This window comes from Flavobacterium hankyongi (genome assembly GCF_036840915.1).
Lineage (GTDB): Bacteria > Bacteroidota > Bacteroidia > Flavobacteriales > Flavobacteriaceae > Flavobacterium > Flavobacterium hankyongi.
In genome coordinates this window covers 2,018,175-2,075,845 of the sequence record NZ_CP085725.1, presented here as the reverse complement: position 1 = coordinate 2,075,845, position 57,671 = coordinate 2,018,175, and the positions used below count along the sequence as shown (strand labels likewise).

Annotated in this window: 52 protein-coding genes and 3 tRNA genes (2 of these 55 cut by a window edge); 37 read left to right on the top strand and 18 right to left on the bottom strand. The window is 32.8% G+C overall.

The features are described from left to right. The 3 genes from LJY17_RS09660 to LJY17_RS09650 all read right to left on the bottom strand — a co-directional run. Positions 1-19 carry the start of a thioredoxin family protein gene (locus LJY17_RS09660; protein ID WP_264543621.1) on the bottom strand. It extends 548 nt beyond the left edge of the window, so 19 of the gene's 567 nt are visible here — the first part of the coding sequence; it begins with the start codon at positions 17-19; its stop codon lies off the left edge, out of view. 4 nt (positions 20-23) lie between these two features. Beyond that, the gene (gene gpmI, locus LJY17_RS09655; RefSeq protein WP_264543620.1) at positions 24-1,541 is read right to left on the bottom strand and encodes a 2,3-bisphosphoglycerate-independent phosphoglycerate mutase; all 1,518 of its coding nucleotides are present in this window, start codon (positions 1,539-1,541) and stop codon (positions 24-26) included. A gap of 110 nt (positions 1,542-1,651) precedes the next feature. Next, positions 1,652-4,138, bottom strand: a complete 2,487-nt coding sequence (locus tag LJY17_RS09650; protein WP_264543619.1) for a carbohydrate binding family 9 domain-containing protein — start codon at positions 4,136-4,138, stop codon at positions 1,652-1,654. 172 nt (positions 4,139-4,310) lie between these two features. Between LJY17_RS09650 and LJY17_RS09645 the strand changes: the two genes are divergently transcribed. Continuing rightward, positions 4,311-5,060 carry a murein L,D-transpeptidase catalytic domain family protein gene (locus LJY17_RS09645; protein WP_319800122.1) on the top strand — a complete coding sequence of 250 codons (750 nt, stop codon included), beginning with the start codon at positions 4,311-4,313 and terminating at the stop codon, positions 5,058-5,060. Here the strand turns inward: LJY17_RS09645 and LJY17_RS09640 are convergent. Together LJY17_RS09640 and LJY17_RS09635 are read right to left on the bottom strand one after the other, a co-directional pair. Beyond that, the gene (locus LJY17_RS09640) at positions 5,004-6,548 is read right to left on the bottom strand and encodes a L,D-transpeptidase family protein (RefSeq protein ID WP_264543618.1); all 1,545 of its coding nucleotides are present in this window, start codon (positions 6,546-6,548) and stop codon (positions 5,004-5,006) included. The genes LJY17_RS09645 and LJY17_RS09640 overlap by 57 nt on opposite strands. Before the next feature lie 3 nt (positions 6,549-6,551). After that, entirely contained in the window at positions 6,552-6,989 is a 438-nt protein-coding gene (locus tag LJY17_RS09635) for a GNAT family N-acetyltransferase (protein WP_264543617.1), read from the bottom strand. 162 nt (positions 6,990-7,151) lie between these two features. Between LJY17_RS09635 and LJY17_RS09630 the strand changes: the two genes are divergently transcribed. Beyond that, positions 7,152-7,224: transfer RNA gene (locus LJY17_RS09630), tRNA-Gly, on the top strand. A gap of 34 nt (positions 7,225-7,258) precedes the next feature. Next, positions 7,259-7,331, top strand: a tRNA-Gly gene (locus LJY17_RS09625). 103 nt (positions 7,332-7,434) lie between these two features. Here the strand turns inward: LJY17_RS09625 and pepE are convergent. After that, a complete protein-coding gene (gene pepE, locus LJY17_RS09620; protein WP_264543616.1) occupies positions 7,435-8,139 on the bottom strand; it encodes a dipeptidase PepE in 705 nt (234 codons plus the stop codon). A 110-nt stretch (positions 8,140-8,249) separates the two neighbouring features. Between pepE and LJY17_RS09615 the strand changes: the two genes are divergently transcribed. The 6 genes from LJY17_RS09615 to LJY17_RS09590 all read left to right on the top strand — a co-directional run bounded on the left by LJY17_RS09615 (position 8,250) and on the right by LJY17_RS09590 (position 13,486). Further along, positions 8,250-8,948, top strand: a complete 699-nt coding sequence (locus LJY17_RS09615; RefSeq protein ID WP_264543615.1) for a hypothetical protein — start codon at positions 8,250-8,252, stop codon at positions 8,946-8,948. Continuing rightward, positions 8,938-9,675: a hypothetical protein gene (locus tag LJY17_RS09610; RefSeq protein WP_264543614.1), complete on the top strand. Its 738-nt coding sequence runs from the start codon at positions 8,938-8,940 to the stop codon at positions 9,673-9,675. The genes LJY17_RS09615 and LJY17_RS09610 overlap by 11 nt, the downstream gene beginning before the upstream one ends. 12 nt (positions 9,676-9,687) lie before the next feature. Next, positions 9,688-10,191, top strand: a complete 504-nt coding sequence (locus LJY17_RS09605) for a DUF6702 family protein (RefSeq protein ID WP_264543613.1) — start codon at positions 9,688-9,690, stop codon at positions 10,189-10,191. Positions 10,192-10,252: 61 nt separating this feature from the next. Further along, the gene (locus LJY17_RS09600; protein WP_264543612.1) at positions 10,253-12,514 is read left to right on the top strand and encodes a M1 family metallopeptidase; all 2,262 of its coding nucleotides are present in this window, start codon (positions 10,253-10,255) and stop codon (positions 12,512-12,514) included. Positions 12,515-12,554: 40 nt separating this feature from the next. After that, entirely contained in the window at positions 12,555-12,914 is a 360-nt protein-coding gene (locus tag LJY17_RS09595; protein WP_264543611.1) for a Sec-independent protein translocase subunit TatA/TatB, read from the top strand. A gap of 2 nt (positions 12,915-12,916) precedes the next feature. Further along, positions 12,917-13,486 carry a phosphatase PAP2 family protein gene (locus LJY17_RS09590; RefSeq protein ID WP_264543610.1) on the top strand — a complete coding sequence of 190 codons (570 nt, stop codon included), beginning with the start codon at positions 12,917-12,919 and terminating at the stop codon, positions 13,484-13,486. Positions 13,487-13,570: 84 nt separating this feature from the next. Here LJY17_RS09590 and LJY17_RS09585 read toward each other — a convergent pair whose 3' ends face one another. Then, entirely contained in the window at positions 13,571-14,212 is a 642-nt protein-coding gene (locus tag LJY17_RS09585) for an O-methyltransferase (protein ID WP_264543609.1), read from the bottom strand. Between the two features lie 105 nt (positions 14,213-14,317). Then, positions 14,318-15,268 carry an NAD(P)H-dependent flavin oxidoreductase gene (locus LJY17_RS09580; RefSeq protein ID WP_264543608.1) on the bottom strand — a complete coding sequence of 317 codons (951 nt, stop codon included), beginning with the start codon at positions 15,266-15,268 and terminating at the stop codon, positions 14,318-14,320. Between the two features lie 113 nt (positions 15,269-15,381). Between LJY17_RS09580 and rlmN the strand changes: the two genes are divergently transcribed. Continuing rightward, entirely contained in the window at positions 15,382-16,425 is a 1,044-nt protein-coding gene (gene rlmN, locus LJY17_RS09575; RefSeq protein WP_264543607.1) for a 23S rRNA (adenine(2503)-C(2))-methyltransferase RlmN, read from the top strand. 50 nt (positions 16,426-16,475) lie between these two features. Here rlmN and LJY17_RS09570 read toward each other — a convergent pair whose 3' ends face one another. Then, positions 16,476-17,339, bottom strand: a complete 864-nt coding sequence (locus LJY17_RS09570; protein WP_264543606.1) for a hypothetical protein — start codon at positions 17,337-17,339, stop codon at positions 16,476-16,478. Between the two features lie 122 nt (positions 17,340-17,461). Here LJY17_RS09570 and LJY17_RS09565 point away from each other — a divergent pair, with 122 nt between their 5' ends. The 6 genes from LJY17_RS09565 (at position 17,462) to dnaG (ending at position 24,305) form a co-directional block, all read left to right on the top strand. Continuing rightward, a complete protein-coding gene (locus LJY17_RS09565) occupies positions 17,462-18,442 on the top strand; it encodes a polyprenyl synthetase family protein (RefSeq protein WP_264543605.1) in 981 nt (326 codons plus the stop codon). A gap of 102 nt (positions 18,443-18,544) precedes the next feature. Continuing rightward, a complete protein-coding gene (locus tag LJY17_RS09560) occupies positions 18,545-19,105 on the top strand; it encodes an RNA polymerase sigma factor (RefSeq protein ID WP_264543604.1) in 561 nt (186 codons plus the stop codon). Then, positions 19,092-19,814, top strand: coding sequence for a hypothetical protein (locus LJY17_RS09555; protein ID WP_264543603.1), 723 nt, complete (start codon positions 19,092-19,094; stop codon positions 19,812-19,814). The genes LJY17_RS09560 and LJY17_RS09555 overlap by 14 nt, the downstream gene beginning before the upstream one ends. Positions 19,815-19,830: 16 nt before the next feature. Beyond that, positions 19,831-20,865, top strand: coding sequence for a hypothetical protein (locus LJY17_RS09550; protein ID WP_264543602.1), 1,035 nt, complete (start codon positions 19,831-19,833; stop codon positions 20,863-20,865). Between the two features lie 135 nt (positions 20,866-21,000). Then, positions 21,001-22,242, top strand: a complete 1,242-nt coding sequence (locus LJY17_RS09545; protein WP_264543601.1) for a hypothetical protein — start codon at positions 21,001-21,003, stop codon at positions 22,240-22,242. An 86-nt stretch (positions 22,243-22,328) separates the two neighbouring features. Then, positions 22,329-24,305, top strand: coding sequence for a DNA primase (dnaG, locus tag LJY17_RS09540; RefSeq protein WP_264543600.1), 1,977 nt, complete (start codon positions 22,329-22,331; stop codon positions 24,303-24,305). On the opposite strand, the gene LJY17_RS09535 is transcribed toward dnaG, so the two are convergent. Both LJY17_RS09535 and nadE read right to left on the bottom strand, forming a co-directional pair. After that, positions 24,302-24,931 (bottom strand): response regulator transcription factor, encoded by a 630-nt coding sequence (locus tag LJY17_RS09535; protein WP_264543599.1) that lies wholly within the window; start codon positions 24,929-24,931, stop codon positions 24,302-24,304. The genes dnaG and LJY17_RS09535 overlap by 4 nt on opposite strands. 82 nt (positions 24,932-25,013) lie before the next feature. Further along, on the bottom strand, positions 25,014-25,820 hold the full coding sequence (gene nadE / locus LJY17_RS09530; protein WP_264543598.1) for an NAD(+) synthase: 807 nt from the start codon (positions 25,818-25,820) through the stop codon (positions 25,014-25,016). 102 nt (positions 25,821-25,922) lie between these two features. Between nadE and gldB the strand changes: the two genes are divergently transcribed. Next, the gene (gldB, locus tag LJY17_RS09525) at positions 25,923-26,879 is read left to right on the top strand and encodes a gliding motility lipoprotein GldB (RefSeq protein WP_264543597.1); all 957 of its coding nucleotides are present in this window, start codon (positions 25,923-25,925) and stop codon (positions 26,877-26,879) included. Continuing rightward, complete coding sequence (gene gldC / locus LJY17_RS09520) at positions 26,879-27,217, top strand: gliding motility protein GldC (RefSeq protein ID WP_264543596.1); 339 nt, start codon at positions 26,879-26,881, stop codon at positions 27,215-27,217. Before gldB ends, gldC begins: the two co-directional genes overlap by 1 nt. Before the next feature lie 46 nt (positions 27,218-27,263). On the opposite strand, the gene yihA is transcribed toward gldC, so the two are convergent. Together yihA and LJY17_RS09510 are read right to left on the bottom strand one after the other, a co-directional pair. Continuing rightward, positions 27,264-27,884, bottom strand: coding sequence for a ribosome biogenesis GTP-binding protein YihA/YsxC (yihA, locus tag LJY17_RS09515; protein WP_264543595.1), 621 nt, complete (start codon positions 27,882-27,884; stop codon positions 27,264-27,266). A gap of 6 nt (positions 27,885-27,890) precedes the next feature. Next, positions 27,891-28,661: an alpha/beta fold hydrolase gene (locus LJY17_RS09510; RefSeq protein ID WP_264543594.1), complete on the bottom strand. Its 771-nt coding sequence runs from the start codon at positions 28,659-28,661 to the stop codon at positions 27,891-27,893. Between the two features lie 369 nt (positions 28,662-29,030). Here LJY17_RS09510 and mraZ point away from each other — a divergent pair, with 369 nt between their 5' ends. The 19 genes from mraZ (at position 29,031) to LJY17_RS09415 (ending at position 51,883) form a co-directional block, all read left to right on the top strand. Next, positions 29,031-29,504 (top strand): division/cell wall cluster transcriptional repressor MraZ, encoded by a 474-nt coding sequence (gene mraZ / locus LJY17_RS09505; RefSeq protein WP_264543593.1) that lies wholly within the window; start codon positions 29,031-29,033, stop codon positions 29,502-29,504. Then, complete coding sequence (gene rsmH, locus LJY17_RS09500) at positions 29,479-30,387, top strand: 16S rRNA (cytosine(1402)-N(4))-methyltransferase RsmH (protein ID WP_264543592.1); 909 nt, start codon at positions 29,479-29,481, stop codon at positions 30,385-30,387. Before mraZ ends, rsmH begins: the two co-directional genes overlap by 26 nt. Continuing rightward, positions 30,384-30,725 carry an FtsL-like putative cell division protein gene (locus tag LJY17_RS09495; RefSeq protein ID WP_264543591.1) on the top strand — a complete coding sequence of 114 codons (342 nt, stop codon included), beginning with the start codon at positions 30,384-30,386 and terminating at the stop codon, positions 30,723-30,725. Before rsmH ends, LJY17_RS09495 begins: the two co-directional genes overlap by 4 nt. Next, on the top strand, positions 30,716-32,719 hold the full coding sequence (locus LJY17_RS09490) for a penicillin-binding protein (protein WP_264543590.1): 2,004 nt from the start codon (positions 30,716-30,718) through the stop codon (positions 32,717-32,719). Before LJY17_RS09495 ends, LJY17_RS09490 begins: the two co-directional genes overlap by 10 nt. Further along, positions 32,719-34,179 carry a UDP-N-acetylmuramoyl-L-alanyl-D-glutamate--2,6-diaminopimelate ligase gene (locus LJY17_RS09485; RefSeq protein WP_264543589.1) on the top strand — a complete coding sequence of 487 codons (1,461 nt, stop codon included), beginning with the start codon at positions 32,719-32,721 and terminating at the stop codon, positions 34,177-34,179. The genes LJY17_RS09490 and LJY17_RS09485 overlap by 1 nt, the downstream gene beginning before the upstream one ends. Positions 34,180-34,188: 9 nt before the next feature. Next, a complete protein-coding gene (gene mraY, locus LJY17_RS09480) occupies positions 34,189-35,418 on the top strand; it encodes a phospho-N-acetylmuramoyl-pentapeptide-transferase (protein ID WP_264543588.1) in 1,230 nt (409 codons plus the stop codon). Positions 35,419-35,421: 3 nt separating this feature from the next. Beyond that, complete coding sequence (murD, locus tag LJY17_RS09475) at positions 35,422-36,753, top strand: UDP-N-acetylmuramoyl-L-alanine--D-glutamate ligase (RefSeq protein ID WP_264543587.1); 1,332 nt, start codon at positions 35,422-35,424, stop codon at positions 36,751-36,753. Positions 36,754-36,774: 21 nt separating this feature from the next. Next, a complete protein-coding gene (locus LJY17_RS09470; RefSeq protein WP_264543586.1) occupies positions 36,775-38,073 on the top strand; it encodes an FtsW/RodA/SpoVE family cell cycle protein in 1,299 nt (432 codons plus the stop codon). 3 nt (positions 38,074-38,076) lie between these two features. Continuing rightward, a complete protein-coding gene (murG, locus tag LJY17_RS09465; protein WP_264543585.1) occupies positions 38,077-39,171 on the top strand; it encodes an undecaprenyldiphospho-muramoylpentapeptide beta-N-acetylglucosaminyltransferase in 1,095 nt (364 codons plus the stop codon). 2 nt (positions 39,172-39,173) lie between these two features. Further along, on the top strand, positions 39,174-40,514 hold the full coding sequence (gene murC / locus LJY17_RS09460; RefSeq protein ID WP_264543584.1) for a UDP-N-acetylmuramate--L-alanine ligase: 1,341 nt from the start codon (positions 39,174-39,176) through the stop codon (positions 40,512-40,514). Further along, positions 40,507-41,232 (top strand): cell division protein FtsQ/DivIB, encoded by a 726-nt coding sequence (locus tag LJY17_RS09455; RefSeq protein ID WP_264543583.1) that lies wholly within the window; start codon positions 40,507-40,509, stop codon positions 41,230-41,232. Before murC ends, LJY17_RS09455 begins: the two co-directional genes overlap by 8 nt. Positions 41,233-41,235: 3 nt before the next feature. Further along, positions 41,236-42,609 (top strand): cell division protein FtsA, encoded by a 1,374-nt coding sequence (gene ftsA / locus LJY17_RS09450; protein WP_264543582.1) that lies wholly within the window; start codon positions 41,236-41,238, stop codon positions 42,607-42,609. A gap of 41 nt (positions 42,610-42,650) precedes the next feature. Beyond that, a complete protein-coding gene (gene ftsZ / locus LJY17_RS09445; protein WP_264543581.1) occupies positions 42,651-44,615 on the top strand; it encodes a cell division protein FtsZ in 1,965 nt (654 codons plus the stop codon). 134 nt (positions 44,616-44,749) lie between these two features. Beyond that, a complete protein-coding gene (locus LJY17_RS09440) occupies positions 44,750-45,199 on the top strand; it encodes a GatB/YqeY domain-containing protein (RefSeq protein ID WP_264543580.1) in 450 nt (149 codons plus the stop codon). Positions 45,200-45,274: 75 nt separating this feature from the next. Further along, positions 45,275-45,347: transfer RNA gene (locus LJY17_RS09435), tRNA-Arg, on the top strand. 126 nt (positions 45,348-45,473) lie between these two features. After that, positions 45,474-46,298 (top strand): zinc-dependent peptidase, encoded by an 825-nt coding sequence (locus tag LJY17_RS09430; RefSeq protein WP_264543579.1) that lies wholly within the window; start codon positions 45,474-45,476, stop codon positions 46,296-46,298. 114 nt (positions 46,299-46,412) lie between these two features. Further along, positions 46,413-47,480: an efflux RND transporter periplasmic adaptor subunit gene (locus tag LJY17_RS09425; protein ID WP_264543578.1), complete on the top strand. Its 1,068-nt coding sequence runs from the start codon at positions 46,413-46,415 to the stop codon at positions 47,478-47,480. 7 nt (positions 47,481-47,487) lie between these two features. Next, entirely contained in the window at positions 47,488-50,577 is a 3,090-nt protein-coding gene (locus LJY17_RS09420) for an efflux RND transporter permease subunit (protein ID WP_264543577.1), read from the top strand. After that, a complete protein-coding gene (locus LJY17_RS09415) occupies positions 50,564-51,883 on the top strand; it encodes a TolC family protein (RefSeq protein WP_338441195.1) in 1,320 nt (439 codons plus the stop codon). Before LJY17_RS09420 ends, LJY17_RS09415 begins: the two co-directional genes overlap by 14 nt. Positions 51,884-51,919: 36 nt before the next feature. Here LJY17_RS09415 and rpe read toward each other — a convergent pair whose 3' ends face one another. The 5 genes from rpe to LJY17_RS09390 all read right to left on the bottom strand — a co-directional run. Continuing rightward, positions 51,920-52,582 (bottom strand): ribulose-phosphate 3-epimerase, encoded by a 663-nt coding sequence (gene rpe / locus LJY17_RS09410; protein ID WP_264543576.1) that lies wholly within the window; start codon positions 52,580-52,582, stop codon positions 51,920-51,922. A 321-nt stretch (positions 52,583-52,903) separates the two neighbouring features. Continuing rightward, a complete protein-coding gene (locus tag LJY17_RS09405) occupies positions 52,904-53,767 on the bottom strand; it encodes a sigma-70 family RNA polymerase sigma factor (protein WP_026711939.1) in 864 nt (287 codons plus the stop codon). Positions 53,768-53,844: 77 nt separating this feature from the next. Further along, positions 53,845-55,479 (bottom strand): hypothetical protein, encoded by a 1,635-nt coding sequence (locus LJY17_RS09400; protein ID WP_264543575.1) that lies wholly within the window; start codon positions 55,477-55,479, stop codon positions 53,845-53,847. A gap of 47 nt (positions 55,480-55,526) precedes the next feature. Then, the gene (locus LJY17_RS09395) at positions 55,527-56,792 is read right to left on the bottom strand and encodes a DUF4249 domain-containing protein (RefSeq protein WP_264543574.1); all 1,266 of its coding nucleotides are present in this window, start codon (positions 56,790-56,792) and stop codon (positions 55,527-55,529) included. 19 nt (positions 56,793-56,811) lie between these two features. Next, on the bottom strand, positions 56,812-57,671 hold the 3' portion of the coding sequence (locus tag LJY17_RS09390) for a DUF4249 domain-containing protein (protein WP_264543573.1). It continues 370 nt past the right edge of the window; the window shows 860 of its 1,230 coding nt (coding positions 371-1,230); its start codon lies off the right edge, out of view — the gene reads right to left on this strand; its stop codon occupies positions 56,812-56,814.

Genomic DNA, 57,671 nt, shown 5'->3' with positions numbered 1-57,671 from the left:
ATAAAGATATATTTTTCATAGTATTATAAAAGTGAATGTTGTGTCATCGCTTCAGGTTTGTTTATACCCATTAATTCAAGTATTGTAGGAGCAATATCGCCTAATACTCCACTATTAATGGTTTTTAGTTCTTTATCGACTAAAATGATGGGTACAGGATTCGTTGTGTGGGCAGTATTTGGTGTTCCATCAGGGTTTATCATAGTTTCGCAATTCCCGTGATCAGCAATGATAATGGTCGTGTAGTTGTTTTCTAAAGCTGCTTCGACAACTTCTTTTACACATTGATCTACTGCTTCGCAAGCTTTGATTGCTGCTTGCATGTCGCCTGTATGGCCAACCATATCACCATTTGCAAAGTTTAGACAAACAAAATCTACTTCGCCTTTTTGTAATTCAGGAACCAAAGCATCTTTTAATTCAAAAGCACTCATTTCTGGTTTTAAGTCATAGGTTGCTACTTTTGGAGAATTTCTTAAAATACGTGATTCGCCTTCAAAAGGTTCTTCCTGTCCTCCCGAAAAAAAGAAAGTTACATGAGGGTATTTTTCTGTTTCGGCAATTCGAATTTGTTTTTTACCTGCTTTAGCTACTACTTCGCCCAAAGTTTCAGTAATGTTGTCTTTGTCATAAATTACATGAACATTATTGTATGTATCATCATAATTAGTCATAGTTACATAATACAAGTCTAATTTATGCATGTTTTGTTCGTGCATGTCTACTTGTGAAAGTACTTCGGTTAACTCACGTCCTCTGTCGGTACGGAAGTTGAAGAAGATAACCACATCACCATCTTTAATTGTGGCTAATGGAGTATTATTGTTGTTTGTAATTATAATTGGGTCAATAAATTCGTCAGTAATGTTGTTTGTATAGCTTTCATTTATGCTTGTCACTGGATTGGTTGAATGTTTTCCAAATCCATTAACAACTAAATCATAAGCTTTTTTTACACGTTCCCAACGTTTGTCTCTGTCCATTGCATAATAACGACCAATAATTGAGGCTATTTTTGCTGACGATTTTTGGCAGTAATTGTGTAAATCTTCGATGTGTTTTACGCCTGATTTTGGATCAACATCACGACCATCTGTAAAAGCATGAATAAATACATTATTTAATCCAAAATCTTGAGCTGCATCTAATAACCCTTTTAAGTGATCTGTATGTGAATGTACTCCGCCATCTGAAACCAATCCTAAAAAATGAACCGGTTTATTATTTTCTTTAGCATATGCAAAGGCATCGTTTAATACTTTCTCTTGATTGAGAGTTTTGTTTTGAACGGCTAAATTTATTTTTGCCAAGTCCTGATATACAATTCGACCCGCGCCCAAGTTCATATGTCCAACTTCGCTGTTGCCCATTTGTCCTTCGGGTAAACCTACATTTAGTCCATCAGTACGTAGTGTAGCGTTAGGGTATTTTGTGTATAAACTGTCAATAAATGGTGTATTGGCATTATCGATAGCTGATACTTTTGGGTCTGGAGATTTTCCCCATCCGTCTAGTATCATTAAAATTACTTTCTTATTCATGTTAAGTTATTTAGCCCTGATAGTAGCGGCATCCTTTTTTGTTGACGGAGGTTCTCGAAGTAACAAAAAAGATATAGCGTATAGCAGGAAGTAGCTCCAAAAATAAAAAATTATATCCAGTTTTTTACTCGGTTGAAGTCTAAAAAGTAGCGTAAGCTAACTGAGAAAGTATGATTTAAATTATCGCCCCACAAATTGTTGAAATTTCGTGAGAAATCTTTATCAATTCGAGATAGGCCTTCGTTAGAATTTGCAGAGTAGTTGCGATACAATACATTTAACTGACTACCTGGTGCTATCCACCATGAGTAAGAGCAGTCTAGATTCCAAGAGCTAAAGTCTTGGCTTCCTAAATCGGAGTAATTAGTGTACGTAAGGTCGCCATCTTCTCCTAATTTTTTAAAATCTTTACTTTCTACATAACTCCAATAGTATCTTGAAGTTACATTTATTGTCATTTTATTGTTGATGGCAATTTTGCTTCGTAATGATAGTGTGGAAGTGGTAACGTCTCTTTTTTCGAAAATTATATTTGTAATATCATCATTGTCATAGATACCTATAGTATTTGACTCTTTAGTATAGTCATATCCTAAAATTAGTGATACTTTGTTGCTAAAACGATACCTCGGACTTATGTTAAAGCCATAGCTGTTTCTGCCTAATTCTGATGTTGTGCCTCCCCATGGATTAAAATCTAAAGCAAATTTTTTATTATAGTTTGATGAAAAATATGCCCATGCCTCATAATATTCAGGAAGTTGTACATAGCGCCTATCTACTTGTGGCATATAAAAATCATATATTTTAGTAGGTCTAATGAAAATGCCACCGCCAAAACCATCGTTGTCTTTTGAAGTAGCATCAAAATTAAAATTCACATTTGCGCCTTGCAATTTGCCAGTTGTATTTTCAATTTGTGTATTTACATTCATGTTTGAATTGAATGTGTTGAAAATACTATTTGGTTTTAAAATTCTATAATTAATGTTTCCATAGGTTCCAAGGAAGTTTGTTTGGAAGTTGATTCCTAAATCGTTGTTGTCAAACTTTTTGGTTACGTAATTTCCTGTTACACTAAAACGAATTTTTCCGCTTGTTTCACCAAAACTGAGAGAAGTGTTAATTCCTTCTTTGTTTGGGTCGTCTCTAAATTCATTTATTTTAATGTATTTAAAATCTCCTGATAAATTATAAGTATTTTTTTTGGTGTTTAAATCGAAAACAAGTGCAGAAACATTTGCATCTCTAAATTCTCCGTTTCTGGTTACGTTTGTATTTACAAAAGTTACAGATGAGTTTTTATTGAATCGTTGATCTAATGTTATTATGTTATAATTTGTAAGAGGTTCAATAATTTGTTTTCTCCTTTGTTGCGTTACAGTGTCTAGCATAGTCACTGATTCTTTTTCAGTAATTGCATTCAAAAAGCCTATACCAAGTCCTTGTTTTGTTCTTCCAGATATTTTTATAGCATTAAGAAGATTAATTTTTTCTGGATAGTCATCTTCTAGAATTTCATTTTCGTCTTTTATCTCATTTAATTTACCTCTTCTAAGTGAAGGTCTTCCTCCAATGCGTCTTGAGTAAAATAAATTTCCTTTATTAAATAAATCAGTCCCTTCGGTAAAAAAAGGTCTATTTTCATTGAATTGTTGTTCAAAAGGTCCAAGGTTTAGAATCTTGTTGTCGAAAGCAGTTTGGCCAAAATCAGGAACTAAAATAGCGTCAAGTGTAAAAGCATCACTTATGCCATATTTAATATCCATTCCTAATTTGAATTGTGATTCAGCTCCTGTTATTTTATTTGTGTTTTCATAGAAAGAAGCATACGGAAAAAAGAAAAGGCGTGTTGGAGTTTTAATGTCTTTAAGTCCATTTAATATTCCTGACTGTTGTTCAAAGGTTCCTTTATTATTGTCTACATAGTTCCAGGTGTATAGTTGTCTATATCTGCGTAGTTGTCTGAAAAACTGGATTCCCCATATTTTTTCTTTGTCTTTTGAAAAGCGTAACGCAGAATATGGTAATTTAATTTCTGCACACCAACCTTGATCAGTAACTTTTACATTACTTTCCCAAATGGCATCCCAAGATGTATCTTCTCCAGTGGTAGAATTTGCATTAGCGTCCCATTGAACACCAGCTGCAGTTACTAAAAATCGAAATTCTTGTTGTCCATCATTGTAGCCGTTAACACTTACTCCAAAAAAATCTGTGGAGCCATCATCATCACGTTGGGTTATTTCACGCATAATTTTTTGTGGCTCATCATCATACATCATTGCGCCTATATATATAGCATCATCATCGTAGAGGACTTTAACTTCGGTTCTTTTTTCGTAAGCTAGTGGTTTTCCATTATCAGGATTATGCATTGTAAAGTCTCTGGCGAGTTCTGCATTTTGCCAACTCGCTTCGTCTATGATTCCGTCAAGAGATATTTTTTCAGATGTGCGAGACGCACTTAGTCTCTTCTTTTCAGGAGAGGGAATGTTTTTTAGTTTTTCATTGATCAACTCTGTTGATGAAGCAGTTTGACCAAGTAGGATTGGAGAGCACAACAAGGTAACACAAGTTGCAATTTTTTGTAACATACTGTTCGTTTGTTTGATTTATCAAATTTAATAAGAAACTAGTGCTGAGCCCTTTATTTAAGAATTGTTTAACTATTTTTCGAAATTAAAAAAATCGATAAAGTGTTAAATTTTATCGATTAACTGCAAAAAAATTTGGTTGGTATTATTTTTTTGCTAATATTTGTCCCGAATGAAACACAACACAAATAAAAGATTATCAATGATTTACAGAATTACGCCCCTTATTTTGTTATTCTTAATGTCTTTTGCCCCAAAGGCTGCGAATACTACTGAAATTGGAACTGACCCTAAATTAATTGCTGCAAATAATGCTGTAAGCATGTCTGCAAAAATTGAATTAATTTATAATACTTTAAATGCAAATAATTTGGCATTACCTCAATTACCATGTTTTCAAAAAGCTTTGCAAGGGTTTTATGCTTTAAAAGAAAAAGGACTTATCGAAAAAGATATTATAACGGTAATTGATTTTAGTATGTCATCTACTAAAAAAAGATTATGGGTCATAGATTTGGTAGCCAATAAAATTTTATACAATTCTTTGGTTTCACACGGAATGAAATCTGGAGGTGAGTTTGCTACCAGCTTCTCTAATGAACTTAATTCTAATAAAAGTAGTTTAGGTTTTTATACAACGGGTGAGATTTATCAAGGTAAACACGGTTTGTCATTAAAATTAGATGGACAAGAACAAGGAGTAAATAGTAATGCTAGAGCAAGGGCTGTAGTGATGCACGGAGCTGGATATGCTAATCCGTCAATATTAAGAACACAAGGATATTTAGGAAGAAGCCAAGGTTGTCCTGCAATTCCTGAAGCAATAAAAAATGAAATCATCCAAACAATAAAAGGTAAATCTTGTTTATTTATCTATCACCCTAGTAGAGCTTACGACATCACTACTAAATTGGTTGGTTAATCTTAAATACAAATCAGGGTCAAGACCATAGACATCGTTTCTAAACTGTAATTGACCTTTTTTATACCAAGCTGTAAAATATTGAAAGTGAACTTGAAACTCACAATCAACTTTTACAGCTTGTGTTTTTTTAGTCTTTACTATAGTATCAATTTTTATTGATGAATATCTTCTTGGATTCTTCAAAAGATATTCTACTAGAGGTAGGGGTTTTTCTATACGCACACAGCCTGAACTCAAAGCACGATAATTGTAAACAAAGTAATCTCTATGGTTTGTATCGTGCATATATACTAGATGATTGTTTGGGAAATTTATTTTAACAACTCCAAGCGAATTATTATATCCTGGCTCTTGAACATATCTGTATTTGTTGGCATCAGAAGGTTTCCAATCGCTAGGTGATATTTCTTGATTTTTATAATTGAAAATTTTTATTCTGGTTTTGGAAAAATAGCTTCGGCTTTTTGTTGCATCAGGGACTAAATCTTCTTTTATGATTGTTGGAGGAACAGTCCAAGTTGGGTTAAAAACAATGTTAGATATTTTAGAAGATAAAATTGGAGATTTTCTTTTTGGAGTTCCAACAACTACTCGATATTTATTTATAGTATCTTTATTATCTACTAAAAACAGGTAATAGTTTGGAATGTTTACCCCTAAAAAACTGTTCCCTAAATCTGCAGGATACCATCTCCAGCGTTCAAGATTTGTAATTATTTGTTGTTTTCTGGTTTCTTTACTTACGTTAAGAGCTTTTAAAGTCATTGCTCCAATTGCACCGTCAGATTCCAAACCGTGACGATTTTGAAACTTTATTAGGGCATTTTTTAAATCAGTATTGAAAACAGTATTTGCAAGTGTATCATCTTTACTTAAGTCACCCCAATAACGTAATCTTTCTTTTATTTTGGCAATTGTCTCACTTTTACCGCCAAGTTTAAATTTTTCTTTCGTTACTATTGTGTCAAAATTTTCTTCTGGCATTGATTTAATTAAAGCCAGTGCCTTTTTGAGATTTAAATATGTGAAATGTTTTGGTTTGTGACTTTCAAGAGTACTGTCTATCCTGTTTTTTTGCAATGCTATTGCTAAAATGGTGTCAGGTTGAATCTCCTTTTTTTCGATTTCCCAATCTCTGTAAATTTCTCTAGGGTTTATTTTTCCATTTTTTAAATCAGAAAGATATTTGATATAAGAGGCTGTAAGAAGTTGATGATATTCTTCTCTTGATTCTGGAATTGAATCGAATTTTTTTTCAAATTCAAGTAATTTACTGTATTGATAATCTTCAGGGAGTAAACCCTCGTTTTCCGAGTTTTTTATAGCTTCAATAAGATTAATTCTATTTTCTTTTATTCCCCATCCTTCTTGGATTTCTTGATTCTTTAGAGCATCATTAATATATTCATCAGTGCTCTTAGGATTAGAGTTGCCACAACCTATATAAAGGAATAAACCAAATACAATTATACTTAAATACTTCATGGGTTAGATTTGTTTGTACATTACATAATGTAATCCGATTCCTGCAATATCAAAAAGCGAGCCATAAATTTCATAGCCTAAAATTTTGTAAAATTTTGCTGCATTTTCTCTTGCGTTAAACCAAATGAGATTTGATTTTACTTTTTTGGCATAATTTTCAACCTCATTTACTAATAATCTGCCATAACCTTTGCCTTGAAACTTTTCTAAAACAGCCATTCCTCTAATTTGCAATTGATTAGGGTGATTAAAAATACTGCTTTTATTTTCAAAAACCGAAATCACTCCTATTAAATCTTCATTAAAATATAATCCAAAATGTTTTGTAGAAGATAAATCATCACCTTCGAAAATGCATGTATCTATTGGTTTTCCTGGCCTTAAAACTGGATGTCGAACCACATGGGTAAATTTTGCTGGTACTGGTTTGATTTGTATCATGGAAATGCAAATTTAATGTTATTTGTAATAATATTATAAGGCTGATACTGTGGTTACTCGATTTTTTTGTTGATTTAATCGGAAATATTTTTTAAAAAAAGTTTGCATTAAAGAAAAGTTATTATTTATATTTGCACCCACAAAAGTAAACGCTTTTGTTATGCGGAAGTAGCTCAGTTGGTAGAGCTCCAGCCTTCCAAGCTGGTTGTCGCGAGTTCGAGCCTCGTCTTCCGCTCTAAAACAAGATAAAGTTTTAAAAATTATCACCTGCGGAAGTAGCTCAGTTGGTAGAGCTCCAGCCTTCCAAGCTGGTTGTCGCGAGTTCGAGCCTCGTCTTCCGCTCTAAAAATCCCAGACTTTGTTTGGGATTTTTTATTTACTGTGCAAAATTCTGAAGCTATGCTTCAAATAAAAAAGCCCCAAGTATTACTTGAGGCTTTTTGTTTTATAAGAAATTTAAGTTTTCTCCTGGTGCGATTTCGACAGGGAATTCATTTTGTCTAAACAAACGTGCGGTTAGTTCTCCTCGAACAATAACATTGTCGCCATACGCTTCTAACCAACTTCCTTCACGCAAACCTAAAACAGGAATTGAACTTAGCTTGTGAAATTCATTAATTCTTGTTTCTCTTGTTTCTCCCATATGTGTTGAGCCTTCTATTGGATCTAGATAATGAGGATTTAGATTGAAGTTGATGAACCCCAAAGTGTCAAAGCTTTTAGGTAAAACAATAGGCATGTCGTTTGTAGTGTTCATCGTTTTGCCTCCAATATTACTTCCCGCACTACAACCAAGGTATGGAGTTCCATTGTTAATGGCTTTTTTTAGAGCATCAATTAGATTAAAATTGTAGAGTTGAGAAACTAATAAAAATGTGTTTCCGCCACCTGTAAAAATTGCTTGGGTTTCTTCAATTGCTTTTATTGGATTGTCAAATTCATGTAGTCCTTTAACAGCTATGTTTATTTTAGAAAATGCATGACTGACTTTTGATGTATAATCATCATGAGATATTCCACTTGGTCTTGCATAAGGGATAAATAATAATGTTTTTACGTTTTCGAAATGTTTTTTGAGTGTTGGGAGTAAGTAGTCTAAATAACCTCCTCCGTATAAAGTTGATGTGCTGGCAAGGATGACTTTTTTCATTAGTATATAATTGAGAGCCAAATTTAAAAATTATAATTAACAAAAAATTATCAAGTCATTAATAATAAATTGGGATTATACACTTCTATTTTTACCTTATAAATCTAAGTATGAAAAATTTATTAGCTGTTTTTTTTATTTGTATTTTTCAATCGGCATTTTCCCAATGTGAATTAAAAGGAAAAGTGATTTCTGATATTTCAGATGTTAAGGACATTATTGTGTTTAATTTTACAACAAAGAATGATACACTGACTGACTCGAGTGGGTTATTTACTATTGAAGCTAAGCCTGGAGATAGACTAATTATATCTTCTCCAAAATTAGAAGGTTTGGAAATAGTTCTAAATGAAAATTCTTTCAGAATGAATCCGCTAATTGTTGAGGTTAAATCGAAAGCAAATGAGTTGGCCGAAATTAAAATCAGTAGAATTACAGCAAAATCGTTAGGAATTATTGGTAAAAACGTAAAGGAGTATACAGTTGCAGAGAGAAGACTTAGAACTGCTACTACTGGTGGTCCAGTGGGAATGATTTATAATTTGTTTAGTGGTCAGAAAGACATGCTTAAGAAAATTGTTGAAGTAGAAAAGTATGAACTAAATCATGAAAAACTTCTCAGAATTCTTACTGAAGACTTTTTTCTAACTACTTTAAAAATTGCTAAAGAGAATTTAAATGGGTTTTTAATTTTTGCTTCAGAAGATTCAACAATAACCAAGTTGCTAAAAGATAAAAATTATGGTAATTTGAAATTCAAGTTAGTAGAATTGGCTTTCAAGTTTAAAGAATTAAAGAATGAAAATTAAATTACTTTTCTTTTTCTTATTTGTGCAAAGTGTTTTTTCTCAGACAATTATAAAAGGGAAAATAATTTCTGATATTGCAAATTTAGAAGGAATTTATATAGTAAATACTTCAACTAAAACTAGTACTTCAACAAACCCCGAAGGCTATTTTTCGATAGAAGCAAAACCAAATGATATACTTGTTATATTCTCTTTATCCATAGAAGGTTTGGAAGTTAGGTTAAATGATAGTTCTTTTAAACAAAGTCCCTTGATTATAAAAGTTAAGGCGAAAATCAATGAGTTAGATGAAATCGAAGTTAATAAGTTCACAACAAAATCATTGGGTATTGTTTCTAAAAACGTAAAAGAGTATACTCCAGCAGAAAGAAAGGTAAGAACTGCTGAAAAATTCAAATGGTATAGTCCGCTTTTAATTCCTTTTGGTGGAATGAGCGTTGATGGATTAATAAATCAGATTAGTGGTCGAACAAAAATGCTTAAGAAAGGAGTGCTTGTAGAGAAAAAAGAAAAAGAGTTAGAAAAGCTGGATTTATGGTTTGATGATGACTTTTACATTAAAACACTTAAGATTCCAGATGACTATGTGGAAGGATTTAAGTTGTTTGCTCTAGACGATATTGATTTGTTGAATTCTATGTCTTCAAAAAATAAAACTTTGGCCACATTTTTGTTAGGAGAAATAGCGGTTAAGTATAAGAACCTTACTTTTCCTGAAAAGAATTAATACTTTTACAGCATGAAAAAAGTTTTCCGATTTTCGTTTTTAATTGTTCTTCTTGTTGCATTAATGTCTGTAACAGTACATAAGTTTTATGTGTCAATTTATCAGGTAAATTACGCTCAAGAAAAAAAGATGCTTCAAATTACATCACGAATATTTGTGGATGACTTGAATTCAATTCTAAAAGATAAATACAATAAAAAAACGCTTTTAGGGGAAACAAATGAATCTGCTGATGATGTTATTTTAATGAAAAAATACTTAACCGAAAATTTCATTCTTAAAGTAAATGGGCAAGTAAAACCTGTTCATTTTTTAAGTAAAGAAATGGAGGGAAATGTACTTATTTGCTACTATAATATTAAAGATGTTTCTAAAATAAAAACCTTAGAAATTCAAAATACAGTATTGCTTGATTTTACTGATGAGCAACAAAATATTGTTCACACTTCAATTTATGACAAAAAGCAAAGTTTTTTATTTACTTCAGGAAATGTAAAAGGAATGTTAAAAGTTTAGCATTTTTTATTCTTCATCAAAAAATAAATTACATTTAGCACCTTAAATTAAGGTTTCCGTCATGAAAAAATTTAATCTATTCGTAGCTGCTTTCGTATTTAGCGTAAATGCCTTTGCACAAACTCAGCCAGAAAGCGTAAAACCAAAGCAACAAGGTCACGAGGATACTAACAAATTCAGACAAATGTATGATGTTATGGCAACGCCAAACATGTATCGTACAGCATCTGGAGCGCCTGGTCCTGAGTATTATCAGCAGCAAGCAGATTATAAAATTGACATCGAGCTTGATGATAAAAACGCAAGACTTTATGGCGTTGAAACCGTTACTTATACTAACAATGCTAAAGAATCTTTAGACTATTTATGGATTCAGTTAGATCAAAATCATTTTGCTAAAACGTCTAAAACACCTTTAGTTCAAAATAATAGAGTAGAACCCGCAATAAGTGCAAGAGGTTTTTCCAGAACTTATTTAGAAGAAAAATTTGATGGAGGTTTCAAGATAGATTATGTAAAGGATGTAAAAGGAACTCCAATATCCTATACAGTAAACGAAACCATGATGCGCATTAACCTTGCGAAACCTTTAGCACATGGGCAAAAGTATACTTTTACGATTAAATGGTGGTACAATATAGGAAACTATATGGTTGATGGAGGGCGTTCTGGTTATGAGCAATTTGAAGATGGAAACCGTTTGTACGTTTTAGCACAATTCTATCCTAGAATGGCAGTTTACAATGATGTCGAAGGATGGCAAAATATGCAATTCTGGGGGCAAGGAGAATTTGCTTTACCTTTTGGAAATTTTGAAGTAAATATTACTGTTCCTGCAGATCATATTATGGAGGCTACTGGGACATTAATGAATAGAAGCGAAGTGTTTACTGCAGAGCAAGTAAAAAGATATGAACAAGCACAACAATCATTTGACAAGCCAGTGATCATTGTGACTCAAGCTGAGGCAATGGTTTCTGAAAAAGGTTTTTCAGATAAAAAGAAAACTTGGAAATTTAAGGCTGAAAATGTTCGTGATTTCGGAATTTCTACGTCTAGAAAATTCATCCACGATGCAATGGCTGTAAAACTTGGCGGAAAAACAGTAATGGCAACATCGGTTTATCCAAAAGAAGGAAATCCTATGTGGGAACAATATTCAACAAGAGCCGTTGCGCATACATTAAAAAGTTATTCATCAAGAACATTCGACTATCCATATCCTAAAGCTGTTTCTGTTAATGCACAAGATCAAGGAATGGAGTACCCAATGATTTGTTGGAACTTTGGTCGTCCTGAAAAAGATGGAACGTATTCAGATAGATTGAAATATGGAATGTTAGGAGTTATTATTCATGAAGTAGGTCATAACTTTTTTCCAATGATTGTAAATTCAGATGAACGTCAATGGACTTGGATGGATGAAGGATTAAATACGTTCATGGAATATTTGGCTGAAATAGAATGGGAGTCAACTTTTCCTGTAGATAGAGGTCCTGCTAAATTAATCGTACCTTATATGAGTGGTGATCAAAATTGGTTAGAGCCAATTATGTCAAACTCAGAAAGTATCAAGCAATTTGGAAATAACGCATACGGAAAACCAGCAGCAGGATTAAATATTTTACGCGAAACAATTATGGGACGCGAATTGTTTGATTATGCTTTTAAAACATATGCAAACCGTTGGAAATTCAAACACCCAACACCAGAAGACTTTTTTAGAACAATGGAAGATGCTTCGGGAGTTGATTTAGATTGGTTTTGGAGAGGTTGGTTCTATACTACAGATTATAATGATATAGGAATTAAAGAAGTGAAACAATACTTTGTGAGTAACGATGCACCGGCAGGATTCCAAGCGCAACAAGCAACAAGACGTAATCGTTTTAGAGCTTCTGGGCCAATGGTTTATATGGTTGACGGAAGCAGTGCAGATATGAAACAAGAAATGAACAAGCCATTAAATGTTAAAGATCTAAAAACATTAGATGACTATGTACAAGCGACTTTTTCTGCAGAAGAAAAAGCAAAACTACAATCGCCTAAATATTTCTATCAAGTTACTTTTAACAAACCTGGTGGTTTAGTAATGCCAATTTTAGTTGAACTTACTTTCGAGGATGGAACTACAGAAAATCATAAGTTTCCTGCTCAAATTTGGACAAAAAACGATGCTGAAGTTTCAAGAACATTTGCTACTTCTAAAATAATCAAAAAGATTATGGTAGATCCAAAAGAAGAAACGGCAGATATTGACATTACAAATAATGCATGGCCTAAACAAGAAGTTACATCTAAGTTTGACGAAACTAAAAATTAAACTTTGTAACTTTGCACTATAAATTTTAGAATACAAGATTATGTTTGGTATTGGCGGAGGAGAATTAATTTTAATCATCTTTATTGCATTGATGTTATTTGGGTCAGAAAAGATTCCTGACATTGCTCGTACATTGGGTAAAGGAATGGCGCAATTGAAAAATGCTACAAACGAGATAAAATCTGAAATACAAAAAAGTGCTGATAATCACGAAATAGGATCTCTTACAAGAGATTTTAATGCCGAAGTCGAACAAGTGAAGCAAGGCTTTAATAAAATGGTTGATGATGAAACAGCAAAAATAACAGGAGAAAATAATCCTCTTGATATCACTTCAGAAATTAACGAAGCCAAACAAAACTTAGAAGACCTCACAGGTCCTATTAAACGCCAAATGTAACCTTGGAAAAAATCATTCAATTAGACAAAGATTTACTAGTATACCTTAACGGATTGGGTTCAGAAACTTTCGATCCGTTTTGGCTTTTTATAACGAAACAGTTACACCTTACGCCATTATTTCTATTTGTATTTTATCTTGTGTATAAAAAGGTAGGAGGTAAAAATCTACTTTTAATAATTGTTTCAATGGCGGTTATGATAACGTTCACAGATCAAATGACCAATTTGGTTAAAAATACAGTACAACGCTTGCGTCCTTGTAATGATCAAGAATTAAAGAATATTATACGATTAGTACAAGTTAGAGGATCCTATAGTTATTTTTCAGGGCATGCTACAAATTCAATGGCTGCGACAGTATTTGTATTTATGATATTAAAGAATTACTATAAATACGCAATTTCGTTGTTCTTGTTTCCTCTAATTTTTGCTTACAGCCGAATATACTTAGGACTTCACTTTCCTGGAGATATTCTTTCAGGATATATTTTTGGAGCTATTTCAGGATTTGCTTTTTATAAAATTTATGTAGAAGTAAAGAAAAAATATTTCCCTCAGCTTTTAGATTAGGAGCTTTCTCCAACTATCCACTATATCTTTTTGAATGCACTTCGATTTCGCTCTGTGTACAAAAAGGATGTGTTTCTATCTGGGCTATAAAACTCGGCTCACGGTTAAGCCGTCTCGAATAGGTAGTAAAACAGTTTCTACTCTTGGGTCGTCTTTAAGTAGTTTGTTGTATTCCAAAAGAATTTTAGTGCTTTTATCATTGGCTTTTACTTCTTCAAGTACTTTGCCACTCCATAATACATTATCAGATAAGATTACACCACCTTTATTCATTAAAGGAACTATCATCTGGAAATAATTGATATAATTTTCTTTATCAGCATCAATAAATACTAAATCAAATGTTTTGTTTAAGGTTGGGATAATATCCAATGCATTTCCTAAATGTTGATGAATTTGAGTTGCCCATTGTGATTGATCAAAGTATTTTCTTTGAAAGTCAACTAATTCTTCATTTACGTCAATCGTATCTAGTTCTCCATTTTCAACCAATCCTTCTGCAAGACATAAGGCCGCATAACCTGTGTAAGTGCCTACTTCGAGTATGTTTTTTGGACGAATTAATTTAGAAAGAATGCTTAATACACGCCCTTGAAAATGACCACTTAACATCCTTGGTTGTAAAATTTTTTGATGAGTTTCTTTATTTAGGCGTGCTAATAAATCTGGTTCGTTTTCGCTATGATTAGCAACGTAGTTTTCTAAATCTTCAGAAATGAAATGCATATATTTTAATTATTTATTGGTTCTCGAGTGAAGTCGAGAGACAAATTTACAAATAACAGAGACTATAATAAAAAAAGCGGAAAATTTTACTTCTCCGCTTTTCAACTAGTTAACCAGACTTTCAATTATTTTATAAACAGGCTGGATAGACTTGGAGTATTCTATGGTAGGACCTGCAACCCAAACCGTTTTGTAGGTAGCTTGTGTTGCGGCTTTCGTAACTGCATTGTTTCCAATCATGAAACGGATTAATTTTGCCCATTTTTTAAGGCGTTTGTTTGTGTTTAGAAAACGTTCTAACCAGTTTAATTTGGTTCCAATTTTCTGAACATAAGGGGTATTGATAACGGTGCAAGGTGTGCCCGAAATTTTTTCGGTCATGACAATATCCTTTGCACCATAATCTACACAGGCTTGTTTGTATTCTTGTGATACATTGGCTTCATTTGAAGGGATAAATAAACTTCCTACTGAGACACCAATAGCACCTGCTGCAATCATTTTGTCTAAATCTGCTTTGCATCCTACACCTCCAGCAGAAATTACAGGTAAAGAAGTATTTTCATTAAGTAATTTAATTAAAGCTTCTGGGCCTATTTCACCACGGTGACCACCAGCTTGATTATTTACTGCTATCAAAGCATCAGCTTTAAGGCTTTCTACTTTTTTTGCAAAGCCTAAGTCAGTAACATCACAAAAGACTTTAACCCCAACTTTGTGAGCTTCACGAATCGTTTCTTCAGGACTTCCTAATGATGTGATGATAAAATCTACTTTCTCTTCACATAAAACCTTTAGTTGATCTTTATATTTAATGTTTGATTTGTTTACTATTAAATTAAAACCAAAACTTCCTCCTTCTACTCTCGCAGCTTTTAACTCTGCAATTGCGGCTTTAAGTTCTTCAAGTGTTCTGTAGTTTAATGCAGGAATACAGCCAGCAACTCCTGCTTTCATGCCCTCTATTACCATAGTGGTATTAGAAACCAAGAACATTGGTGCCATAATCACTGGATGCTTTATACCTAATATCTCTGTTAAAGATGGTTTTGACATTTTAAATCATTTTTATCAAAGATATAAAAAAATATTATGCATGCATATAATTCATGTAATATTTGAAATTTTGTTTTAGATGGTAGGATTTTCAGAATTACTATCTTTGCAGCATGCAAATAGAAAAGAAAGATATACGCGCATTAACAAAAGAACAACTTCGTGATTTTTTTGTGGATAATGGAGATAAAGCATTTCGTGGTAATCAGGTATATGAATGGCTTTGGAATAAAGGAGCTCATAAATTTGAAGATATGACTAATGTTTCTAAGCAAACTAGGGAAATGTTAGAGGCTAATTTTGTAATCAATCATATAAAAGTTGATCAAATGCAGCGTAGTGAGGATGGTACCGTTAAAAATGCTGTTCGTTTGCACGATGGTTTGGTTGTAGAATCTGTTTTAATTCCTACCGAGACAAGAACTACTGCCTGTGTTTCAAGTCAGGTAGGTTGTAGCTTAGATTGTAATTTTTGTGCAACAGCAAGGTTGAAGCGTATGCGAAATCTTGAGCCCGGAGAAATATATGATCAAGTAGCAGCTATAGATTCTGAAAGTCGTTTGTATTACAATAGACCATTATCTAATATTGTATTCATGGGGATGGGAGAGCCTCTGATGAATTATCCTAATGTCATGAAAGCTATTGATAAAATTACATCATCAGAAGGATTAGGAATGTCGCCAAAACGTATCACAGTGTCTACATCTGGAGTTTCAAAGATGATTAAAAAGATGGCTGATGATGGGGTGAAGTTCAAATTGGCAGTTTCATTACACTCGGCAGTTGAAGAAATAAGAAATCAAATCATGCCTTTTACAAAAAGTTTTCCGTTGCCTGAATTGCGTGAAGCTTTAGAATATTGGTACAAAAATACTAAAAGTAAGATAACTTATGAATATGTGGTTTGGAAAGGAATTAATGATGATAAAAAATCAATTGATGCTTTAGTAAAATTTTGTAAACATGTGCCATGTAAGGTGAATTTGATAGAATACAATCCTATTGATGATGGAGAATTCCAACAGGCATCTGAAGAATCAATTAATGCATATATAAAGGCATTAGAAGCAAATGATATTGTTGTAAAAGTTAGACGTAGTCGAGGGAAAGACATCGATGCTGCTTGCGGACAATTAGCTAATAAAGAAGTATAAAAAAATCCCACTATTTAGTGGGATTTTTTATTAAAATATATAACCAAGAATTAATTCAGAATAATAGTATATTGAACTCCGTTGTGAGTGAATATAGCCACATTGTCACAATCCCCATTTCCAAAGTCTAAAGTAGAAGTTCCATAGCCTTGAAATTGAACAATACCTTTTACAATATTAGAGCAATTTAATTTTACAATTAAAGGAGAAGTAATAGTACTTGTCATTGACCACCCCGAAGTAGTTGAATTTGTTGTCCATTGGCCAGTTACACTGTACACATTGTCAGTATATTCTGGAGTGCTTTGCCCACCTGTAATTTCTGTTGTTCTAGAACCAGTTCTGTGATACACATTTCCGCTAGGGAATGTAGCAGTAAAATCCATATTCATAACAACTATAGCATGAGTATTAGGGTTTGTAGTAGATGTTCCCCACGAAATTGTGAAGGTTTTGTTGCCTACTATTTTTACACCATTGTGATAAAAATTATCAAATTGATAGTTAATAGTATGTGAAGTGGCGCTAGGTTGATATACAAATGTGACAATAATTTTTCCTTTTAAAACATTGCCGTTTGGTAGAGTACATCCGTTGATTGGATCAAAATCAATAGTTTTGGTGATTGTTGTTCCTGGAGTAATTACAGTGCCATAAGCTGGTACTCTTGTAATAGTTGCACAAGTTGGAGCAAAGGTTGTTTGTTGAGTTCCTTTTGAAGTCATTCCATCTTCTGTTGAAGTCATCGATTGTTCTTCAACAATTGCAGAAATATCTGAACCGGCTACATCAAGTCTTGCATTAACTTTTGCATCTTCAGCAGTCATAACTTTATTTTCAGTTTCATTATCTTTTGTACAACTGTAAAAAACTACTGATAAAAGCGCTGATAGAATTAAGATTTTAATTTTCATAATTTTAAGATTTTTTTAAGGTTTTGGGTATTTGACAGTTATAACGTAAAAAAGGTTTAATCAAATATAAAAATATTTTTGAATTGTAAAATTTTGACTAGAAATACTATCTTTGAATTTCGATGGATATTTCTTCGCAAATAAAAAAACCAATTCTTCAAGAGATGGAACTTTTTGAAAAAAAGTTCCACAGTTCGATGTCTTCAAAAGTTGCCTTACTAAATCGAATTACATATTATATTGTAAATCGTAAAGGAAAGCAAATGAGACCAATGTTTGTTTTTCTTACTGCAAAGATGATTTCTGGCGGGGAAGTTTTAGAAAGAACATATCGTGGAGCATTAGTTATTGAGTTAATTCATACAGCAACTTTAGTACATGATGATGTGGTTGATGATAGCAATCGTCGTCGCGGTTTCTTTTCAATAAATGCGTTGTGGAAAAATAAAATAGCAGTTCTTGTAGGTGATTATTTGCTTTCTAAAGGATTATTACTTTCAATCGATAATGGCGATTTTGACTTATTAAAGATTATTTCGGTTGCAGTTCGTGAAATGAGCGAAGGTGAATTGCTTCAAATAGAAAAAGCTCGCCGACTTGATATCACTGAAGATATTTATTACGAAATCATTCGCCAAAAAACGGCTACACTCATAGCTGCTTGTTGTTCACTTGCTGCATGTTCTGTAAAACCAGATGATGCAGAATTAGTAGAGCGTATGCGAAAATTTGGAGAGTTAATAGGAATGGCTTTTCAAATTAAAGATGATTTGTTTGATTATACCGAAGAGGCAATAGGAAAACCAACAGGAATTGATATTAAAGAACAAAAAATGACACTTCCATTGATTCATGTCCTGAATAATTGTTCTTCGAAAGAAAAAAACTGGTTAATCAATTCCATTAAGAATCATAATAAAGATAAAAAACGAGTTAAAGAAGTTATTGCTTTCGTAAAAGATAACAATGGACTGATGTATGCCGAGAAAAAAATGGTTGAATTCCAACAAGAAGCACTAAAACTTATAGAGTCATTCCCAGATTCCCCTTATAAAGATTCCCTTATTTTAATGGTAAATTATGTGATTGAAAGAAAAAAATAATTTTTTTTAATCATCATGCAACCTTTTTTAAATCATTCTCGTCTATGTTAATAGAAGGGTCAATGTAATTCCTTTTATTGTGAAAATTCAATTTGAAATAAAGTGAAAGTTGTCAATTTACATCACGAAGAAAAAAAATTAATAGAGCATGCGCTCAATAATAACCGGCATGCACAGCATCAGTTATATTCTCAGTTTGCGCCTAAAATGTTAAGTGTGTGCAGACAATATGTGAAAGATTTGCAACAGGCTGAAGATGTAATGATCACTGGCTTTATGAAAGTGTTTACAAATCTTAAAAATTTTGAACACAAAGGGAGCTTTGAAGGCTGGATTAGAAAGATAATGATAAACGAGAGTATTTCTTTTATAAGAGCAAAAAAGGAAGTGAAGTTCATGGAGGATGAATCTTTTTTTGAGGATAGTCATAATTCAATTGAAAGCCAATTGTTACTTGATGACATTCAATTTCTGATTGACAATTTGCCAGAAGGATATAAGATGGTGTTTAATTTATATGTGATTGAAGGATTTAAACATCAAGAAATAGCTCAAATGTTAGGAATTACAGAAGGAACTTCAAAATCACAATTATCAAGGGCAAGAGAAATGCTGCAAACCCAAATCCAAAGACTTAAAAATTATAGTTATGGGACCGAATAAAATAGAGAATGAAATAAGAGAAAAGTTAGGCAAAAGGGAAATTCAGCCTTCTGCGCAAGCTTGGGACAGATTAGATGCAATGCTTTCGGTTCAAGAGAGTAAAGTAGAAAAGAAAGCTTTTCCATGGTTTAGAATTGCTGCTACGGTTGTACTTTTTTTGGGAGTAAGCTATTTCTTTTACAATTCGAGCGAAAAAAACATTAAAGACGATAATTCAAATATTGTTTTTGAAGATTCTAAAAAAACTTCAACAGATGGAATAAAAAAAGAGGAGATTGATGTTGTGAAATCGTCTCAATCAATCATAAATGAAAAGAATTCGTCCATCGTTTATTCTGAGACAAAAAACAAAAATATAAAAAAGGTTAAAGAATCTAAAGTGCTAAAAAATAGTTATTCTAAAGAAGTTTTGCCTCAAATGTCTAAAGAAAATCAAGTTGCTTATTCAGACACAAAAAATGAAACCAAAAATAATGAGGATAAATCAGAATTAAAAATTATAGTGGAAAGCAAAGAAGCAATTGCAGAAGCAAAAATGCCAATAGAAAAAACTAAATTAAAAATTGATCCTAGTTCTCTTTTAGATCAAGTAGATGGAGAAATAGAGCTTACATTTCGTCAAAAAGTGATGAAAACAGTAAAAAAAGGATATAAAGAAGCAAAAGAAGCTGTAGCCAGCAGAAATCAAGAATCATTAATCAATCATTAATCAAAAAACGAATAGTATGAAAAATTTTATCATTTATGTAAGTATTTTAATCTTGACAACAACAGTAAAAATGTTTGGACAAGAAACATTTGAAGGAAAGGCTAAAGCAATTGCCAGCCAAATTGAAAAAATAACAAAAGAAGAAAAAGCTTTGTTGAAATTGCAAGTTGAAGATATAAATAAAGAACTTGAAAATGGAATCATCAATCGAGAACAAGCTGATGAGAAAAAATTAAAACTAGCAGAAAAGAGTGCTTCAAAAATAGAAAATCGGGTAGCAGCTGAAGAAATGAAATTAACAGCATTAGTGAAGGAGAAAGTTGAAGGAAGAATTACTTATTTAGATACTACAAATCCAAGACGTCCTTCAATCAGAATAAATTTTAGAAATAAAGATACTACTAAAGTTTCTGAAAAGAGAACAACTTCGCAATTTGTATTTGCAGCAGGAGTAAATAATTTAGTGACTAATAAAGCTGTTGCTCATTCTGATTATAGATACTGGGGGTCACATTTTTATGAAATAGGAGTCTCTTATAATACAAGGATTTTAAAAAATGATAATTTACTACATTTTAAATACGGATTGTCTCTTCAGTACAATAATTTAAGGCCTACAGATAATAGATATTTTGTTGAGAATGGAAAACAAACAAATTTGCAAACTGCAGCTATCAAATTAGATGATTCAAGGTTAAGAAATGTAAATATTGTAGCACCTTTGTATTTAGAGTTTGATTTTTCAGGAAATAAAAATCACAATGATAAACCATTTTTTCAAACGCATAAAAGTGTAAGAGTAGGATTAGGAGGATTTGCAGGTTTTAATGTGAAAACAAAGCAAATTATAAAGTATGAAGAAAATGGGCATGATTACACACAAAAAGAAAAAGGTAGTTTCAATACAAATGATTTTGTTTATGGTGTTGGTGCTTATTTTGGGTATAAAGAAACAAGTTTATATGTTAAGTATGATTTGAATCCATTGTTTAAAAACAATGTTGTTGACCAAAATAATATATCATTAGGTGTACGTTTTGATTTGAATTAATTTTATTTGGCATATTTATTGAAAAGTGTTTCGTTGACGAGACACTTTTTTATTATTAATAGTTTAACATTTATTTTTGGTTTATTTGAAAACTAAAATTAAATTTGTTCCCCTTGATTAAAAACAAACTCACAAATGAGAAAAACATTTTTATTGTTGCTATTAACTTCTGTAGGAGTTGCAAATGCTCAGAAAACACCAGGTATATATGGTGAAAATAACTGGTTTAATGGCTGGACAAGCTTTAAGCCTAAAACTGCTGATTATGCTCCTGCGACTCAAATCTTAACTGGAGTTATTAAGGAAAATACTACATTATCAAAAAGAAATACTTACTTGCTTATGGGTACTGTTTATGTGCCAAGTGGAGTAACACTAACAATCGAACCTGGAACAGTGATTAGAGGAGATAGTGATTCAACTGGAACTTTGACTGTTGTAAAAGGAGGTAAAATCATTGCAGAAGGAACAGAGACAGATCCAATCGTTTTTACTTCCAATAAATCAGCTTCAGATCGTAAAGCCGGTGACTGGGGAGGAATTATAGTATATGGAGATGCACCACTTAATAGACACGGTGGTTTAATATCTTCAATTTATGATACAAATCCTTTATATAATGTTTTTGGAGGTAATAATGAAAACAGTGATTCAGGAGTTTTAAAATATGTTCGTATAGAATTTGCTGGAAAAAAAATTGATGCAAAAACAATGTTGAATGGTTTAACACTTGGAGCAGTTGGTAAAAAAACTAAAGTAGAGTATGTTCAAATTAGTTTTGCAAAAGACGATGGTATAGAAATTGTGGGGGGGAATGTAGATTTGAATAATATTATTTCTTACAGAAACGCTGATGATGATTTTGACTTCTCAATGGGAATCCAAAGTACTGTAAATAATAGTATAATTATTAGAAGTCCTTTTATTTCAGATAATACACGTTCAAGAGCTTTCGAGATTGATTCATATGACAAAGTTGAGAACTTTGATCCAACTAAAAAGAAAACCGTAATTAAGCTTAACAATGTTACAATCGTTAATAATGATGATAATAGTGTTGGCTTAGTAAAAGAAGCCATTTCTTTAAAATCAGACTCATTCTTAGAAATGAATAAATGTGTTGTTTCAGGATTTGCAAGTTTTGTTGCATTGGATGATAAGTATTTAGAAGGTGATAATTTCAAAAAAGTAATCATCAAAGAGTGTGTTGTGGATAGTTGTGTGGAAGTGTTTACAAATGAAAATTTAGTTAAACAAGATAATGTAAACAATTGGTTTAATATGCCAAGTATGATGAATACAATTTCTAGAGTTGGATTAACAAGTCTTTTTAAAAGCAATGACGAAAAGAAAAAACCTGATTTTAGATTAAAATAATTGATAGGTAAAATGTAAAAAAGTGCTCTATACAGAGCACTTTTTGTTTTTATGAAAGTCGTATATTTGACAACATTTATTTTTTAATGATTTCCAAAAATACAATCGATACTGTTTTTGAAACTGCCCGTGTAGAGGAGGTTATTGGTGATTTTGTACAACTTAAGCGTGCAGGAACTAATCTTAAGGGACTTAGTCCTTTTTCAGATGAAAAATCACCTTCATTTATGGTGTCTCCTGTAAAACAAATCTGGAAAGATTTTAGTTCAGGAAAAGGAGGGAATGCAGTTACATTTGTAATGGAGCATGAGCATTTTTCTTTTCCAGAAGCTATTCGATATTTAGCAAAAAAATACAATATTGAAATAGAGGAAACAGAAAGAACTTCAGAAGAAATGCAAGAAGCTTCAGAAAAAGAAAGTATGTATTTAGTTTCTGAATTTGCTCAAAAGTATTTTCAAAGTACAATGTACAATACTGATGAAGGTCAGGCTATAGGACTCTCATATTTTAAGGAAAGAGGATTCACCGCGGAAACAATTAAAAACTTTGGATTAGGATATTCACCTGAAACTTGGGATGCTTTCACAAAAGAAGCATTAGGGCAAGGGTATAAGTTGGAATATCTTGAAAAAGTTGGTCTTACTATTTCAAAAGACGATAAGCAATTTGATAGGTTTAAAGGAAGAGTTATGTTCCCCATACAAAGCATGTCGGGGCGTGTGTTGGGTTTTGGAGGTAGAATTTTAACCAACGATAAAAAAGCAGCGAAATATCTTAATTCACCAGAGAGTGATGTTTACCATAAAAGTAAAGTATTATATGGTATTTATCATGCTAAGCAAGCCATTGTTAAGCAAGATAACTGTTTCCTTTGTGAAGGATATACAGATGTTATTCAAATGCATCAGGCTGGAGTGGAAAATGTTGTGTCTTCTTCAGGGACAGCGCTAACTTCTGATCAAATCAGATTGATAAATAGACTTACAAAAAATATTACTGTTTTATTTGATGGAGATGCTGCTGGTCTTAGAGCTTCTATTCGCGGAATCGATTTGATTCTAGAAGAAGGAATGAACGTGAAAGTGTGTACATTTCCTGAAGGCGAAGACCCTGATAGTTTTGCCCGAAAAACTCCTCAAGAAGAACTACTTCGTTATTTAGACGAAAATGCTAAAGACTTTATTCAGTTCAAAGCATCACTTTTAATGAGAGATGCAAAAAATGATCCTATTAAAAAGGCCGAACTTATTAGAGATATGGTAATTAGTATCTCTAAAATTCCAGATAGAATTAAAAGAGAAATCTATATTCAGGAATGTTCCCGTATTATGGAAATTTCGGAAGATGTTCTTTTTAATACTTTAGCACAATTGGTTCAAAAAGATATTTCGGAAGCTAATAAAAAATACGTTCAAGAACAAAAAGCATTCGAAGTTCATAAAAATGAGTCTGCTACAGTCAATTCAAAAGTCGACATTCAGTATGAGCTTGAAAAAAAGATAATTCAAATTTTGCTATTATACGGTGATTTTGAAGAAGATTTTGAAGATTTCTTATGGAAGGCTAATGATGATGGAGAATTAAAAGAAGTAAGAGAGGTAAATAAGTATAAAATCTTTCAACGTGTATATTTGAGTTTACAGGAAGATGAGGTTGAATTGGCTACTCCTATATTTCAAGCTATATACAATGATTTAATTGCTTATTATAATCAAGATAAGAAATTTGAAATTGAGCAATATTTAATGCAGGTTACTCCAGAATTGTCTCAGGAAGTTATATCAATTTTAATGGCAGATGAAAAAGATGTATTACACAATTGGGAAGCAAAACAAATCTATGTAAAACTTAAAGACCAAACCGTTGCACAATATGTGAGTGAAACAATTTTATCACTACGATGGTTTTTGGTTAACAAAATAATTGAAGAAATAAAAATGTCACTCTCAAACAGTGTCGAAAGTGACAATTCAGAAGATCTTTCTATGGTAATGGACTACTCGAAGCTAATAAATAACTTTTCAGTAAAATTAGGAAGAGTAATGTCTCGCTACAGTTAAACTATTTCTAGTGTTTTTGCTTTGTTTACTAAGTCCACTAAATTAGTAACGTTCAATTTTGCTAGTAAGCGCAGTTTGTATGTACTAATTGTTTTTTCATTCAAATTAAGTGCTTCAGCAACTTCTTTGTTTTTCTTTCCGTTAGATAAATAACGTAAAACTTCAATTTCGCGACTCGATAATTTTCTATATAGCCTTTCAGATTTGGCTTGCTTAGAAATTAGAGCCATGTTTTTCTTAACGGCATCACTAAATATAACTGCTCCTCTATTTACCTTGATAATGGTAGAAGCCAGTACATCAAGCTTTTCCGATTTTTCTACAAATGATGAGACACCTGCTTTAATAGCGTTTGGCGCATATATTTGTTCGTTAAGATTTGAAAAAAGAACGATTTTTACTTTAGGATAATCTTTTAATAAGGCTTTGATGAGATTTATGCTAGTAAGTCCTTGAAGTTCTAAGTCCATGAGAAGGACATCAATATCCTTGCGTTTTAGCATTTCCTCTACCATATCAAAATTATCAACTATTCCAACTAAGGAAATGTCAGCATGTTCTTTAAAGTAAGATTTTATGCCATAATGAACCACGGGGTGGTTGTCGGCAAGTCCTAATTTAACCATAATAAAAACTTTAAGTTAATAACTAAAACGTATAGTAAAGATAATTAATATTTTTGTAAATAACTGGCAATCAAGTAATATTTTACTTATAAATTTCAGGTATTATACAAACTGGGATTGGGGTTATTTTGTGTTGATTTATGGTATTAAGTCGTTTGTATATTTCAAATACAATTTTCTCTCTACCTTCAAAATCATTAACGGTTTTTCCTTGTTCCAATTGTGTCATTGCCCATTCTAATTCTTCATAGCTTGCGCCAAGTTGATCTTCGTCGCTTCGGTCATCACCAAATAAGCCATCTGTTGGTGCTGCTTTCAAAATCGAATCAGGGACTTCTAAGTAAGTTGCGAGTTGTCTCACTTCACTTTTTAATAAATCTGCAATTGGACTAAGGTCAACTCCACCATCGCCGTATTTGGTAAAAAAACCAATGCCAAAGTCTTCTACTTTATTTCCTGTTCCTGCAACTAAAAGACCGTGGATTCCGGCAAGATAGTATAAAGTGGTCATGCGTAGACGTGCTCTTGTGTTAGCTAGCGATAAATTGAGTTTTATTTCATCGTTTGTAGTTGGAATTTCGTTTTTTATGCTCTCAAATACAGGGGTTAAATCAACTCTTGTGTCACTCACGTTTGAAAAACGCTTTTTTAGCTGAGCAATATGTTCTTGTGCTCTGTTTACGTGGCTTTGTGCTTGATGTATTGGCATTTCAACACATAAAGTAGTAAGTCCGGTTTGAGCGCATAAACTCGATGTAAGTGCCGAGTCTATTCCGCCGGATATTCCCACAACAAAACCGTTAACTTTTGCGTTTTGAGCATAAGCCTTAAGCCAATTAACGATATGTAGGTTAACTTTTTCAGTATCAAGCTGAGTAATTTTTTGCATAGGCATAAATTCTTTCTAAAACGATGTATATTTGCAAAGGTAATACTTTTGCTTAAAAAAGTGTTCAAAAAAAACGTAAGAAATAAATTACTGTTACAATTCATGAAGAAATTTCTAGTATTTGCTTTAATAGGCATTATTTTAACATCTTGTTCAAAAAACGACAAAATTAAATCAGAAGCCGAAGATATTCCTGTAAGTATAGAGGTAGATAGATATGACAAGGCTTTCTTTGAAACAAAACCTCAAGATCTAAATAAATTAAAATCAAAATATCCTTTCTTTTTTCCTCCTAATGTTTCAGATACAGCGATGGTCGAGAAAATGACTAATCCATTGTGGAGAGAACTTTATAAAGAAGTAGAAAAACGTTATGATAATTTTGATTTAGAAAAAGAAGGAATAGAAGATTTATTCAAATACATAAAATTCTATTATCCTAAAACAAGAACACCTAAAGTTGTGACTTTAATACATGATATGGATCCACAATACAAAGCTATCTATGCGGATAGTCTTGTAGTCATTTCATTAGAGATGTATTTGGGTAAGAATCACAAATTTTATGAGTATCCTGAATATGTAAAGAAAACTTTTGAACCATCTCAAATTTTGCCAGATATTGTTCAAAGCTTTTCTTATGGAAAGGTAAAGCCGCCAATGGAAAGAGATTTCCTGTCTCAATTAGTATATGCAGGAAAGCAACTGTATTTAAAAGATATTTTGTTGCCTGAATATTCAGATGAAGATAAGATATGTTATACAACTGATGAAATAAAGTGGTGTGAAGAGCATGATGTTGATGTTTGGCGATTTTTTGTAGAAGAAAAATTACTGTATAGTACAGATTCTAAATTGATTCCAAAATTTATTGAGCCTGCACCTTTTTCAAAATTCGGATTGACTAACGATAATGAAACTCCAGGACGTGTTGGAGCATGGATAGGATGGCAAATTGTGAGAGCTTTTATGGATAATAATGATGTGCCTCCGCAACAAATGTTCTTAATGGATGCGAAAGAAATATTTCAAAAATCTAAATATAAACCTACTAAGTAATGGCAATAACTAAAACATCAGATATAAAATTTAAAATATCGTTAGATGAAAACCACGTTCCAGAAAAGCTACATTGGACAGCTAAAGATGGAGGTGTTGAAAATGAAGAGGCAAAAGCAATCATGCTTAATGTTTGGGATAGCAAAGCTAAAGAAACAATGCGTATCGATTTATGGACAAAGGATATGCCTGTAGATGAAATGAAAATTTTCTTTCATCAAACTTTAGTTGCCATGGCAGATACTTTTCAACAAGCAACTGCTGATGAGAAAATGAGTGATACCATGCGAGATTTTTGTGATTACTTCGCTGAAAAGCTTGATCTTAAAAAAGAATAAAATAAAAGGCCTTCATTTGAAAGCCTTTTATTATTTATATTATTGTTTAAAGGAAGTCATTACTTTTAAAAATCTGTTGATTAATTTCGTCAATATATTCTAGTACGCTTTCTCGTCCTGTAGCCTCAAGTGATGAGGTAACAAAATGAGGAGGCATTTCTTCCCAGTTATTTGCCAATAATGATTTTCGATAAGCTGCTATACTTTGGTCAATTTTTACACGACTAATTTTATCTGCTTTGGTAAAAATAATACAAAAAGGAACCTCAATTTCTCCTAAATAATTGATGAATTCTAAGTCTATTTTTTGAGCTTCATGACGAATATCAATAAGTATAAAAGCACAAACTAATTGCTCTCTTTTTTCAAAATAATCAGTGATGAATTTTTGAAATACTTCTTTTGTTTTTTTAGAAACACGTGCATAGCCATAACCTGGTAAATCAACTAAAAACCAATTGCTATTTATCTTAAAGTGGTTTATTAATTGTGTCTTACCTGGTCTTGCAGATGTTTTTGCCAAATTTTTATGATTGGTCAACATGTTGATTAAAGATGATTTGCCAACATTTGACCTCCCGATAAATGCATATTCTGGCAAACGCTCTAAAGGACATTTGCTTACATCAGAATTACTTATAATAAATTCGGCTGTATTTACTTTCATTATGCTTTATACTTTGTGTTCGGCTTTTGTTTCAAGCCATTCTTCTAAAATTTTATTAAACTCATCTGGGTGTTCCATCATGGCTGCATGACCACACTTGTCTATCCAATATAAAGATGAATTTGGTAATAATCTATGAAATTCTTCAGCTACATCTGGTGGTGTTACTTTGTCTTGTTTTCCCCAAATAATGCCTGTTGGGACATGCATTTTAGGTAAATCTTTGGCCATGTTATGACGAATTGCACTTTTGGCAATCGTAAGTGTTTTAATTAACTTAATTCGATCGTTTACTGTTGCGTATACGTCGTCAATAATTTCTGGTGTGGCTACATCAGGATTGTAAAAAACATCTTGTGCTTTTTTCTTTATGTACTCATAATCACCACGTTTTGGATAACTGTCACCCATGGCACTTTCGTATAAACCAGAGCTTCCAGTAATTACTAAACCGCAAACTTTTTCAGGGTACATTTTTGTGAAGTATAAAGCAATATGGCCTCCAAGAGAATTTCCAAGAAGAATCACTCGATTAAACCCTTTGTAATTGATAAAGTTTTTTACATAAACTGCAAATGACTTTACATTAGTTTTTAAAATATTTTGAGTATACAAAGGCAATTGTGGAATTACAACTTTATAACCTTTGCTTGGAAAATAATTAGCAACTCCATCAAAATTACTCAATCCGCCCATTAATCCGTGTAAGATAATAATCGGTGTTCCTTCACCTGCCTCAAAATATTCGTATTTACCGTCTTTTATTAAGTTACTCACTTTGATTATTTGATATGGTTTATTAGGCAAATATAGGATTAAAATACGAATTACATTTTTTGAATGTTTTTCAATTTTAAATGTTGATAAGTTAAGTGTTTAATTGTCAGTTGTATGCAAGATGTTTTTTAGGGTTTAAATTTTAAAAAAAATCAAATATATATTTTAATTAATGTATTTTTTTGCGAATAATTTCTTAAAATGAAAAAAACGCACACAAAAATCCCCTAAACTTATAAAAAAAGGTTTTTTAAAATGGTTCTTTTTAAACTGAAAATGGTAAAACTTATCAACAAAGTGGTAATTAGTGGTAAAATGTGGTAAATTATTTTCTACATTTGTACAGTATCATATAAAAACTGTAACTGCTTGAATACCATTGTTGGAACATATGAATGTAAGGCTGATTCTAAGGGAAGGCTAATGCTGCCTGTAGCTTTGAAGAATCAGTTGAATTCATCGTTGCAGGAAGGTTTCGTTTTAAAGCGCTCAGTTTTTCAGCAATGTCTTGAATTGTATCCAATGGCTGAGTGGAATATAATGATGCAAAAAATAAATAAACTTAATAGGTTTAATAAAAAGCATAACGATTTCATCCGTCGATTTACTGTTGGTGTAAGAATGGTGGAGATAGATTCAACTGGTCGATTATTGGTTCCAAAAGATTTAGCAGTTTTTGCATCTATAAATGGTAATCTTGTATTGTCTTCGGCAATAAATATTATTGAGATATGGGATAAAGATTTGTATGAAAAAGCAGTAGATGATTCTGAAATTGATTTTGCAGATTTGGCTGAAGAGGTAATGGGTAACACAAATGATGATGACAATGGAATATCATAATCCTGTTTTGTTGAAAGAGACGGTTGATGGTTTAAATATTAAGCCTGACGGAGTATATGTTGATGTGACGTTTGGTGGTGGAGGTCACTCAAGAGGGATATTGTCTCGTTTGGGAGAGAATGGAAAATTGTTCGCTTTTGATCAGGATGAAGATGCTTGGCAAAATGCAATTGATGATCCTAGATTTGTGTTGATAAAAGAAAATTTTAGATACATAAAAAGGTTCTTAAGATTTAATGGGGTAAAATTTGTTGATGGAATTTTAGGTGATCTTGGAGTTTCGTCTCATCAGTTTGATGTTCCTGAAAGAGGTTTTTCTACTCGTTTTGATGCAGAACTTGATATGCGAATGAGTAAGCGAAACGAGTTAAGTGCATATAGAGTTGTGAACGAATATGATGATAAAAATCTACGTCGTATTTTTTTAGAATATGGAGAGCTTAAAAATGCAGCTGCACTTGCAAGAACAATAGTTGAGGAAAGAGAGAAAGAAGCTATTGTTAATACAGAGGATTTAAAACAAGTATTGAGTCGTTTTTTGCCTGGGCACAAGGCTAATAAAATTTTAGCTCAAATATATCAGGCAATCCGAATAGAGGTTAATCAGGAAATGGAAGTGCTTAAAGAGTTTTTGGAACAAACAAATGAAATTCTAAATCCAGGAGGCCGATTGAGTGTTATCTCATATCATTCACTAGAAGATAGATTGGTTAAACGATTTATAAAAAACGGAATGTTTGAAGGAGAACCAGAACGAGATTTTTATGGAAGATTTGAAGTTCCTTTTAAGAATATAGGAAAGCTAATTGTTCCGACAGAAGAAGAAATTGCAGTGAATAATCGTGCTAGAAGTGCTAAACTAAGAATCGCTGAAAAATTATGAAAAACAAGTTTTACAGCATATTAAAAGCAAGATTTCTAGTCAATGAGGATGCAACAAAAAATTGGGGATTCATTGTCTTTTTAATTTTTCTGGCAATCATAATGATTGCAAATACGCACAGTTATGAAAAAAAAGTATATCAAATAGCTGAGCTAACAAATGAAGTGAAAGAGTTAAGGTCTGAGTTTGTTGATAGAAGATCTGAACTCATGAAAATAAAAATGGAATCAACTGTAGCAGAAGAAATGATTGAAAAAGAAATTTTTCCTTCATCGGTTCCACCCAAAAAAATAAAAGTAGCAAAAGAAAAATCAGCTTGGGATAAGCTATGGGAGTAGAAAATAGAAACATATTAAACCGTATCTATATAGTTGCATTGGTTGTTTTTATCATGGTAACGGCGGTAGGCATCAAGCTCACTAATATACAGTGGGTAGAAGGTGACTATTATCGTAAACTGGCAAAAGAAAGAACCATTAAAAATTTTGTTATTCCCGCAAATAGAGGCAATGTGTATTCTTCAGATGGAAGTTTGTTAGCAACTTCAATTCCTGAGTATACTATCCGTTTCGATGCTTTGGCACCTTCTCAAGAAAATTTCGATAACAATATCAAACAGTTGTCTGACTCTTTACAAAAGTTGCTAAAAAATAAATCAGCATTCACTTATTTAAACGAGTTTAGAAAAGCCAGAGCAAACAAAAATAGATATTTCTTAGTAGCTCGCGATTTAAGTTATACGCAATACATGGCCATTAAAGGTTTTCCGCTTTTTAATCTTGGAGCCTATAAAGGAGGAATGATAACTGAACAAAAAACAGTTAGAGAACATCCTATTGGGAAAATAGCTAAAAGAACGATAGGTTACGAGCGATATGATGAAAATGGGAAATTATTACCAGTTGGTATTGAAGGTGCGTTTAGTCAATATCTAAATGGGACGGATGGTAAAATTTTAAAGCAAAAAATAGCCAAAGGTCAATGGAAACCTATTCACGATAATAATGAAATTGAACCTAGAGATGGTTATGATATTGTTTCCACAATAGATGTTTATGTTCAGGATATTGCACATCATGCATTATTGAAGCAATTACAGGATTATGAAGCAGATCATGGTTGTGTCGTAGTAATGGAAACAAAAACTGGAGCAGTTAAAGCTATCTCTAATTTAGGAAGAGACAAAGATGGCTCTTACTATGAAACTATTAATTACGCAATTGCTGAATCACAAGAGCCAGGGTCTACATTTAAGTTGATTGATTTAATTGCTCTTTTGGATGATGAAAAAGTAGATACTAGTAAAGTTTATGATTCAAAAGGAGGAGATATTGTTTATAAAGGACGTCATGTACGTGATTCACATGAAGGAGGATATGGTAAAATATCGTTGGGAAGAGGATTTGAAGTTTCTTCAAATACAGTTTTAGTCCAGGCAGTTTACGAGAACTACAAAAATAACCCAAAAGAATTTGTTGACAGAATTAATGGTCTTGGTTTAAACAAACCACTAGGATTACCATTTAAAGGAGAAGGGATTCCTAAAATACCACAACCTGGTCAAAAAGGCTGGAGTGGGATCTCCTTGCCTTGGATGGCTTTTGGATACGGTGTTTCTGTAACTCCATTGCAAACATTAACATTGTATAATGCTATTGCAAATAATGGAGAAATGGTTAAACCTATGTTTGTTCAGGAGGTTAAAGAATGGAATAAAACCATTAAGAAATTCGACAAGCAAGTAATTAATCCAAGTATTTGTTCTGATGAAACACTTAAAAAAGTGCAAGCAGTGCTTAAAAATGTTGTTAAAAGAGGAACAGGTTCTAAGTTATATTCTAAAGATTTTTCAATGGCAGGAAAAACAGGAACTGCACAGGTAAATTATCATAAAGGTGACGACCATATGTATTATGCTTCTTCATTTGCAGGATATTTTCCAGCCGAAAATCCTAAATATTCTTGTATTGTAGTGGTACATAAGCCAAATACATCAAAAAACAATTATTATGGTGCCGATGTTGCTGGGCCAGTTTTTAAAAGAATTGCTCAAAAGGTTTTTACAGATGTACCATCAACAAACGAAGTGAAAACTTTAAAGAAAAAGTTTAAAGATCAAGAAGGTAATTATTATGCTTATAACACTAAGTTGAATAAAAAGCCTTCGGTAATCCCTAATTTAAAAGGGATGGCTGGCATGGATGCAGTCGCATTGCTTGAAAATTTAGGAATGAAAGTTAAAGCAATTGGAATTGGTAAAGTAAAAAAACAATCTATTTTGCCAGGACAGCCAATTATCAAAAATAATACTATAACACTAGAATTGTCATAATGAAACTTAAAGAGGTTTTATATAAGGTTGCTATCGAAGCGGTGCATGGCTCAACAGAAGTTGAGGTAAACGCTATTCATTTTGATTCTAGAAAAATTGAAAAAGATGATGTTTTTGTGGCTATCAAAGGAACAGTTTCAGATGGTCATGATTTCATAGATAAAGCAATCTCACTTGGAGCATCGGTAATTGTTTGCCAAGAATTACCTAAGAATGTTTTATCGCAAATTGTTTATGTAGTTGTTAATGATACAAATGAAGCATTAGCACATTTAGCCAATAACTATTATGATAATCCATCTTCAAAATTGCAGCTTATTGGTGTAACTGGAACTAATGGGAAAACTACTATTGCCTCTCTTTTATATCAATTGTTTAAAAAAGCGGGTTATAAAGTTGGTTTGCTTTCAACAGTTAAGATTTTAGTTGATGAGGTTGAGTATAAAGCTACTCACACAACACCAGATTCTTTAACCATCAATTATTATATGAATGAAATGGTTGAAGCTGGTTGTGAATATTGTTTTATGGAAGTGAGCTCACACGGAATACATCAAAAAAGAACTGAAGCACTTGATTTTAAAGGAGGAGTGTTTACGAATCTTTCACACGATCACTTAGACTATCATCCAACGTTTGCTGAGTATAGAGATGTGAAGAAATCATTTTTTGATCATTTGCCAAAATCAGCTTTCGCTATAACTAATATCGATGACAAGAATGGTGCGGTGATGATTCAAAATACGCAGGCTAAAAAATTAACCTATGCTTTAAAAACATATGCTGATTATAAAGCGATAATTCTTGAAAACCAATTGTCTGGACTACAGTTAAAAATTAATGATCAAGAAGTTTGGACACGTCTTATAGGAAATTTTAATGCTTACAATTTATTGGCAATTTATGCTGTTGCAATAGAATTAGGGATAGAAAAAATTGAGGCACTTCGTTTACTTTCTGAATTAGAAAGCGTTTCGGGAAGATTCCAGTATATAGTTTCGGAAGGGAAAATCACTGCTGTTGTAGATTATGCCCATACACCAGATGCCTTAGAAAATGTATTGAATACAATAAATGACATCAGAACTAAAAATGAAAAGCTAATCACTATTGTGGGTTGTGGAGGAGATAGAGATAGAACCAAAAGACCTATAATGGCTAAAATAGCTACAGAACTTAGTGATAAAGTAGTTATCACATCTGATAACCCAAGAACAGAAGATCCGCAAGCGATAATTGATGAAATGGAAGCAGGAATTAGTGCTGAAAATTTCAAAAAATACGTTTCGATTTTAGATAGAAAACAAGCAATTAAAACAGCTTGTCAAATGGCTGAAGCAAACGATATTATTGTAATAGCAGGTAAAGGACATGAAACATATCAGGAAATTAATGGTGTTCGCCATGATTTTGACGATATGAAAATTGTAAAAGAAATATTAGAACAACTTAACAAATAATTATAGAGTATGTTATACTATTTATTTGAGTATTTAGATAAAACGCTAGACGTTCCAGGAACTGGGGTTTTCCAGTACATCACTTTTAGATCGGCTTTGGCGATTATCATGTCATTGTTGTTGTCTACAATTTATGGTAAAAGAGTGATTGGGTTTTTAAGACGTCAGCAAATTGGAGAAACAGTTCGTGAATTAGGCTTAGAAGGGCAAACTCAAAAGGCTGGTACACCAACTATGGGCGGAATAATTATTATTTTTTCTACCCTTATTCCAGTTTTTTTACTTGCTAAATTGAATAACATCTATGTTATCTTGTTGATTGTTTCAATGTTATGGATGGGACTTATTGGTTTCTTGGACGACTATATCAAAGTATTCAAAAAAGATAAGGAAGGATTAAAAGGTATCTTTAAAGTTATTGGGCAAGTTGGCTTGGGAGTCATTGTTGGAGCGACGTTGTATTTTCATCCAGGTGTAACGGTAAGAAAAGATACTCAGTCTGCAAAAATTGTAGTAAATGCTGCTCAAAATACTATTAATCCAGTATCGTTACAAGAAAAATCGACTGCTACAACAATTCCTTTCTTTAAGAATAATGAATTTGATTATGCCGAATTATTAGCATGGACTGGTGATGGATATGAGAATTGGGCTTGGTTAGTATTTATACCTATCGTAATTTTTATTATTACTGCAGTATCAAATGGAGCAAATTTAACCGATGGTATTGATGGTCTCGCGGCCGGTACCTCGGCAATATCCGTAATTGCACTTGGAGTATTCACTTTTGTTTCGGGTAATATCATGTTCTCGAATTATCTGAATATAATGTTTATTCCAAACTCGGGAGAAATGACCGTGTTTATTGCTGCATTTGTTGGAGCTTTGGTTGGGTTTTTATGGTACAATAGTTATCCAGCAGCAGTTTTTATGGGTGACACAGGGAGTTTAACCATTGGTGGAGTTATTGCGGTTTTAGCTATTGCAGTTCGTAAAGAAATGCTTATTCCGGTAATATGTGGAATATTCTTAGCCGAAAACTTATCGGTTGTTTTACAGGTAGCTTATTTTAAATATACTAAGAAAAAATACGGTGAAGGGCGACGCATTTTTTTAATGTCTCCCTTGCATCATCATTATCAGAAAAAAGGATACCACGAAAGCAAAATTGTTACCCGTTTTTGGATCGTAGGAATTTTATTGGCCATAGTATCAATTGTAACCCTAAAATTAAGATAATATATGAGATTAGTAGTTTTAGGAGGAGGTGAGAGTGGCGTAGGAACAGCCATTTTAGGGAAAAAGAAAGGATATGATGTGTTTGTATCTGATTTTGGAAAAATTAAAAATAATTATAAAGAAATATTACTGTTGCATAAAATCAAATTTGAAGATGAAAAACATTCAGAAGATTTGATTCTCAATGCAGATGTAGTGATGAAAAGTCCAGGGATTCCTGATAAAGTGCCAATCATCAAAAAAATTATAGAAAAAAATATTCCAATTGTTTCTGAGATCGAATTTACAAATCAGTTTACTGATGCGGTAACAATAGGAATAACAGGAAGTAATGGTAAAACAACAACAACAATGTTGACGTATCATTTGCTAAAACAAGGAGGGTTGAATGTTGGTTTGGCTGGAAATATTGGTAAAAGTTTTGCTTGGCAGGTCTCAGAAGGAAAATATGATACGTATGTTTTGGAGTTGAGTAGTTTTCAGCTTGACGGAATAGAAACTTACAAGCCGCACATTGCAATTATTACGAATATAAGCCCAGATCATTTAGACAGATACGAGTACAAATATGAAAAATACATTGCTTCAAAATTTAGAATAACCATGAATCAAACAGAAGAAGATTTCTTGATTTATGATGCAGATGACGAAGCAATAACGAACTGGCTTAAAAACAACAGTACAAGAGCCAAACTGATTCCATTTTCTATTTCAAAACCATTAGATTTTGGAGCTTTTTTAGAAGAAAACAATATTAAAATAAATACGACAAACGAGAATTTCGATATGCCAACATCACAATTATCACTAGAAGGAAAGCACAATGTTAAAAATGCTATGGCAGCTGCAACAGTTGCTCAGCTATTAAAAATTAGAAAAGATACCATTCGTGAAAGTCTTTCTGATTTTCAGGGTGTAGAGCACAGATTGGAAAAAGTGCTTAAAATTCAAAATGTGCAGTATATCAATGATTCTAAAGCAACAAATGTTAATGCAACTTTTTTCGCTTTAGATAGTATGACAACACCTACGATTTGGATTGTTGGTGGAGTTGATAAAGGAAATGATTATACCGAATTATTGTCGTTAGTTAATGAAAAAGTAAAGGCAATCATTTGCTTAGGCGTTGATAATGCAAAGATTATCGAGACTTTTGCAGATGTTGTTGATGTATTGGTTGAAACAACAAATATGAACGATGCTGTGAAACAAGCATACAGAATTGCCGAAAAAGGAGATACAGTATTGTTATCGCCAGCTTGTGCAAGTTTCGATTTGTTTGAAAATTACGAAGACAGAGGTCGTCAATTTAAACAAGCAGTACAAAATTTATAAGCGTTTAGCTAAAATAGAGTAATGAAAACACTGATACATAATTTAAAAGGAGATAAGGTTATTTGGGCCATGGTAGCACTATTGGCGCTTATTTCTTTTATTCCAGTGTATAGTGCTAGTAGTAATTTAGCATATCAAAAACATGGTACTGGAAATACCTTGGTTTATTTAGTAAAACATCTTGTTCATTTGTCTGCAGGATTCTGGATTATGTATCAAGTACAAAAAGTACCTTATCATTATTTTAGAAGTCTGTCACGAGTTTTATTGCCATTTGCTTGGACGCTACTAATTTATGCGATGGTAAAAGGAACAGTGATTGAAGGGGCTAATGCTAGTAGATGGGTTACCGTTCCCTTAGTTGGAATTTCGTTCCAGCCATCCACATTTGCGGGGATGATTATGTTTCTTTTTGTGGCTAGATATTTGTCTAAAACTGAAATAGAAGATATGACTTTCCAGAAATCTTTTGTGGAATTGTGGATACCTGTCTTTATTACATTGGCACTTATTTTACCGTCTAACTTTTCAACTACTGCATTGATATTCTCAATGATTTTGATGTTAACGTTTGTTGGAAATTATCCTATAAAAAACATAGCAATAATTGTTGGAATGGGTGTGGTGTCTTTTGCATTTTTTATTTTGGTTGCCAAAGCATTCCCTAATGCTTTTCCAAATCGTGTAGACACTTGGATAAGTCGAATTGATAATTTTACTTCTGATACTAAAGATACGGATGATGATTACCAAATTGAAAAAGCAAAAACGGCAATTGCAACAGGAGGAGTATATGGATTGGGACCAGGAAAAAGTGTACAGAAAAACTTTTTGCCACAGTCTTCTTCCGATTTTATTTTTGCAATTATTGTAGAAGAATTAGGGCTTTTTGGTGCATTCTTCATCATAACCATATATTTGATTTTGTTTGTAAGATTCATTATAGCATCTTACAAGGCGCCAACAATTTTTGGTAAACTGGTAGTTGTGGGCTTAGGATTTCCAGTTGTTTTTCAGGCTTTTATTAATATGGGAGTTGCGGTAGAACTATTGCCTACAACAGGACAAACATTACCATTGATTAGTAGTGGAGGAACATCAATCTGGATGACGTGTGCTGCGTTAGGTGTTATTTTAAATGTAACAAAGAAAGAAGAGGAGATAGCTCAGGAAAATCTTGAAAAACAAAAAAGAGAAGAAGCATTACAGCGAATCATAGATAGAGAATTAAATGAAGAAATTAAAGCTGAAGAAGAAATTAATGAAGATTATTCAATAGAAGAATTGAACAATCCTATGAATGCTGTTTTAAACAAATAAGAAATGAAAGAAAATCCAAAATTCATAATCAGCGGAGGAGGTACAGGTGGACATATTTATCCAGCCATAGCCATAGCTAATGAGATAAAGTCTCGTTACCCAAAAGCTGACATTCTTTTTGTAGGAGCGAGCGATAAAATGGAAATGCAAAAAGTTCCTCAAGCAGGCTATTCTATTAAGGGTCTGTGGATTACAGGTGTTCAACGAAAATTAACATTGCAAAATGCGATGTTTCCGTTAAAATTGGCCTCAAGTTTGATGAAGTCATTCGGAATTATTAAAAGTTTTAAACCTGATGTGGTTGTTGGAACTGGAGGTTTTGCTAGTGGAGCGGTTTTAAAAGTAGCTTCAATGTTGGGAATTCCAACAGTGATTCAAGAACAAAATTCATATCCAGGAATCACAAATAAATTGCTGAGTAAGAAAGCAAACAAAATTTGTGTGGCTTATGAAAACTTGGAACGATTTTTTCCAAAAGAGAATATGATTTTAACTGGCAATCCAGTTCGTCAGGATTTGCTCTCAGTTAATGATAAAAAGCAAGAAGCTCAGGAATATTTTAAGCTTGATGCTTCTAAAAAAACACTATTGATTTTGGGAGGAAGTCTTGGAGCAAGAAGAATCAACCAATTAATTGCAAAAGAAGTAGATTGGTTATTGTTACAAGGAGTTCAAATTATTTGGCAATGTGGTAAGTTGTATTTTGAAGAATACAAACATTTTAATGATATAGCAGATGTTCAAGTATTGGCTTTTATAGATAGAATGGATTTGGTATATGCTGCTGCAGATGTTGTAATATCACGTTCGGGAGCTTCATCGGTATCCGAATTGTGTTTAGTAAGCAAGCCAGTAATTTTTATTCCATCGCCAAATGTTGCTGAAGACCATCAAACAAAAAACGCACAAGCCATTGTAGATAAACACGGTGCTATTCTATTAAAAGAAAAAGAATTAGATGAACAATTCGAAGTTGTTTTTGAAGCTTTATTAAATGATGAAGGAAAGCAACAGAGCTTAAGCGAAAATATAAAAGCATTGGCTATGCCAAATGCAACTAAACAAATTGTTGACGAGATATTAAAATTGGTTAAATAGAAATGAATTTAAATCAAATACATAACGTCTATTTTATAGGAATCGGAGGGATTGGAATGAGTTCTTTGGCGCGTTATTTCAAATTCATCGGGAAAGAAGTAATGGGTTACGATAAGACTCCAACAATGCTAACTGATGATCTGATTGCAAGTGGTATTGATATTCATTTTGAAGATGATATTGAAAGTATCCCTTCTTCATGTACTCCAGACAACACTTTGGTTGTGTATACGCCAGCAATAAAACAACTTTCAGAGTGGGATTATTTTAAAGAAAATGGATTCATTATCAAAAAGCGTGCAGAGGTTTTAGGAATCATCACCAAGGATACTTTTTGTTTTGCAGTGGCAGGAACACATGGTAAAACAACAACTTCAAGTATTTTAGGACATGTTTTGTATGAAAGTGGCTTAGATGTTACAGCTTTTTTAGGAGGAATTGTAGAAAATTATAATTCAAATTTAATTGGTTCTGGTAAAACAATTACTGTAGTTGAAGCCGATGAATTTGATAGATCTTTTTTACATTTGCACCCCAATATTGCATGTATAACTTCAATGGATGCTGATCATCTCGATATCTATGGTGATGATGCTTCTATAAAAGCTTCTTTCAAAGAATTCGCTGATAAAGTTGAGGATAAAAATAATTTATTTGTAATCAATGGTTTACCTCTTGATGGAATAACTGTGGGGATAAATGATGATTCAAAATTTGTTGCACATAATATTAGAATCATTGATGGATGGTATGTTTTTGATGTAAAAACACCAACCGAAGAAATAAAAGATATAAAATTTGGATTACCAGGAAAGCACAACTTAACCAACGCGTTGCTTGCTTTGGCCATGGCTCGAACTTACGGAACCCCAACCGATTCCATTGTCAAAGCGTTAGCAACATTTAAAGGAGTAAAACGTCGTTTTTCATTCCAGATTCGTAAACCGGATTTTGTGTATATCGATGATTATGCACACCATCCAACCGAGATAAATGCGGTACATCAAGCGGTTCGTGAATTGTATCCGGGTAAAAAAGTGTTGGCTGTTTTTCAGCCACATTTATTCAGTAGAACTAAGGATTTTGCTGATGATTTTGCAAAAAGTTTGTCTCAATTTGACGAAGTGTTATTGATGGAAATTTATCCTGCACGTGAGTTGCCTATGCAAGGAATTACTTCGCAATGGTTGCTGAATAAAATGGATAATCCAAATAAAAAATTAATTCAAAAAGAAGAATTGATTTCATTGTTAAAAGATTCAGATGCTCCTGTAATTGTAACAATTGGTGCAGGTGATGTGGGCGAAATGGTGCCAGAAATTAAAAAAGCATTAGATGCATAAAAATTGGTTAATAAATATTCAACTGATTGCCATTTTTGGAGTGGTAATTTTTCTGTATTCGTTTACTTCAAAAAGAAACGAACAAAGAAAAATTTCTAAACCAGACATCGAATTTGTGAATTCAAATAGCCCATTTGTGACGCATGAAATGGTTAATAAGTTGTTGATAGAAAATTTTGGAGGCTCTTCCAGTATTAAAAAAGAAGATTTAGATTTGAAGCATATAGAGCAAACTATCAATAAACACAGCATGATAGACAATTCTGAAGTGTATGTGAGTGTTGATGGTAAGTTAAAAACCATAGTAAAACAAAAGACCCCAATCGCTAGAGTTTTTAATAATTATTCTTCTTTTTATATTGATTATAAAGGGGATAGGATGCCGCTTTCAAGTAATTTTAGTGCCAGAGTGCCCCTTGTTTATGGTGATGTAGATAAAGCCTTAGATAAGAACTTTGTTGCATTGTTAAAAAAGATTTATTCTGATGATTTTTTGAAAAAAAATATCATTGGTATGACGATTAACGACGACGGAAGCATCACAATGAAGAATAGAAATTATAGTTATGATATAATTTTCGGCAGAACCATTCACATGGAAAGAAAGTTTGATAATTATAAAGCATTTTTTCAAAAAGCAGTACAAGACACATTGATTAATTCGTATTCGAAAATTAATTTAAAGTTTACCAAACAAGTGGTTTGTACAAAAGAATAGAGTATGGAAAGAGAGAATATAGCAGTAGGACTTGACATAGGAACAACAAAGATTGTTGCTATGATAGGTAAGAAAAATGAGTATGGAAAGCTAGAAATTTTAGGCGTTGGTAAGTCTAAAAGTCTCGGTGTGGCTAGAGGTGTGGTAAATAACATTACACAAACTATCCAGTCTATTCAGGAAGCAATTGCGCTTGCTGAAGAAGATTCAGGTTTTAAAATTAAAGACGTTGTAGTTGGTATTGCTGGACAACATATCCGTAGTATTCAACACAGCGATTACATTTCTAGATCTAATCCAGAAGAAGTAATTAGTGAAAAAGACATCGATGTGTTAATTGGTCAAGTTCAAAAACTTGCGATGTTACCAGGAGAAGAGATTATCCATGTATTGCCTCAGGAATTTAAAATAGACGGTCAGTCTGAAATAAAAGAACCAATTGGTATGTATGGAGGCCGACTTGAGAGTAGCTTCCATGTAGTAGTTGGTCAAGCATCATCAATTAGAAATGTTGGTAGATGTATTAAAAGCGCTGGTTTAGATTTGTCAGGTTTAACATTAGAACCTTTAGCTTCTGCTGATGCAGTTTTAAGTCAAGAAGAAAAAGAAGCAGGAGTTGCCTTAATCGATATAGGTGGTGGAACTACTGATTTGGCAATTTTCAAAGATGGTATTATTCGTCATACAGCGGTTGTGCCATTTGGAGGTAATGTAATTACTGAAGATATTAAAGAAGGCTGTTCAATAATTGAAAAGCAAGCCGAATTATTGAAAGTAAAGTTTGGTTCTGCTTGGCCGGGAGAAAATAAAGACAATGAAATTGTTTCTATTCCTGGATTAAGAGGAAGAGATCCAAAAGAAATCTCATTAAAAAACCTTTCAAAAATAATTCATGCTCGTGTGGTAGAAATTATCGAACAAATTTATACAGAGATAAAAGCGTACGGTCATGAAGATCCTCGCAAAAAATTAATTGCAGGAATTGTTTTAACTGGAGGAGGTTCACAATTAAAACACATAAAACAATTGGTAGAGTACATTACAGGAATGGATACAAGAATTGGATACCCTAATGAGCATTTAGCAGGGAATTCCAATGAAGAAATTTCGAGTCCGCTATATGCAACTGCCGTTGGTTTAGTAATGAATAGCGTTCGTAATAATACTATGAGTGCCATTCCTCAAGATAATTATGTTCCAGAGCCTGTTTTGGTGCAAAAACCAAGTATGGAGGAACAACAATTAATTCAGCAAGAAGCCGAAAGGGTTATAGAAGAGGTAAATTCTGCTTCTAAATCGACTGAAACAACGATTAGAAAATCGTTTTTTGACAGATACATTGATAAGATTAAAGATTTTTTAGATAACGCAGAGTAATCTGAGTTATCACAAGTAACACAAAATAAAAACCAAATAGTATGGAAAGCAACTCAGAATTTGGAAGCATCTCTTTCGATTTACCTAAAAATCAATCGAACGTGATAAAAGTTATCGGAGTAGGTGGTGGAGGTAGCAATGCTATTAATCACATGTTCAAGCAAGGTATTAAAGGAGTAGACTTTATCGTTTGTAATACTGACTCACAAGCATTACAAAACAGTCCTGTGCCTAATAAAATTCAGTTGGGTGTAAGCCTTACAGAAGGTTTAGGAGCTGGTGCAAATCCTGATGTGGGGCAACAGGCTGCACTTGAAAGTATCGAGGATATCGAGAAAATGCTTGACAGCAATACTAAAATGGTTTTCATTACAGCAGGTATGGGTGGTGGTACCGGTACTGGAGCTGCGCCAGTTATTGCTCAATTAGCAAAAGAAAGAGAAATTCTTACTGTAGGTATTGTTACAATACCTTTCCAGTTTGAAGGAAAAATTCGTTCTGAACAAGCTTTATTGGGGGTTGAAAAGCTTAGAAGACAAGTTGATTCACTTATCGTAATCAATAATAATAAATTAAGAGAGGTTTATGGGAATCTTGGATTCAAAGCAGGTTTCTCAAAAGCTGATGAAGTATTAGCAACTGCATCTCGCGGTATTGCAGAAGTTATTACACATCACTATACTCAAAATATCGACTTGAAAGATGCTAAAACAGTACTTTCAAATTCAGGTACTGCAATAATGGGTTCGGCTGTTGCTGAAGGAGTAAACAGAGCTAAAGATGCTATCGTTTCAGCTTTGGACTCACCTTTATTGAATGATAATAAAATTGCAGGTGCTAAAAACGTATTGTTGCTTATCGTTTCTGGTACTAACGAAATTACTATCGATGAAATTGGTGAAATTAATGATCATATTCAGGCCGAAGCTGGTTTCAATGCAAATATAATTATGGGGGTTGGTGAAGACGAAACTCTTGGAGATTCTATTGCAGTTACCATAATTGCAACTGGTTTTTGTGTAGAACAACAAGCAGAGATTGTAAATACTGAGCCTAAAAAAATCATTCACGCTTTAGAAGATGAGCAAAAGTTAGTGCATAATTTAACTCAAAAATTTGAAGCTAAAGGATTCGATTTTTCATTAAATATGCCATCAGCTACACCAGTTGTTGATCAGGCTCCTATTATTGAAGATAAAATTGTATTTTCTTTAGAAGGAGATGTTGCTACGCCAGATTTAGTAGAACCTTATTTTACAATGGATTTGGTTCCTACAACTGAGTTTATAAAAAATTTAGATGTTACTTTCGAGATAGTTTCGGCGAATCAAGTAAAAGAAAACGATTTCTATTTTACGCCACCAGAAGTAAAGGAAATTGAAGTTGTAGATCCTAAATTCTTTATCAAAGAAGAAGATCAATTTTCATTAACATTTGATTTGCCAATTGCTCAAAAAGAAGAAACTGTAAATACAGATAAGTTAATTTTCGATTTAACCAATGAAATTAAAGATATAAGAGTAAATGAAGCAGTAGAGTTTGTTCCAGTTACCGAAGTTACTCAAAACGGTGTGATTCGTCATTCATTAGAAGAGTATATGGAGGTTGAAAATCAATTTGCTCAAGCAAAAAAAGTAGAGCCAGTAATTGAAAAAACTCCAGAGGAACTTAATATTACAATGAAGCAAGTGGAACCAGTTACACAGCAACTAGTTTCAAATCCTACTTACGACATTAACTCACCAGTAGAAATGTCAATTGAGGATTCATTGAAGTTAAGAGCAGAAGAGCGTCGACGTAAAATGAAGGAATTCAATTATAAGTTTCACAATAATGCAGCTCGAGTAGACGAGTACGAAAAAGTACCGGCTTATAAAAGAATGGGGATTGATGTAACAAACAATCCAGTAGATAATAATAGATCAAGAATGTCTCTTGGTTTAGATAGTAACGACGATGTTCAGTTACGTTCTAACAATTCATTCTTACACGATAATGTAGATTAACTATTTCAAACCAAACCTATGTAACCCGAAATTTCTGCTGATTTTTCGGGTTATTTTTTTAATTTCGCATATCCAAAAAATCAATACAATAACTTTTAGAAATCATATTCTAAAAACTAATACCTAATATCATTATGAGTTTATCAGTAAAAATAATGGACGAAATGAAAAATGCTATGAGAGCTAAAGATACAGTAGCTTTAGAAGCATTGAGAGCAATAAAATCAGCAATATTATTGGCGCAAACTGAAAGTGGTGCTAAAGAAGATTTGTCTGCTGATGATGAAATCAAATTATTGCAACGTTTGGTAAAGCAACGTAAAGATTCTGCAACTATATATACTGAACAAAATCGTCCTGATTTAGCAGAACCAGAAATCGCTCAAGTAGCAGTGATTGAAAAATTTCTACCTGCACAATTATCAGAAACTGAGGTAGAAGATGCTGTGGCTAAAATTATTGCAGATGGTGGTTTTTCTGGAATGGCGGCAATGGGACAAGTAATGGGTGCAGCTTCAAAAGCTCTTGCTGGACAAGCTGACGGCAAAACAATTTCAAATATTGTAAAAAAGCTTTTAGCGTAGCTTTTTATTCTTTCAAATAGTAGACTCCTTGGGCTATCGAATTTATAATCTAAGGAGTCTAAATTGTATAAAAAAGGCTCCATAGTTCAATTGGATAGAATATCAGATTCCGGTTCTGACGATTTGGGTTCGAATCCCAATGGGGTCACAAAATGATTTGATAAGAATTAAATCATCTTACTGATTAGATACATTTTAATTCTTATTTTTAGCATCAAAATCAGTTTTTTGTTAAGTAATCTTTTGAAATCATACAAAGGAAAATAATTCAATTATGAATCAAAATCAGGAACAAGGTGTTTGGATATTTATAATTTTTATTTCAGTTCTTTTTTTGATTGTTTTTATCTACGCATTCAATTTCTTAGAATATCTCTTTGCAAAATACTTTTATAAGCCTTTTTATGTACATTTTTACCCTTTACCAAAAAAGCTGAATGATTCGCATAAAAAACTAATAAGTGATAATTACTCGTTCTACAGAAAGCTTTCAGATAGGAGGAAAAAGTATTTCGAACACAGAGTAGCTGTTTTTATACAGAAATATGATTTTAAGGGTAATGGTGGTTTGGTTATTACAGATGAAATGAAAGTTTTAATTGCGAGTACTTCCGTAAAATTAACTTTTGGTATGAGAAGGTTTATTTATACTGTATTTGATAAAATTATATTGTATCCTGATATTTATTACTCAGAAATGAATGATTTATACCATAAAGGAGAGTTTAATCCTAGATATAAAGCTTTGGTTTTTTCGTGGAAGCATTTTAAAGAAGGTCTTGATGTGTCTAATGATAATTTAAACTTGGGGCTTCACGAGTTCTCACACACCTTGCATTTTCAATGTTTAAAAAACAGCTCTGTTTCTAATGATATCTATGTGGAAAACTACCAGAAATTGGTAAGTGATATTAGTAAGTCTAACTATAAAGATAAAATTAGGGATTCAGAGTATTTTAGAGAGTACGCTTTTACTAATGAATTGGAGTTTATAGCAGTGATACTTGAAAACTTCTTTGAGACACCTGATAAGTTTAAAAATGACTTTCCAGAGCTATTCCTTAATGTAAAACGAATGATCAATTATAGAGAGTCTTAAAAAGGTAATTGTTCTAAAATATTGTTAAATAAAATTTAATCGTTTAGAGAAGTAAATAATAACGAGTAGTTTTGTTAATAAATCCCACGATTGATATAAAATTACACACGTATTATGAAATTTAAACATATTGTATACTTGCTGTTGGCAGTAGTTTTAGGCGGAATGATTTTCTACAGAATATCTGCAAACAGTGCTAAAAATGAAGAAAATGGTAAAGGAAAAGGAAAAGAAGGAGACAAAAAGCCTTCAAAAGTTTCCGGAATTGTTTTAAAACCACAAGTCTTCTCTGATAACTTATCACTTACAGGTTCTATTGAGGCTAATGAGCAAATTGAGGTCAGAAGTGAAGTTTCGGGTGTTGTTGAAAGTATCAATTTCCAAGAAGGAAGTTATGTTTCAAAAGGACAGCAATTATTTAAAATAAATGATTTAGAACTTCGTGCGCAACTCTCGCAAGCAAGAACCAAACAAGCACTTGCATCTGAAAATGAAAGAAGAGCGAAGCTGTTACTACAAAAAGAAGCGATTAGTCAAGAAGAGTATGACATTGCCAGTGCCGATTTCCGTTCTGCTCAAGCGCAAACTCAATTAATTCAAGCACAAATTGCTAAAACATCTGTAAAAGCACCTTTTTCAGGGAAAATAGGTTTACGATATATTTCAAAAGGAAGCTATGTAACACCAACAACAGTTGTAGCAAACTTAGTAAATACAAGTCAGGTAAAAATTACGTTTTCAATTCCTGAAAAATACGCTGCTCAAATGAAAATGAATACTTCTCTTTCGTTTACTACTTCGGGTTCAAAAGAAAAATATAGCGCAAAAGTATATGCAATCGAGCCTGAGATTGAAGAAGCAACACGAACTTTAAAAATGCGTGCTGTAGCACAAAATTCAAGTGGTAAATTAATTCCTGGAACTTTTGCGAATGTTTCATTTCCGTTGGATAACATAAATGATGCCTTATTAGTGCCAACAGAGGCTTTGATTCCAGTACAAAACGGAAAAAAAGTGTTTGTGTCAGTTAATGGCAAAGCCAAAGAAATTATGGTAGAAACGGGAGCTCGTACCGATAAAGACGTTTTGGTGTTAACAGGTCTTAAAGTTGGAGATACAGTTTTGACTACAGGTGTGATGACTTTGAAAGATGATGCTCCTGTAAAAGTTAATGTAAAGTAAGATAGCTATGAGTTTATCCACTTTAAGTATTAAAAGACCGGTTTTAACAATCGTTCTTAACCTGATGCTGATTCTTTTCGGTATCATTGGTTATACCTTTTTAGGTGTAAGAGAGTTTCCATCTATTGATCCGGCACAAATTTCGGTACAAACGAATTATTCAGGAGCTAATGCCGATATCATCGAATCACAGATTACAGAACCGCTAGAAAAAGCAGTCAATTCTATCGATGGGATACGTAATATTTCATCTTCTAGTAGTCAAGGGAGAAGTAGCATTACGATAGAATTCGATTTGGATAAAAATCTGGAAGAAGCGGCCAATGATGTTCGTGACAAGGTTTCTCAAGCCGTGCGTAGTTTGCCACAAGATATCGATGCCCCTCCAGTAGTGTCAAAAGCTGATGCCGATTCGGAGCCTATCATCACCATGACGGTTCAGAGTGACAACAAAAACGTTTTAGAATTGACAGATTATGCAGACAACGTGCTTTCGCAACGTTTGCAAACCATTCCGGGAGTGAGTAGCGTTCAAATATGGGGAATGCGTAAATATGCCATGCGTTTATGGATTGATCCTAACAAATTGGCTTCCTATGGGTGTACAGTTGCCGATGTTCGTAGTGCTTTGAACAAACAAAATGTGGAATTGCCTTCAGGGAAACTGACTGGAGCCAATACAGAATTAACCGTTAAAACCATCGGTAATATTTCTACCGAAGAAGGTTTCAATAATATTATTATTAAAGCAGAAGGCGATAAAATTGTTCGTTTTAGCGATATTGGGAAAGCCGCTTTGGAAGCAGAAAATTTGGAAACTAAATTGTCAGATTCGGGACAACCGATGATTGGTATGGCGATTATCCCGCAACCTGGAACAAATTATTTGGATATCGCCGAGAAGTTTTACGAGCAGTACGATTTACTACAAAAGGATTTACCAAAAGATTTTAAACTGAATATTGCTATTGATAATACAGTTTTCGTTAAGAAAGCGGTACTAGAAGTAGCCGAAACCTTATTGCTTTCTGTAATTCTGGTAGTATTAATTATTTACTTGTTTTTTAGAGATTGGGCAATCGCTTTCCGTCCGTTAATTGATATTCCGGTTTCCTTGATTGCTACGTTTTTTATTATGTATTTGTGTGGATTCTCGGTAAATGTATTAACGCTTCTGGCGATTGTTTTAGCGACAGGATTAGTGGTGGATGATGGTATCGTTGTAACCGAAAATATTTTCAAAAAAGTAGAAGAAGGAATGTCGCCTATTGAAGCGGCCATTAAAGGTTCGAATGAGATTTTCTTCGCCGTAATTTCGATTTCAATTACGTTAGCAGCCGTATTCTTACCAGTAATTTTCCTAGAAGGATTCGTGGGAAGATTGTTCCGTGAATTTGGAGTGGTGATTGGAGCTGCCGTATTGATTTCTGCTTTTGTTTCGTTAACACTTACGCCAATGTTGAATGCGTATTTAATGAAAGGTGGTGAACAAAAGAAATCGAAGTTTTATAATTTGACTGAACCTATTTTCGAAAAAATGAACTCAGGTTATGCAGAAGCGTTAACGAGTTTCATGAAAAAGAAATGGCTGAGTTTTCCTATTCTTATCGCTTGTTTCGGATTGATTTATTTGTTTTTCAATGTACTTCAAAAAGAAACGGCCCCTTATGATGATCGAAGTTTTATAACCGCTCGAGCGACTGCTCCTGAAGGGGCTTCCTATGATTATATGGATCGTTTTATGAATGAATTGACAGAGTTAATCAACGATTCAATTCCGGAGAAAAAAGTAAGTTTGATCGTGACCTCTCCAGGATTTGGAGCGTCTTCGGTAAATAGTGGTTTTGCACGAATAGCATTGGTGCAGCCTGATGAAAGAGAGAGAACGCAAAAAGAAATTACGGAGAAGTTGACCAAATGGACTAAGCAATATCCTGAAGCCAAAGTTTCGGTTTCTGAATCTCCTACCATTGCCGTGAATAGAAGAGGAGGTTTGCCAGTGCAATTTGTAATCCAAGCGCCAAACTTTAAAAAATTAGAAGAAAAGATTCCGCTGTTTATGGAAGAAGTATCTAATGATCCTACATTTTCCAATTCGGATGTGAATTTGAAATTCAATAAGCCTGAAGTATATATAACTATCGACAGGGAAAAAGCGCAAAGTTTAGGCGTTTCGGTTATTGATGTGGCGCAAACATTGCAACTTTCTCTGAGTGGTCAACGTTTTGGTTATTTCATGATGAACGGAAAGCAATACCAAGTGATGGGTCAGTTTGATAAAAAAGACCGTAACGCACCCATGGATTTGACCTCTATTTTTGTGAAAAACGATAAAGGACAGTTGATTCAACTGGACAACTTAGTACATGTGGAAGAGCAAAGTAGTCCGCCGCAATTGTATCACAATAATCGTTACATGTCGGCAACAGTTTCAGCCGGTTTAGCACCCGGAAAAAGTATCGGAGACGGTATTGAAGCGATGGAACGAATTAAAGCAAAAGTATTAGACGATAGTTTTACGACCGATTTAAGTGGTGAATCTCGTGACTTCGTTGAAAGTAGCTCCAATACTTCGTTTGCCTTCGGATTGGCGTTGTTGTTAATCTTCTTGATTCTAGCAGCACAGTTTGAAAGTTTTATAGATCCGTTTATTATTATTTTAACAGTGCCAATGGCAGTAGCGGGAGCATTGTTCTCGTTGTGGTTATTCGGTCAGACTTGGAATATTTTTAGTCAGATTGGAACGGTAATGTTAATTGGTTTGGTGACCAAAAACGGTATTTTGATTGTAGAATTTGCCAACCAATTAAGGGAACAAGGAAAATCGAAGTATGATGCCATTATAGAAGCTTCCGAATCCCGTTTACGCCCTATTTTAATGACCAGTTTGGCCATAGCATTAGGAGCATTACCAATTGCTTTGTCTTTGGGTGCAGCTTCTACTAGTAGAATAGGTATGGGAGTAGTAATTGTGGGAGGTACATTATTTTCTTTGATGTTGACATTGTTTGTTATCCCTGCGATATATTTAATGTGGGCAAGAGAAAAAAAACACCGACCAGAATTTGATAATGTAGAACAATATGAAAAGGCATAATTTTATGATGAAGTTTTTGTTTCAAATAGTATTGGTTGTATTTGTTCCTAAAGTAATGGCACAGGAAGTTCTAACTGTAGATCAGGCTGTGCAAATCGCATTAAAGAATAATTATGATATCAAAATAGCGACCAATGATCTTAGTGTAGATAAAGTAAACAATAGTATTGGAAATGCTGGAATGTTACCACAGGTTGATGCCTCACTTACTAAAAACAACAGTATTCAAAATTCCAAACAAACACAATCGAATGGTGATGTGAGGCAATTGGATAATGCTAAAAACAATCGTTTGGAATATGGTGTGAATTTGGGCTGGACTATTTTTGACGGATTGAAAATGTTTGCTCGTTATGATCAGTTGAAACAGTTGGAGAAACAAGGAGACACTCAGTTGAAATTAACGGTACTGACCAAGGTAAGTGATGTGATGACCACTTATTATGATTTGGTACAACAGCAACAACTGATTAAAGCATTAGATACAACTATTGTAATTTCTAAGCAAAGATTGAAAACGGCCGAAAACCGATTTACAATTGGAAAAGCGGCTAAATTGGAAGTGTTAAATGCTCAAGTTGATTTAAATACTGATACGTCTGTTTTACTAAAGCAAAAAGAACAGTTCGGGATTACGAAGATTCGTTTAAATGAACTTTTGGCAAGGGATTTAGCAGTCGATTTTCAGGTTATTGAAGAAGTAACTGTAGATGATAAATTGCAGTTGGAAGAATTGAAAACACTAACCGAAAAACAAAACCTACAATTGCAGTTAGCTCTTATTAATAAAAGAGTTGCCGAATTGGATTTAAAGCAAACCAAAGGAAATAGGTATCCGACAGTTAGGTTGAATACAGGTTATACTTTTGTGGAAACCGAAAGTAGTTTAGGGTTCACATCGGCAACTTCAAGCCGAGGACTGAATTATGGAGTTACAGCAACGTTGCCTATTTTTAATGGATTTTCCCAAAACAGAAATGAAAAAATAGCCAAGTTGCAAGTGGAAAATTCAAGTTTGATGGTTGAACAACAAAAGCAAACGGTCAATGCTCAATTAGCTTCGGCCTTTCAAACGTATTTGACAAATGTAGAATTAGCAAAATTGGAAGAAAGTAACGAAGCTATTGCAAAGAGAAACATGGAAATTACATTTGATAAATTCAAAATAGGAACAGTTCCCACAATAGAATTTAGAAATGCCCAAGAGAATTATATCAACGCGATTGCAAGAAACAGTAATGCTAAATTTCAAGCCAAAATTTCAGAAATCGTTTTGCAGCAGATAGCAGGTAATATAAAGTTTTAATAAAAAAAGCGCTGATTTCAGCGCTTTTTTTAGGTCTTATATTGACGTCAATTTCTTTAAATCGGCAATAGTTTGCGTTGGATTTTCGGCATTAAAAACGAAACTTCCCGCTACTAATACATCGGCTCCTGCCTCAACCAGTTGTTTGGCATTCTTGCTGGTCACACCGCCATCAATTTCGATTAAGGTCGAAGCACCATTTCTGGTAATGATTTCTTTCAGTTGTTTTACTTTCTTGTAAGTGTTTTCGATAAACGATTGTCCGCCAAATCCTGGGTTCACACTCATGATACAAACTAAATCAATGTCCTTAATTACATCTTCTAATAAAGACACATTCGTATGTGGATTTAAAGCGACCCCCGCTTTTATACCTTCCGCTTTTATAGCTTGCAAAGTTCTATGTAAGTGTGTTGATGCTTCATAGTGTACGGTCAAGACATCAGCGCCTAATTTCTTGAAAGTAGAAATATAGCGATCAGGATTGACAATCATCAAATGGACATCGATTGTTTTTTTTGCGTGTTTGTTGATAGCATCCAAAACCGGCATTCCAAAAGAAATATTCGGCACAAAAACGCCATCCATGATGTCAATGTGAAACCAATCTGCCTCACTGGCATTAATCATTTCAATATCGCGTTGTAAATTGGCAAAATCAGCAGCAAGTACTGATGGGGCAATAAGTGTGTTTTTCATTTTTTGAAAAAAATTGTTGTGTTGTTGGTGCAAAAGTAGTGTATTTGTTTATTTGTGTATTTGTTTATTTGAAAAATTTTGTTGGTGTCGATTGCTGAAGTCCTCTATTTTATTGAAAGCTTTAAAAAGCAAAACTCCGGAAACCCGAGGCGAAGCCGAACAGACTGGAGGATTGCTTTAAAAAAGCAAAACTCCGGTAATCAGCCGGAGTTTCAATCATCAATCAAAAAACGAACAGTCTTAGACTGTTGTTACTGTATATAATTTTCTAATTATAGTTTCAACGATAATGTAAAAATACTAATTTTTAGAAAATTTTAACTATCCAAGATAAGTTTTCAATATTTTACTTCTTGAAGTGTGTTTTAATCTACGAATTGCTTTTTCTTTAATCTGACGAACACGTTCGCGAGTTAAATCAAAAGTTTCACCAATTTCTTCAAGTGTCATAGGGTGTTGATCACCTAAACCAAAATATAAACGAACTACATCTGCCTCACGTGGAGTTAATGTTTCTAAAGAACGTTCAATTTCTGTACGCAACGACTCATGGATTAATTCTCTATCAGGATTTGGAGATTCACCAGAACGTAATACGTCATATAAGTTTGAATCTTCACCTTCTACTAAAGGGGCATCCATTGATAAGTGACGACCAGAATTTTTCATTGATTCTTTTACGTCATTTACTGTCATATCAAGCTCTTTTGCAATTTCTTCTGCGGAAGGAGCACGCTCGTTAGATTGCTCTAATAAGGCGTACATTTTGTTAATTTTATTGATAGAACCAATTTTGTTTAACGGTAAACGAACAATACGTGATTGTTCTGCCAAAGCTTGTAAAATGGATTGACGAATCCACCATACAGCGTACGAAATAAATTTGAAACCACGAGTTTCATCAAAACGTTGTGCAGCTTTAATCAAACCTAAGTTTCCTTCATTAATTAAATCTGGAAGTGTTAGTCCTTGATTTTGATACTGCTTTGCAACTGATACTACGAAACGTAAATTTGCTTTGGTTAATTTTTCAAGTGCTCTTTGATCTCCTGCTTTAATTCGTTGTGCTAACTCTACTTCTTCATCTGCAGTGATAAGGTCAACCTTACCAATTTCTTGTAAATACTTGTCTAATGACGCGGTTTCACGATTGGTAACCTGTTTTGTAATTTTAAGTTGTCTCATGAAGTTTCTTCTCCAAATTTAAGTTTGTGAGTTAGTTGTACGTAATGAGTTGCAAAAAAGTTACAAAAAATTTAAAATTATTTTACTTCAAATGAATCTGTATAAATTTTTCTTAAACCAGTTGAAGTTATTTCTTCCATCACAATTTCATAATCACCTTCCAGATCTGATGTGTAAAAGAAGATTTCTTTATCATCAGTTTTGACACGGGGAATCCATAAAAGTTGAAGTCTGTAATCTGGAATTCTAGATGAAGAGCTTTGAGAATAATCTGGTTTGAAATAAACTAATTCAGGACTAGGTCTTAGAATTTCTTTCTTAACAACAAAATTATTGTTTGGTTCGTAATCACCACTTATTGTTTCTATCCAGAGAATACCATTAAAAATTTTTGAACCTAAAAGATACCCATCTCTTTTTACACCAATAGATTTTACATTATCAAAATTATAGTTAAATAATTCATCAGCATCTTGAATGTAGATACCGTCAATGATTATTAAAGTTGGACTATTTGAGTCGTAATCTTTTGTGTTGTCCGATATTTGAATTGTGTTTTTTTTGCCTATTTTTTTATAATATGCATGCGGAATTATTTCTTTTAGAGTTTCTTTTAATGACTTAAATCTTGTATAATCTTCTAAATTATAGATATTGTCTAATTTTAAAAACTCTCTAAATTCTTGAACTGATTTTATTGAATCTTTTTTTGATTCGATGTATGCATTTTCTATTTGATTTGAAATTGATCTTTTTTCAAGGCTTTTGTTTAAAGAAGCATTGATATTAAAACTTTCGAATTGTAATGATGAATAATCTAAATAGTCAGTTGTGTTTAATTCGATATCATATTTATCATAATCATCATTTAAAATTTGAATTAACAAGTTTGAATTCTCTGATAAGTTTTCAATAGAAAAACCGAAATGTCCTAGATGATTGGTTTGAATTATTTTTATAAAAGACGTTTTATTTGTGATTGTAACAGCTAAATCAATATTTTTTAAATCAATATTTTTTTGTTTTGAAGTTATTTTGCCAGTAATTATTTCACCTCTGATTTCTGATATAGGTTTTTCAGTAGTTTTTTTAATAAGTTTTATTTTCTCATTTTTTAACCCCGTACTTTGGTTAAAAAAATCTGTTAAGCTGTCTTTTTTGTATACTTTTAATGAATAATTTGAAGATGGGTTGAGCTTAATAAGGTTGTCCATAGACAATTTTACAAGTTCTCTTTTGCTGTATGTTTTCTTATTTAGGAATGATAGTTTTGTTTTTTCGTCAATTATGTTATTTGTTAAGTCTATGCTAACTTTTTGAAATTGTTTTTCTTTTAATTGTAGAGGTTGATAAGTGTTTATTATGCTTATGTTTATTGCATTTAACTCAATATCATTTGAATCCAACATCCAGTTAGTATAACCTACAATTTTATAATTACCTGTTTTAAAGTCGGAAGGAATAAAAAAGAAACTTTGAGATTTTCCATCATTAAGTGAAAGCTTTTGTCTTTTAACTACTTCTTTAGAATCATTTATTAATTCAACATATGCTATTTTGCTTAAATCTGAATATGTATTGTTGTTTTTAACACAAATAAGTGAAAAATATAACCTTTCTCCAGTTAGTGCTACATTCGAATTTATACTTATATAAACATTTTCTTTTATAGCGTTGTTTTTTTCAGAGTATGCTTTATTGTTTTTTGCCAAAAGATTGTTTTTAGCAAAAGAAAAAAGTAAAAGTGCAAGTATTAATTTTAATCTATCCAAAATGATGGTTTTATGTTTGACGAAAAAGTTGTACAGTCAATGCATTGTGAATTGACTAATGTGTAATTTGGAATATCATTCATAGGAGCTGTTATATCAAACTCATAAACAGCTTTAAGTTTATTATTCAAAGTATACAAAATATAATCTCCACTACCAAGAGGGTCGCAAGTAGGAGGTGGATAGCACCAATAAAAGTAAAACAGAAAATTTTTAATATCGGGGCTTGTTGGAGGAGGTATTTCGGGACAATGATAAGGGTATTGCGGTTTGGATTGATTAGGGAACACATCTTCAAAATTGAAAAATATTCTTTTTTTTGAGATATGAGAAACTTCAAAAAAACCAATTATCTTTTCGTTAGGATTGTTTATGTTTTTTATGTTTCCAGAATAAAATCCAGGCTGGTTTTGTGATAAAATATTTCCTTGGGTTGAAGATTTTTTTAAGGCCTCATAATAATTGTAAGCTGCTAAACTTTGATTGTGAAGGGTTACTTCAATACTATATCTATGAGCTATTTTATAATTTTGGTCACTAATAAATCTAACTTGAAAAGAATTATTATTTGTTGTACTTAATGATGTGTTATATTGAATAATATCTTTAGAATTCTCAGTTGTATAACAAATCTTGGATTCATAAGGCCAAGGTTTAATTAATACTTCTCCAAAAGGAGGGGAATTCGGTCTAGGTGAAAAATAAACTGCTTCACCCATATAATCTCTCCACTGGGGAGAGATTACTTTGTTTGTTTCTTCATAAGTGTATCTATAATATTTTATACCTTCAGTCGAATCATCCATATTTGCGATGATTTTAACTCCATTACCTTCGTTACCATTTGTTCCCACACTCGTTGTAATAGTTTCTAATTCGGTAGTAGATGCTATTTTTTCATCTTTCGAAGTATAGGTTTTACCATCTGAAGTAATTACGGTTAATTTATATGTAATATTTGGTTGTGCTTGAAATTGTTGTGCCGAAACATAAACACCACTATTTTCGACAAAATAATACTGATTACCATTACTGTCTGTTACAAAAACTGTAGCTCCAGTTTCAAACTCAGGAGAGTTATTTTCAGAAGGATATGTTCTTGATACTTTTACTTCTTGTTTTTTAAATTGATTTGTAATAGAAGCCTCAATGACTATTAAATTTTCAAAATTCTCTGTTTGAAGCGCATAAGGTTCTGTACAGCTTTGTGCTATAAGTATTAATATAAATAAGTAGAAATAAATTTTCTTCATTTAATAATAATCTATTAGGTTAATCAACCCAAAACGTCGGCTTTATGTTAGATGAAAATGTTGTACAATCTACACATTGTGAATTAACCATTGTATAACTTATATCTGTTTCATATTCAATTACTGCTTTGGTTCTTGACTTTAAACCTTGTAATATTGCAGTTCCACCACATACTATGGTTGGACAATCTCTTGGAGGACAAAAACAAAAAAGTAGCTTAAATTGATTTTGATTGGAGTCTGTTATTTCTGGACAATAGTATGGGTAATTTGGTTTTGAGAGACCTGGGAATAGATCCTCAAAATTAAAAAATATTCTTTTTTTAGATACATATGTTACATCGAAAAAGCCAATAACCTTTTCATTAGGATTGTTTATATTTTTTATATTTCCTGAATAAAAACCTGGCTGATTTTGAGATAAAATATTTCCTTGAGTTGACGATTTTTTTAAAGCGTCATAATAATTGTATGCTGCTAAGCTTTGATTATGAAGGGTTACTTCGATCGAATATCTATTAGCAATTTTATAATCTTGGTCACTGATAAATCTTATTAATGATGAATTACTACTTGTTGAATTTAAGGCTGTATTGTATAAAATAATGTCTTTTGAGTTTTCAGTAGTATAACAAATTTTAGATTCATAAGGCCATGGTACTATAAATACTCTTCCGTTGGGATGTGAAGGGGTTGCTCCATCAGCAATACCCATAAAAGCTCTCCATTGAGGAGAAATTACTTTATTTGTCTCTTCATATGTATATCTGTAATATTTTATACCATTTGAAGAGTCATTTGAATTAGCAATTATTTGAACTCCATTTCCCAGGGTCGAGTTTGTTCCAACATTAGGTGTTATAGTTTCCAATTCAGTTG

What these genes read in the sequence shown, in the direction of transcription:
- gpmI (WP_264543620.1), bottom strand. Translation starts at nt 1,541, where the DNA reads ATGAATAAGAAAGTAATTTTAATGATACTAGACGGATGGGGAAAATCT.
- LJY17_RS09650 (WP_264543619.1), bottom strand. Translation starts at nt 4,138, where the DNA reads ATGTTACAAAAAATTGCAACTTGTGTTACCTTGTTGTGCTCTCCAATC.
- LJY17_RS09645 (WP_319800122.1), top strand. Translation starts at nt 4,311, where the DNA reads ATGAAACACAACACAAATAAAAGATTATCAATGATTTACAGAATTACG.
- LJY17_RS09640 (WP_264543618.1), bottom strand. Translation starts at nt 6,548, where the DNA reads ATGAAGTATTTAAGTATAATTGTATTTGGTTTATTCCTTTATATAGGT.
- LJY17_RS09635 (WP_264543617.1), bottom strand. Translation starts at nt 6,989, where the DNA reads ATGATACAAATCAAACCAGTACCAGCAAAATTTACCCATGTGGTTCGA.
- pepE (WP_264543616.1), bottom strand. Translation starts at nt 8,139, where the DNA reads ATGAAAAAAGTCATCCTTGCCAGCACATCAACTTTATACGGAGGAGGT.
- LJY17_RS09615 (WP_264543615.1), top strand. Translation starts at nt 8,250, where the DNA reads ATGAAAAATTTATTAGCTGTTTTTTTTATTTGTATTTTTCAATCGGCA.
- LJY17_RS09610 (WP_264543614.1), top strand. Translation starts at nt 8,938, where the DNA reads ATGAAAATTAAATTACTTTTCTTTTTCTTATTTGTGCAAAGTGTTTTT.
- LJY17_RS09605 (WP_264543613.1), top strand. Translation starts at nt 9,688, where the DNA reads ATGAAAAAAGTTTTCCGATTTTCGTTTTTAATTGTTCTTCTTGTTGCA.
- LJY17_RS09600 (WP_264543612.1), top strand. Translation starts at nt 10,253, where the DNA reads ATGAAAAAATTTAATCTATTCGTAGCTGCTTTCGTATTTAGCGTAAAT.
- LJY17_RS09595 (WP_264543611.1), top strand. Translation starts at nt 12,555, where the DNA reads ATGTTTGGTATTGGCGGAGGAGAATTAATTTTAATCATCTTTATTGCA.
- LJY17_RS09585 (WP_264543609.1), bottom strand. Translation starts at nt 14,212, where the DNA reads ATGCATTTCATTTCTGAAGATTTAGAAAACTACGTTGCTAATCATAGC.
- LJY17_RS09580 (WP_264543608.1), bottom strand. Translation starts at nt 15,268, where the DNA reads ATGTCAAAACCATCTTTAACAGAGATATTAGGTATAAAGCATCCAGTG.
- rlmN (WP_264543607.1), top strand. Translation starts at nt 15,382, where the DNA reads ATGCAAATAGAAAAGAAAGATATACGCGCATTAACAAAAGAACAACTT.
- LJY17_RS09570 (WP_264543606.1), bottom strand. Translation starts at nt 17,339, where the DNA reads ATGAAAATTAAAATCTTAATTCTATCAGCGCTTTTATCAGTAGTTTTT.
- LJY17_RS09565 (WP_264543605.1), top strand. Translation starts at nt 17,462, where the DNA reads ATGGATATTTCTTCGCAAATAAAAAAACCAATTCTTCAAGAGATGGAA.
- LJY17_RS09555 (WP_264543603.1), top strand. Translation starts at nt 19,092, where the DNA reads ATGGGACCGAATAAAATAGAGAATGAAATAAGAGAAAAGTTAGGCAAA.
- LJY17_RS09550 (WP_264543602.1), top strand. Translation starts at nt 19,831, where the DNA reads ATGAAAAATTTTATCATTTATGTAAGTATTTTAATCTTGACAACAACA.
- LJY17_RS09545 (WP_264543601.1), top strand. Translation starts at nt 21,001, where the DNA reads ATGAGAAAAACATTTTTATTGTTGCTATTAACTTCTGTAGGAGTTGCA.
- dnaG (WP_264543600.1), top strand. Translation starts at nt 22,329, where the DNA reads ATGATTTCCAAAAATACAATCGATACTGTTTTTGAAACTGCCCGTGTA.
- LJY17_RS09535 (WP_264543599.1), bottom strand. Translation starts at nt 24,931, where the DNA reads ATGGTTAAATTAGGACTTGCCGACAACCACCCCGTGGTTCATTATGGC.
- nadE (WP_264543598.1), bottom strand. Translation starts at nt 25,820, where the DNA reads ATGCAAAAAATTACTCAGCTTGATACTGAAAAAGTTAACCTACATATC.
- gldB (WP_264543597.1), top strand. Translation starts at nt 25,923, where the DNA reads ATGAAGAAATTTCTAGTATTTGCTTTAATAGGCATTATTTTAACATCT.
- gldC (WP_264543596.1), top strand. Translation starts at nt 26,879, where the DNA reads ATGGCAATAACTAAAACATCAGATATAAAATTTAAAATATCGTTAGAT.
- yihA (WP_264543595.1), bottom strand. Translation starts at nt 27,884, where the DNA reads ATGAAAGTAAATACAGCCGAATTTATTATAAGTAATTCTGATGTAAGC.
- rsmH (WP_264543592.1), top strand. Translation starts at nt 29,479, where the DNA reads ATGATGATGACAATGGAATATCATAATCCTGTTTTGTTGAAAGAGACG.
- LJY17_RS09495 (WP_264543591.1), top strand. Translation starts at nt 30,384, where the DNA reads ATGAAAAACAAGTTTTACAGCATATTAAAAGCAAGATTTCTAGTCAAT.
- LJY17_RS09490 (WP_264543590.1), top strand. Translation starts at nt 30,716, where the DNA reads ATGGGAGTAGAAAATAGAAACATATTAAACCGTATCTATATAGTTGCA.
- LJY17_RS09485 (WP_264543589.1), top strand. Translation starts at nt 32,719, where the DNA reads ATGAAACTTAAAGAGGTTTTATATAAGGTTGCTATCGAAGCGGTGCAT.
- mraY (WP_264543588.1), top strand. Translation starts at nt 34,189, where the DNA reads ATGTTATACTATTTATTTGAGTATTTAGATAAAACGCTAGACGTTCCA.
- murD (WP_264543587.1), top strand. Translation starts at nt 35,422, where the DNA reads ATGAGATTAGTAGTTTTAGGAGGAGGTGAGAGTGGCGTAGGAACAGCC.
- LJY17_RS09470 (WP_264543586.1), top strand. Translation starts at nt 36,775, where the DNA reads ATGAAAACACTGATACATAATTTAAAAGGAGATAAGGTTATTTGGGCC.
- murG (WP_264543585.1), top strand. Translation starts at nt 38,077, where the DNA reads ATGAAAGAAAATCCAAAATTCATAATCAGCGGAGGAGGTACAGGTGGA.
- murC (WP_264543584.1), top strand. Translation starts at nt 39,174, where the DNA reads ATGAATTTAAATCAAATACATAACGTCTATTTTATAGGAATCGGAGGG.
- LJY17_RS09455 (WP_264543583.1), top strand. Translation starts at nt 40,507, where the DNA reads ATGCATAAAAATTGGTTAATAAATATTCAACTGATTGCCATTTTTGGA.
- ftsA (WP_264543582.1), top strand. Translation starts at nt 41,236, where the DNA reads ATGGAAAGAGAGAATATAGCAGTAGGACTTGACATAGGAACAACAAAG.
- ftsZ (WP_264543581.1), top strand. Translation starts at nt 42,651, where the DNA reads ATGGAAAGCAACTCAGAATTTGGAAGCATCTCTTTCGATTTACCTAAA.
- LJY17_RS09440 (WP_264543580.1), top strand. Translation starts at nt 44,750, where the DNA reads ATGAGTTTATCAGTAAAAATAATGGACGAAATGAAAAATGCTATGAGA.
- LJY17_RS09430 (WP_264543579.1), top strand. Translation starts at nt 45,474, where the DNA reads ATGAATCAAAATCAGGAACAAGGTGTTTGGATATTTATAATTTTTATT.
- LJY17_RS09425 (WP_264543578.1), top strand. Translation starts at nt 46,413, where the DNA reads ATGAAATTTAAACATATTGTATACTTGCTGTTGGCAGTAGTTTTAGGC.
- LJY17_RS09420 (WP_264543577.1), top strand. Translation starts at nt 47,488, where the DNA reads ATGAGTTTATCCACTTTAAGTATTAAAAGACCGGTTTTAACAATCGTT.
- LJY17_RS09415 (WP_338441195.1), top strand. Translation starts at nt 50,564, where the DNA reads ATGAAAAGGCATAATTTTATGATGAAGTTTTTGTTTCAAATAGTATTG.
- rpe (WP_264543576.1), bottom strand. Translation starts at nt 52,582, where the DNA reads ATGAAAAACACACTTATTGCCCCATCAGTACTTGCTGCTGATTTTGCC.
- LJY17_RS09405 (WP_026711939.1), bottom strand. Translation starts at nt 53,767, where the DNA reads ATGAGACAACTTAAAATTACAAAACAGGTTACCAATCGTGAAACCGCG.
- LJY17_RS09395 (WP_264543574.1), bottom strand. Translation starts at nt 56,792, where the DNA reads ATGAAGAAAATTTATTTCTACTTATTTATATTAATACTTATAGCACAA.